Annotated in this window: 40 protein-coding genes and 2 tRNA genes; 18 read left to right on the top strand and 24 right to left on the bottom strand. The window is 71.8% G+C overall.

The genetic code is table 11. The annotated features are described in order from the left end of the window. A partial coding sequence (locus AC3ET4_RS21455) for a mechanosensitive ion channel family protein (RefSeq protein WP_431951797.1) occupies positions 1 to 999 on the bottom strand: 999 nt, incomplete at its 3' end. A gap of 233 nt (positions 1000 to 1232) precedes the next feature. On the opposite strand from AC3ET4_RS21455, the gene AC3ET4_RS21450 reads away from it, so the two are divergent. After that, positions 1233 to 1769, top strand: a complete 537-nt coding sequence (locus tag AC3ET4_RS21450; RefSeq protein WP_431951795.1) for an HNH endonuclease — start codon at positions 1233 to 1235, stop codon at positions 1767 to 1769. A 150-nt stretch (positions 1770 to 1919) separates the two neighbouring features. Here AC3ET4_RS21450 and AC3ET4_RS21445 read toward each other — a convergent pair whose 3' ends face one another. From AC3ET4_RS21445 to AC3ET4_RS21410, 8 genes are all read right to left on the bottom strand, one after another. Then, the gene (locus AC3ET4_RS21445; protein ID WP_431951800.1) at positions 1920 to 2411 is read right to left on the bottom strand and encodes an FtsX-like permease family protein; all 492 of its coding nucleotides are present in this window, start codon (positions 2409 to 2411) and stop codon (positions 1920 to 1922) included. Between the two features lie 356 nt (positions 2412 to 2767). After that, positions 2768 to 3304, bottom strand: a complete 537-nt coding sequence (locus AC3ET4_RS21440; protein ID WP_431951793.1) for a hypothetical protein — start codon at positions 3302 to 3304, stop codon at positions 2768 to 2770. Then, complete coding sequence (locus tag AC3ET4_RS21435) at positions 3301 to 4011, bottom strand: ABC transporter ATP-binding protein (protein ID WP_431951791.1); 711 nt, start codon at positions 4009 to 4011, stop codon at positions 3301 to 3303. Before AC3ET4_RS21435 ends, AC3ET4_RS21440 begins: the two co-directional genes overlap by 4 nt. After that, positions 4008 to 4547: a PadR family transcriptional regulator gene (locus AC3ET4_RS21430; RefSeq protein WP_431951789.1), complete on the bottom strand. Its 540-nt coding sequence runs from the start codon at positions 4545 to 4547 to the stop codon at positions 4008 to 4010. The genes AC3ET4_RS21435 and AC3ET4_RS21430 overlap by 4 nt, the downstream gene beginning before the upstream one ends. Positions 4548 to 5068: 521 nt before the next feature. Continuing rightward, the gene (locus AC3ET4_RS21425; RefSeq protein ID WP_431951787.1) at positions 5069 to 5815 is read right to left on the bottom strand and encodes an ATP-binding cassette domain-containing protein; all 747 of its coding nucleotides are present in this window, start codon (positions 5813 to 5815) and stop codon (positions 5069 to 5071) included. Then, positions 5812 to 6411: a hypothetical protein gene (locus tag AC3ET4_RS21420; RefSeq protein WP_431951785.1), complete on the bottom strand. Its 600-nt coding sequence runs from the start codon at positions 6409 to 6411 to the stop codon at positions 5812 to 5814. The genes AC3ET4_RS21425 and AC3ET4_RS21420 overlap by 4 nt, the downstream gene beginning before the upstream one ends. After that, positions 6408 to 7691 (bottom strand): hypothetical protein, encoded by a 1284-nt coding sequence (locus AC3ET4_RS21415; RefSeq protein ID WP_431951783.1) that lies wholly within the window; start codon positions 7689 to 7691, stop codon positions 6408 to 6410. Before AC3ET4_RS21415 ends, AC3ET4_RS21420 begins: the two co-directional genes overlap by 4 nt. A 64-nt stretch (positions 7692 to 7755) precedes the next feature. Continuing rightward, on the bottom strand, positions 7756 to 8175 hold the full coding sequence (locus AC3ET4_RS21410; protein ID WP_431951781.1) for a hypothetical protein: 420 nt from the start codon (positions 8173 to 8175) through the stop codon (positions 7756 to 7758). A gap of 752 nt (positions 8176 to 8927) precedes the next feature. Between AC3ET4_RS21410 and pepN (AC3ET4_RS21405) the strand changes: the two genes are divergently transcribed. Continuing rightward, positions 8928 to 11498, top strand: coding sequence for an aminopeptidase N (gene pepN, locus AC3ET4_RS21405; RefSeq protein ID WP_431951779.1), 2571 nt, complete (start codon positions 8928 to 8930; stop codon positions 11496 to 11498). 287 nt (positions 11499 to 11785) lie between these two features. Here pepN (AC3ET4_RS21405) and AC3ET4_RS21400 read toward each other — a convergent pair whose 3' ends face one another. From AC3ET4_RS21400 to pepN (AC3ET4_RS21380), 5 genes are all read right to left on the bottom strand, one after another. Beyond that, positions 11786 to 12022, bottom strand: a complete 237-nt coding sequence (locus tag AC3ET4_RS21400; RefSeq protein ID WP_431951802.1) for a hypothetical protein — start codon at positions 12020 to 12022, stop codon at positions 11786 to 11788. A gap of 50 nt (positions 12023 to 12072) precedes the next feature. Continuing rightward, positions 12073 to 14157 (bottom strand): 4-alpha-glucanotransferase, encoded by a 2085-nt coding sequence (malQ, locus tag AC3ET4_RS21395; protein ID WP_431951777.1) that lies wholly within the window; start codon positions 14155 to 14157, stop codon positions 12073 to 12075. A gap of 202 nt (positions 14158 to 14359) precedes the next feature. Further along, complete coding sequence (locus AC3ET4_RS21390) at positions 14360 to 15802, bottom strand: amidase (RefSeq protein WP_431951775.1); 1443 nt, start codon at positions 15800 to 15802, stop codon at positions 14360 to 14362. A 251-nt stretch (positions 15803 to 16053) separates the two neighbouring features. After that, complete coding sequence (locus AC3ET4_RS21385; protein WP_431951773.1) at positions 16054 to 17028, bottom strand: hypothetical protein; 975 nt, start codon at positions 17026 to 17028, stop codon at positions 16054 to 16056. A 419-nt stretch (positions 17029 to 17447) separates the two neighbouring features. Further along, entirely contained in the window at positions 17448 to 20027 is a 2580-nt protein-coding gene (pepN, locus tag AC3ET4_RS21380; RefSeq protein ID WP_431951771.1) for an aminopeptidase N, read from the bottom strand. A 140-nt stretch (positions 20028 to 20167) separates the two neighbouring features. On the opposite strand from pepN (AC3ET4_RS21380), the gene AC3ET4_RS21375 reads away from it, so the two are divergent. Next, positions 20168 to 20833 carry a DsbA family oxidoreductase gene (locus tag AC3ET4_RS21375; protein ID WP_431951769.1) on the top strand — a complete coding sequence of 222 codons (666 nt, stop codon included), beginning with the start codon at positions 20168 to 20170 and terminating at the stop codon, positions 20831 to 20833. A 14-nt stretch (positions 20834 to 20847) separates the two neighbouring features. On the opposite strand, the gene AC3ET4_RS21370 is transcribed toward AC3ET4_RS21375, so the two are convergent. Together AC3ET4_RS21370 and AC3ET4_RS21365 are read right to left on the bottom strand one after the other, a co-directional pair. After that, complete coding sequence (locus tag AC3ET4_RS21370; protein WP_431951767.1) at positions 20848 to 21549, bottom strand: HAD family hydrolase; 702 nt, start codon at positions 21547 to 21549, stop codon at positions 20848 to 20850. A gap of 75 nt (positions 21550 to 21624) precedes the next feature. Beyond that, complete coding sequence (locus tag AC3ET4_RS21365) at positions 21625 to 22554, bottom strand: carbohydrate kinase family protein (RefSeq protein WP_431951765.1); 930 nt, start codon at positions 22552 to 22554, stop codon at positions 21625 to 21627. Between the two features lie 250 nt (positions 22555 to 22804). On the opposite strand from AC3ET4_RS21365, the gene AC3ET4_RS21360 reads away from it, so the two are divergent. The 5 genes from AC3ET4_RS21360 to AC3ET4_RS21340 all read left to right on the top strand — a co-directional run bounded on the left by AC3ET4_RS21360 (position 22805) and on the right by AC3ET4_RS21340 (position 26118). Further along, a complete protein-coding gene (locus AC3ET4_RS21360; RefSeq protein WP_431951763.1) occupies positions 22805 to 23398 on the top strand; it encodes a biotin transporter BioY in 594 nt (197 codons plus the stop codon). Positions 23399 to 23564: 166 nt separating this feature from the next. Further along, on the top strand, positions 23565 to 24053 hold the full coding sequence (locus AC3ET4_RS21355) for a ribose-5-phosphate isomerase (protein WP_431951761.1): 489 nt from the start codon (positions 23565 to 23567) through the stop codon (positions 24051 to 24053). Between the two features lie 7 nt (positions 24054 to 24060). Continuing rightward, positions 24061 to 24876 (top strand): Fpg/Nei family DNA glycosylase, encoded by an 816-nt coding sequence (locus tag AC3ET4_RS21350; RefSeq protein WP_431951759.1) that lies wholly within the window; start codon positions 24061 to 24063, stop codon positions 24874 to 24876. Positions 24877 to 25344: 468 nt separating this feature from the next. Beyond that, positions 25345 to 25887: a hypothetical protein gene (locus AC3ET4_RS21345; RefSeq protein WP_431951757.1), complete on the top strand. Its 543-nt coding sequence runs from the start codon at positions 25345 to 25347 to the stop codon at positions 25885 to 25887. Positions 25888 to 25986: 99 nt separating this feature from the next. Continuing rightward, a complete protein-coding gene (locus tag AC3ET4_RS21340; protein WP_431951756.1) occupies positions 25987 to 26118 on the top strand; it encodes a hypothetical protein in 132 nt (43 codons plus the stop codon). Between the two features lie 158 nt (positions 26119 to 26276). Here AC3ET4_RS21340 and AC3ET4_RS21335 read toward each other — a convergent pair whose 3' ends face one another. Next, positions 26277 to 27506: a GNAT family N-acetyltransferase gene (locus tag AC3ET4_RS21335; RefSeq protein WP_431951754.1), complete on the bottom strand. Its 1230-nt coding sequence runs from the start codon at positions 27504 to 27506 to the stop codon at positions 26277 to 26279. 128 nt (positions 27507 to 27634) lie between these two features. Here AC3ET4_RS21335 and AC3ET4_RS21330 point away from each other — a divergent pair, with 128 nt between their 5' ends. Then, on the top strand, positions 27635 to 28777 hold the full coding sequence (locus tag AC3ET4_RS21330; RefSeq protein ID WP_431951752.1) for a PP2C family protein-serine/threonine phosphatase: 1143 nt from the start codon (positions 27635 to 27637) through the stop codon (positions 28775 to 28777). Here AC3ET4_RS21330 and AC3ET4_RS21325 read toward each other — a convergent pair. After that, the gene (locus AC3ET4_RS21325) at positions 28758 to 29924 is read right to left on the bottom strand and encodes an acyltransferase family protein (protein WP_431951750.1); all 1167 of its coding nucleotides are present in this window, start codon (positions 29922 to 29924) and stop codon (positions 28758 to 28760) included. The two genes, AC3ET4_RS21330 and AC3ET4_RS21325, sit on opposite strands and share 20 nt — an antisense overlap. A 452-nt stretch (positions 29925 to 30376) precedes the next feature. On the opposite strand from AC3ET4_RS21325, the gene AC3ET4_RS21320 reads away from it, so the two are divergent. Beyond that, the gene (locus AC3ET4_RS21320; protein WP_431951748.1) at positions 30377 to 30571 is read left to right on the top strand and encodes a hypothetical protein; all 195 of its coding nucleotides are present in this window, start codon (positions 30377 to 30379) and stop codon (positions 30569 to 30571) included. A 71-nt stretch (positions 30572 to 30642) separates the two neighbouring features. Here AC3ET4_RS21320 and AC3ET4_RS21315 read toward each other — a convergent pair whose 3' ends face one another. Continuing rightward, a complete protein-coding gene (locus AC3ET4_RS21315) occupies positions 30643 to 31647 on the bottom strand; it encodes an asparaginase (protein WP_431951746.1) in 1005 nt (334 codons plus the stop codon). A 114-nt stretch (positions 31648 to 31761) separates the two neighbouring features. On the opposite strand from AC3ET4_RS21315, the gene AC3ET4_RS21310 reads away from it, so the two are divergent. Further along, positions 31762 to 32214 carry an Lrp/AsnC family transcriptional regulator gene (locus tag AC3ET4_RS21310; RefSeq protein ID WP_431951744.1) on the top strand — a complete coding sequence of 151 codons (453 nt, stop codon included), beginning with the start codon at positions 31762 to 31764 and terminating at the stop codon, positions 32212 to 32214. Between the two features lie 160 nt (positions 32215 to 32374). Here AC3ET4_RS21310 and AC3ET4_RS21305 read toward each other — a convergent pair whose 3' ends face one another. Together AC3ET4_RS21305 and AC3ET4_RS21300 are read right to left on the bottom strand one after the other, a co-directional pair. After that, positions 32375 to 32761 carry an arsenate reductase family protein gene (locus tag AC3ET4_RS21305; RefSeq protein ID WP_431951742.1) on the bottom strand — a complete coding sequence of 129 codons (387 nt, stop codon included), beginning with the start codon at positions 32759 to 32761 and terminating at the stop codon, positions 32375 to 32377. A gap of 25 nt (positions 32762 to 32786) precedes the next feature. Next, positions 32787 to 33776, bottom strand: a complete 990-nt coding sequence (locus AC3ET4_RS21300) for a CorA family divalent cation transporter (protein ID WP_431951740.1) — start codon at positions 33774 to 33776, stop codon at positions 32787 to 32789. 301 nt (positions 33777 to 34077) lie between these two features. On the opposite strand from AC3ET4_RS21300, the gene AC3ET4_RS21295 reads away from it, so the two are divergent. Then, positions 34078 to 34428 (top strand): hypothetical protein, encoded by a 351-nt coding sequence (locus AC3ET4_RS21295; RefSeq protein WP_431951738.1) that lies wholly within the window; start codon positions 34078 to 34080, stop codon positions 34426 to 34428. Between the two features lie 541 nt (positions 34429 to 34969). Here AC3ET4_RS21295 and AC3ET4_RS21290 read toward each other — a convergent pair. Both AC3ET4_RS21290 and AC3ET4_RS21285 read right to left on the bottom strand, forming a co-directional pair. After that, positions 34970 to 35161 carry a hypothetical protein gene (locus tag AC3ET4_RS21290; protein WP_431951736.1) on the bottom strand — a complete coding sequence of 64 codons (192 nt, stop codon included), beginning with the start codon at positions 35159 to 35161 and terminating at the stop codon, positions 34970 to 34972. A 158-nt stretch (positions 35162 to 35319) separates the two neighbouring features. Then, positions 35320 to 35390: transfer RNA gene (locus AC3ET4_RS21285), tRNA-Gly, on the bottom strand. A 111-nt stretch (positions 35391 to 35501) separates the two neighbouring features. On the opposite strand from AC3ET4_RS21285, the gene AC3ET4_RS21280 reads away from it, so the two are divergent. The 5 genes from AC3ET4_RS21280 to clpX all read left to right on the top strand — a co-directional run bounded on the left by AC3ET4_RS21280 (position 35502) and on the right by clpX (position 40180). Next, positions 35502 to 35578 (top strand) — tRNA-Pro (locus AC3ET4_RS21280). Positions 35579 to 35743: 165 nt separating this feature from the next. Next, a complete protein-coding gene (gene tig / locus AC3ET4_RS21275; protein ID WP_431951734.1) occupies positions 35744 to 37138 on the top strand; it encodes a trigger factor in 1395 nt (464 codons plus the stop codon). Between the two features lie 242 nt (positions 37139 to 37380). After that, positions 37381 to 37983, top strand: coding sequence for an ATP-dependent Clp protease proteolytic subunit (locus AC3ET4_RS21270; RefSeq protein WP_319139309.1), 603 nt, complete (start codon positions 37381 to 37383; stop codon positions 37981 to 37983). 70 nt (positions 37984 to 38053) lie between these two features. Next, complete coding sequence (locus tag AC3ET4_RS21265) at positions 38054 to 38719, top strand: ATP-dependent Clp protease proteolytic subunit (protein ID WP_431951732.1); 666 nt, start codon at positions 38054 to 38056, stop codon at positions 38717 to 38719. Between the two features lie 174 nt (positions 38720 to 38893). Next, entirely contained in the window at positions 38894 to 40180 is a 1287-nt protein-coding gene (gene clpX / locus AC3ET4_RS21260) for an ATP-dependent Clp protease ATP-binding subunit ClpX (RefSeq protein WP_431951730.1), read from the top strand. Positions 40181 to 40218: 38 nt separating this feature from the next. Here the strand turns inward: clpX and AC3ET4_RS21255 are convergent, their stop codons facing one another. Further along, positions 40219 to 41166 (bottom strand): hypothetical protein, encoded by a 948-nt coding sequence (locus AC3ET4_RS21255; RefSeq protein ID WP_431951728.1) that lies wholly within the window; start codon positions 41164 to 41166, stop codon positions 40219 to 40221. A 440-nt stretch (positions 41167 to 41606) separates the two neighbouring features. On the opposite strand from AC3ET4_RS21255, the gene AC3ET4_RS21250 reads away from it, so the two are divergent. Further along, positions 41607 to 44243, top strand: a complete 2637-nt coding sequence (locus AC3ET4_RS21250; RefSeq protein ID WP_431951726.1) for a valine--tRNA ligase — start codon at positions 41607 to 41609, stop codon at positions 44241 to 44243. The last annotated feature ends 20 nt before the right edge of the window (positions 44244 to 44263 follow it).

Raw genomic sequence — 44263 nt, 5'->3', positions numbered from 1 at the left:
CGCCTGCGGGGACGCCGGGTTCGCCAGCGCGGAGGGCGGGGCGACGGCGGCCGCGGGGTCGGCCGGCTCGTCCTCCTCCGCGGCCTGCGGAGTACCGCCGACGATCGAGATCCCGGCCGCGTCGAAGGCGCGCTTGACCCGCCAGCGCAGTTCTCGCGCCACCGCCGCCGCCTTGCCCGGCATGGTCTTGGCCTGCGCCTGGATCAGCACCGATTCCGAGGTCACCGACTCCAGGCCCAGCACCTCGACCGGCTCCCAGAGCATCTCGTCCCACGGCTGCTCCTTGGCCATCGCGGCGGCCGTCTCCTCGATCACCGTGCGGGCCCGGTCCAGGTCCTCCCCGTAGCCGACCTGGACGTCCACCACGGCGGTCGCCCAGCCCTGGCTGAGGTTGCCGATCCGCTTGACCTCGCCGTTGCGGATGTACCAGATCTCGCCGTTGTCGCCGCGCAGCTTGGTCACCCGCAGTCCGACCTCGACCACGGTGCCGCTGGCGACGCCCGCGTCGATGACGTCCCCGACGCCGTACTGGTCCTCCAGGATCATGAAGACGCCGGAGAGGAAGTCGGTCACGAGGTTCCGGGCGCCGAAGCCGATCGCCACACCGGCCACACCCGCGCTGGCCAGCAGCGGGGCCAGGTTGATGTTCAGCACGGACAGCACGGTCAGCGCCGCCGTACCCAAGATCACGAACGAGGCGACGCTGCGCAGCACCGAGCCGATCGCCTCACTGCGCTGCCGCCGCCGCTCGGCGTTGACCAGCAGTCCGCCGAGGGCACTGGTCGCCGCGACCTCGGCGCCGCGGTTCATACGCTCGATGAGCTTGGTGATCATGCGGCGGACCACCGACCGCAGCACCAGGGCGATGACCAGGATCAGCAGGATGCGCAGTCCGGCGGACAGCCAGTCCGCCCAGTTCCGGCTGATGTAGTCGGCGGCGTCGGTCGCGCTCTTCTGGGCGTCGTCGATCGTCGTGGCGGTGGACGGCGATGGGGACACGGGCGGAAACCTCCGGGTTGGGCAGGCTTCCCACACTAACGGGGTAGGCGCTCGGCTCCGTTGTGTTGTTCGAGAGCGACGTGCGGTGATTCAGGGCATGTACAAGGGGTGTGGTTGAAAACACCCTCGCTCCGTTACCCGGTCATGGTGGCGCCGCGACCGGGCTTCCGGAGAGACTGTGGGCAGATCGTCCCGGCGCGAGCCACGCGCCGCCGGCGTAAAAGGAGGCACCCGTGCCGCATGTCCTGGTCCTCAACGCGTCGTACGAGCCGCTCGGCGTCGTACCGCTCCGCCGCGCGCTCATCCTCGTGCTGAACAAGAAGGCCGTGTGCCTCGAGGAATCCGGCGCCTATATGCACAGCGCGACCTGTACCGTCCCGGCTCCAAGCGTCGTCAAGCTCACCAAATTCGTCCGAGTCCCCTTTCGCGGCCCCGTGCCCCTGACCCGGCGGGCGCTGTTCGCTCGGGACGGCGGCCGGTGCGCGTACTGCGGAGGCGTCGCAACCAGCGTCGACCACGTGATCCCGCGCAGCCGCGGGGGCCAGCACACGTGGGACAACGTGGTCGCGGCGTGCCGCCGGTGCAACCATCTCAAAGCCGACCGCCATGTCGCCGAACTCGGCTGGCGGATGCGCCACCAGCCGGCCCCGCCGTCGGGCCTCGCCTGGCGGATCATCGGGACGGGGCATAGGGACCCGCGCTGGATGCCCTACCTGCAGGCATTCGGCGCGGAGGACGCCATGGCCCGGATCGACGGCATATCCGCCTGAGACCGGGCCTTCATGTTGCCGTGAAGACGTCTTTTCCACCGTCCCCGGCACCTCCACCACGCCGGACCGGCTCGGAGCCCCGGGCCGGGCTCGGGCCCAGGACCGCACCCCCGTGCCGGTCCTGGGCCTCCTGCCGGCGCCCTCGCGCCCCTACTCGTGGCGCAACTGCGCCGGGTGCACGGTGCGCCGCAGCAGCGGCAGGCCGGCGGCGGTGGCCAGCAGGGCGGCGGCCAGGAGGCCGCCCGTGAGCAGGGCCGGTTCCATCAGCGCCAGGGAGCTGCGCATGCCGTGGAGCACGAAGGGAGCGACGAGCGCCAGGCCGCTGCCGGCGGCCAGCAGCAGCGCCGGGGCCAGCGGCAGCGCGGTCTCCAGCAGCGTGGCCCGCCACAGCACCCTCCGTGGCGTGCCCGCCGCGGACAGCGCGGCCAGGGTCCGCCGGCGGGTCATGAGCGACTCCACCACCCCCACCGCCACGCCGCTCACGGTGACCGCGCTGCCGACCAGGACGGCCAGCCCCACCAGGTTCCAGCCGGTGGTGTGGAAGGCCACCGCCTCGGCGCGGTAGCCGGGTTCCGCGCGCAGCGTCTCGAGCACCGCGCGGCGCGTGGCCACCCAGCCCGCCCCCACCAGCGCGGCGAGCATCAGCACCGAGTGGGCCCGGGCCGCGGCCCAGGGATCGGAGCGCAGCCGCTCGCCGGCGATCAGCAGCGACGGCCGGCCCGACCTCGCGGCCAGCCGCCCGGTGAACATCGCGAGCCCGGCACTGCTGTGCAGGAGCCCGTAGACGTACAGGGCCAGGAGGACCGGCGTCACCACCTCCAACGGCACGCGGTCCAGCGCCACCCGCGACCCCGCCGTCGACAGGGCGATGACGGCGAGCAGCGCCACCGGGCCCAGCAGCCAGCGGAGCGCACCGCCGCGCGGCGGGCGGCGCTTCGCGATCACGCCCAAGGGGTCGGTGGCCGACCGGCGAAGGGCGAACCGCGCCTCCAGAGTGGTCAGCAGCGGCACTGCGAGGACCACGAAGGCGGCGGAAAACCACGGCACGGGCACGTCGGAGGGCCAGGTGAGCGCCCTGCCCTCGTCCTGCACCGCCGAGAGCACTCCGCGCAGGGCCAGGAAGCCCACCAGCCCGGCCACCGCCCCAGACCGCCGGCGGCGCCCGTCTCCAGGGCGGCGATCCGCCGCACCTGCCGCGGGGTGGCCCCGGACAGCCGAAGCGCGGCCAGCCGGTGCTCCCGCCGCAGCGCGCCGATCCGGGTGCACTGGCCGAGGAAGGCGAAGACCGGCAGCAGGAGCAGCAGGAGCACGGCGATGACCCCCGGCCGCAGTCCCGCCTCGTTGAGGAGGTTGTTGGTGTACCGGGGAGGCCCGTCGTCGCGAGTGCCGATCGCGGCCACGACGGCGGCCGCCAGGGCGAAGCCCGTGCCGAGGGCCGCCCCCAGCGCGGTGAGCGCCAGACGCCACCACTCGCTGGGCGGGGAGCCCCGCAGCACCTGCCAGGCCAGCCGGGCGTCCGTCCGCAGCCCCCTCACCGGGTCACCTCCGCGGCATGCTCGTCCTCTCCCTCGACGATCCCGTCCCGCACCGTCACCTCGCGGTCCGCGTACGCCGCGACCTGTGCGTCGTGCGTGACCAGCAGCACAGCGGTGCCGGACTCGCGGGAGGCGTGGACCAGGGCGGTCATGACCTGCTCGCCCGCGAGTGAGTCCAGCGCGCCGGTGGGCTCGTCGGCGAAGACCGCCTTCGGCCCCGTGACCATCGCGCGGGCCAGGGCCACCCGCTGCGCCTGCCCGCCCGACATCTCGCCCGGCCGAAGGGCGGCCTGACCCCGCACGCCGAAGCGTTCCAGCCAGGTGCCGGCCCTCTCGTGGGCGGCGGCCCTCGAGGCGCCGGCGAGCAGCAGCGGCAGAGCCACGTTGTCCACGGCCGTCAGTTCCCCGACGAGCTGGCCGAACTGGAAGACGACGCCGAAGTCGGTGCGCCGCAGTGTGGAGCGGCGGTTCTCACCGGCCTGGTCGATCCGCTCCCCGCCGGCGCTGCCGCCCAGGTAGCGGACCTCGCCCTCGTCCGGCCGGACGATGCCCGCCAGGCAGTGCAGCAGGGTGGACTTGCCGCTGCCGCTCGGCCCGGTGACGGCAAGGATCTCCCCGGGCATCAGGCGCAGCGAGGCGCCGCGCAGGGCTTCGGTGGCGCCGTACCGTTTGACGAGGCCGCGGGCCTCGAGCAGGGGCGTGGTCATGGTGAGGTGACCTCCTCGGCCAGTGCGCCGAGGCGCTGCGCGGCGTTGTCCATCCAGCGCAGGTCGGCGTCGAGATGGGTGAGGGCGTAGTCGGCGGAGAGCACGGCCGACAGCGGGGTGCCGGGTGCCGTCTTCACCGCGGTGAGCTCGCGCATCCGGGCGAGGTGCGCGGCGCGCTGCAGACGCAGGAAGGCGGCCGGGTCGCCGTGGCCGGAGGCCATGATCGCCGTGACCTTGGCGAAGATCTCGTTGGCCGCGCTGACGGGCGCCGGCGGTACGGGCTCGCCGACCCAGGCGCGCAGCGTCAGCGAGCCGTGTTCGGTGAGCCGGTAGACGGTGCGCTCCGGGCCGCCCTCGCTCTCCGTGGCGTCGACCTCGGCGAGGCCGTCGCGCACCAGGCGCTGAAGGCCTGTGTAGACCTGGCCGTAGGCGAGGGGCCGGGCCTGGGGGAAGCGTTCGTCGTGCCGCCGCTTGAGCTCGTAGCCATGGGCGGGGCCGGCGGCCAGCAGCCCGAGCAGGACATTGCCGGTGCTCACGCGACACCCCCCTTCCTATTCACTTCGTACATGTACTGAGTGAATAGTGGCAGGGGTGCGGCCGCCGCACAACACTCCCCGGGGAACGGAGGCGCCGCCGGTGGGTCCCTCAGGGGCCGGGGCGGCCGACGGAGTGGGTCCCCCCAGGGCCGGGACAGCCGACGGTGCGGCACGGCCGCACCGCCCACGCCGCCGCGCCCATGGCGACGCGCACCGCTTCGACTCCGCCGGGGCGGGCGCCTCGACCTTCATCGACCTGGTCGCCCCCACGGTCCGCGAAGTGGTGCTCAACGGCGCCGCGCTGGACCCTGCCGGGTTCCTGCCGTCGCGGTGGACGGCCGGTCAGCGGCACCGTTGCCGGGATCCCTGTGCGGTCCGGGCTCCGCTCCACGAGCGTGGCGAGCATCAGCACCGAGCGGTCCCCCCGGGCATGGGGGTCGGACCGCGGCCGTTCCCCGGCCCCGCTGCCCCGTCGACCGTCGCCCCGCCGACACCGTTGACCATTTCGGAGGACGCGACCGTCACAGGAGCGAGCTCGGAAACCCTTCCAGCAGCGCGCTGTAAGCGCCTTCGGCTGCCCTTGCGCCGGGGACGTCCGGCGGGCAGAGGGCGAGGAACGAGGCCGTCGTGCCCGAGTGGCGCAGGCGACCGGATTCCAGCACGGCCACCTGGTCCGCCTCCTCGGCGAGGTCGGCGACATCGTGCGTGGACAGGAGCACCGCCACGTTCTCGGACAGGCCGCGCAGCAGGTCGCGGAAGACACGTCGCTGGCGGGGGTCCATGCCGGCCGTGGGTTCGTCGAGCAGCAGCACCCGCGCGCCGTGCACCAGGGAGCCCGCCACTCCGATGCGGCGCAACTGTCCGCCGGAGACGTCGCTGGTGCGTTCGTTCTCCTTGTCACCGAGTTCCACCTGGCGCAGGGCGCCCCGGGCGGCGTCCCAGGCCTCCCGGCGGCTCATGCCCTTGAGCCAGCCGACGTAGGCCACGTACTCGCGTGCGGTCAGCGACGGCACGGGGGCGATGTGCTGCGGCATCCAGGCGACATTCCGCCGGAACTCCCGGCTGCCGCCCTGCAGCCTTCCCAGGCTCACGCTGCCGGACCGGGGTGTGGTGACGGAGGCGCCCAGCCGCAGCAAGGTGGACTTGCCGGCACCGTTGGGGCCGAGCAGAACCGTGAGTCCCGGCTGCACCTCGTAGGTGAACCCGTCCAGGACGGGCCGCTTGCGACGTCCGTAGGTGTAGGTGCAGGAGTCATAGCGAAGGCTCACAGTTCCTCCTTCTTCGCGGCGAGAACGTGGGTGGCGACGCCTGCGGCCGCGATCACGATGCACGCGGTTGCCGCGAACGGCGATGTGGCGGGCTCCAGGACGAAGCCCCACGGGTAGGGGTCGGTGGGCCGCCGGTAACCGAAGAGCACCACACCGAAGACCATGGCCACGGGGACCATGACCGCCGCTCCGCGCAGCCACGGGCGCGCCAGGAGCAGCAGGCCGGCCGCGCACGCGGTGTTGCGGCCCAGTGTCCACAGCGGATGCGTGGACGGTTCGTCGAGGGCCAGCGCGGTCAGGGCGCCCGCCAGCTCCAGGAGGGCGATCACCCCGAGGACGAGTGCCGCGTCCAGGCGCCGGATCCTGCGGATGCCGCTGGCCTCCGCCGCCGGGATCCGCGTGTCCAGGCAGTACGCGAGTACCGCCGCCACGAGGACCGGGACGAACTGGTTGAGCTGGACGGTGGCCGTGCCACCGAGCGTGAGGGCCGGCAGGGGCACAGCGCTGCCTCCGAGCAGCAGCGCCAGTACGAAGGCGGCCGCGCACCCGGCCGGAAGCGTGGTCGTCGCTCTGCGGCAGCGGATCCAGAGCGTCATGCGGCGCCCCCCTTCGCGCATGCGGCGTCCAGACCGTGGGCGAACCAGGCGCGCTGTCCCGACTCGGGCAGGTCGAGGACCGTGGCCACCTGCTTCCGGTCCTTCTGCCAGATCACGGTGTTGAAGAAAGGGTCCGCCCTCAGAGCCTTCTCGTACGGGGCCGTCTGCCCGGTGCGCTCGGCCGCCCAGGCGAGGACGACGCGGACCCACGCCTGCTGGGGTGCCCGGCAGGGGAAGCGGACCGCGTTGCGCATCACCTGATAGCCGAGGTCGCCTCTGCGGGCGGACGCGGTCAGCGGGACGTGCCAGACCCGCGCGGACGACCGCTCCGGGTATCTGCCCTCCACCGCGGTGTCGACGACCCGTGCGGGCGGCTGGGCGACACCCGCGCTGCCGAGCCGCTCGACGGTTTTGGCGACCTGCGCCCGGAGAGTCTCGGGCCCGGCCTTGCTCGAGGCCGCCACACAGATCTCGGGGGCGTGCCCGGCGCAGCTCAACGGCACCGCCTGCGTGCGCATGCCGCCGAAGTAGCCCCAGCCGTCCACGATCCGGCTCGCGCCCAGCGTCGTGGCGGCCACGAGGACGAGGGCCGCCGCGACGCGCGCGGTCCGTGGCGCCGCCAGGACCCAGAAGAGTACGGCGGCGACCGCCAGGCCGCCGGTGAACAGGACCGGTACCGTGGCCGCCGTCAGGCTGTAGGTTTCGCCCGGCGTCGGCGGCTCCGAGATCATTCCCGCGACGTGCCGCCACCACGCGGGGTCGACTGCGACAGAGGTCGCGACGAGCAGGAACGACACAACGCCCACAGCCGGCGCTGCGATCAGGGGACTCACCTTGCTCCCCGCCACGAATCCGACCACCGCCCACAGGGCCAGGTCGACGAGGACCGTGCCCAGCGGGAGGAGACTCCAGCCGTCGGGGACTGTCCGGTTCTGGACGAGCGCCACCACCACCGGGGCCACGGCGGCGAGCCACGCCATGGTCACCGCGGGCCACAGTTGCCGTGCGACCACCTGGGCCCGGGTGCGTGCCGGGGCCAGTTCCCAGAAGCCGGCCCGGGCGAGCCGGCCCGCTTCCCAGGCCGCCATCACGGCCACGAAGGCCGTGCCGAAGGAGGAAGGTGACCCCACTGCGGTGGCCACGATTCCGGGGGCCCACCCGATGCCATGGGGATCGCTCCACTCGGCCGCCACGTCCAGGTAGTAGTAGACGGTGAAGCACATGAGGAGAAGGCCCAGCCAGATGGGGCTGCCGATCCTAAGGTGACTGCGAAGCGTCACGATTTTCTCCAGTCGCGGCGGGCCGCACGGCACACTGCCGCGCGACCCGCCTGATGATGGACCGTCAGTCGGCCTGGGTGGTGTCGACGTACACCTTGCTGACCCAGAGCAGGCCGCCTCCGCCGACGTCCATGGCCTTGAAGTAGTAGTCACCGGACGGCAGGCCGGTCCACTCGCCGTTGCTGGTGCCGCTGCCGAAGCACGCGGTGAACGTCTTCGAGTCGTACTTGGGGTCCACCGCCACCGCCACGTCACGGTAGTACGCCACGGTGACGTCCTGGGTCCCGTTCTGCACGAAGCAGCCGGTGAACTGGAGCTGCGAGTACGACTCGTCGGCCCAGCGGTGGGACTCGTTGCCCTTGGCCCAGCTCGCGATTGTCGACGTCCACTCGGCGGCGGAGGCGTCCGGTGCCACGACTAGCCCGATGCTCGCGGTCGCCGCAAGTGCGACCGCGACGCGCCGTATGCTGGTGGGGATGGGCATGCGTATCTCCTGTTCCTTGCAGGGATCAGGTGTACTGCTCGTCGCGACGAGGCGTCCTGGGATGCAGCCCGGGACGCCCCGTTGATCATGCACTCGTCATGCGCCACTGACAACCCGCATGGATCGAGGTGTTCACTCTCCGGTCACCTTTTGCGGCCTGAAGTGAATTGCGCCTCGCGTGGTTGCCGGTGTAAGGGCCCGGCCGAATGCCGTACGTGATCACGGCCGTGCGAGTTCTCCGGCCGGGAGGTCGCCGGACGGCACCCGCCCTTGCGCAGGACGGGCACCCCGTGGAGGGAGTCGCGCCCTCTGCACTCATCGCCCCGACGACGTCCGACTGCTCGGCACCGGCGAGGAGGCGAAGTGCCGCGCCTCGCTTTGGCCCGACGGGCGGCTCCGGTCCGGCGCCTCGAATGCACCGGAAATGATGACGCGGCGCTGCCGAAGTGAGATGTCCGCACGGCGCTGCGTGCCAGTGATGAAGACTCGCCCACTCGCCGGTGTGGGAGTCCTTCCCCGACCCGACGCCGGCGCGGCCTCGCGTGCGGGCGAGAACGCAGCCGAAAGGGTCGGTCAGGCCCGCAGGGCCGCCGTCGTGCGGACGGGCCGCTACCGCCCTGAAGCCCGTGTGGCCGCATCGGCGGTGTCGGGCGGCGGCCGGGGACACACCGGCACATCGAGGGAAAACCCCTGACCGTCGCACCGCTCCGGCATGCGAGGATGGCCGAAAACTCGACGAAGGAGACGGACACGTGCCCGGCACCAACCTCACCCGTGAGGAGGCGCGGCAGCGAGCGCGCCTGCTCACCGTGGACGCGTACGACATCGAGCTCGACCTGAGCGGGGCCCAGGAGGGCGGCACCTTCCGGTCGGTGACCACGGTGCGCTTCGACTCCGCCGAGGCGGGCGCCTCGACCTTCATCGACCTGGTCGCCCCCACGGTCCATGAAGTGGTGCTCAACGGCGCCGCGCTGGACCCGGCCGAGGTCTTCGCGGACAGCCGCATCGCCCTGCCGTCGCTGCAGGCAGGCGCCAATGAGCTGCGGGTCGTCGCTGACGCGGCGTACACCAACACCGGAGAGGGCCTGCACCGCTTCGTCGACCCGGTCGACAAGCAGGCCTACCTGTACACCCAGTTCGAGGTGCCGGACGCCCGCCGGGTGTTCGCCTGCTTCGAGCAGCCCGACCTGAAGGCGACGTTCACGTTCAGCGTGAAGGCGCCGGCCGGATGGACGGTGATCTCCAACTCCCCGACCCCCGAGCCGGTCGACGACCTGTGGAGCTTCGCGCCCACCCCGCGCATCTCGACGTACATCACCGCGCTGATCGTCGGCCCGTACCACGCCGTGCACAGCACCTGGGAGGGCGAGGGCGGCCGCAGCGTGCCGCTGGGCCTGTACTGCCGGCCGTCGCTCGCGGAGTTCCTCGACGCCGAGGCCATCTTCGACGTCACCCGGCGGGGCTTCGACTGGTTCGAGGAGAAGTTCGACTTCCCCTACCCCTTCGCCAAGTACGACCAGCTCTTCGTGCCGGAGTTCAACGCCGGCGCCATGGAGAACGCGGGCGCGGTCACCATCCGCGACCAGTACGTCTTCCGCTCCAAGGTGACGGACGCGGCCTACGAGGGGCGCGCCGAGACGATTCTCCACGAGCTGGCCCACATGTGGTTCGGCGACCTGGTGACCATGGAGTGGTGGAACGACCTGTGGCTCAACGAGTCGTTCGCCACCTACACCTCGATCGCCTGCCAGGCCGACGCGCCCGGCAGCACGTGGCCGCAGTCGTGGACGACCTTCGCCAACACCATGAAGACCTGGGCGTACCGGCAGGACCAGCTGCCGTCCACCCACCCGATCATGGCGGAGATCAACGACCTGCAGGACGTCCAGGTCAACTTCGACGGCATCACCTACGCCAAGGGCGCCTCGGTCCTCAAGCAGCTGGTGGCCTACGTCGGCAAGGACGCGTTCTTCGCCGGTGTCCAGACGTACTTCAAGCGCCACGCCTGGAAGAACACCCGCCTGACCGACCTGCTGTCCGCCCTGGAGGAGACCTCCGGCCGTGACCTGAAGACCTGGTCGAAGAAGTGGCTGGAGACCGCCGGCATCAACGTCCTCCGCCCGGAGATCGAGACCGCCGACGACGGCACGATCACCTCCTTCTCGGTGCGCCAGGAGGCCCCCGCGCTGCCGGCCGGCGCCAAGGGCGAGTCGATCCTGCGACCGCACCGCATCGCGGTCGGCGCCTACGAGCTCCAGGACGGCAAGCTCGTGCGCGTCCAGCGCGTCGAGCTGGACGTCGACGGCGAGCTGACCCTGGTGCCCGAGCTGACCGGCGTCAAGCGGCCGGCGGTCGTGCTGCTCAACGACGACGACCTGTCCTACGCCAAGGTGCGGCTCGACGAGGCCTCGCTGGCCGTCGTCCGCGAGCACCTGGGCGACTTCACCGAGTCGCTGCCGCGCGCCCTGGTGTGGGCGGCGGCGTGGGACATGACCCGCGACGGCGAACTCGCCACCCGCGACTACCTCGAGCTGGTGCTCTCCGGCATCGGCAAGGAGACCGACATCGGCGTCGTGCAGTCCCTGCACCGCCAGGTGAAGACGGCGCTGGAGCTCTACGCCGCCGACGGCTGGCGCGAGACCGGCCTCGCCCGGTGGACCGAGGCGGCACTGGAGCACCTGCGGGCCTCCGCCCCCGGCAGCGACCACCAGCTCGCCTGGGCACGGGCGTTCGCCACCACGGCCCGCACCAAGGAGCAGCTCGACCTCCTCGCCGGGCTGCTCGACGGCACGGAGACGATCGAGGGCCTGGCCGTCGACACCGAGCTGCGCTGGGCCTTCCTGCAGCGGCTGGCCGCGACCGGCCGTGCCGACGAGGACGCCATCGCGGCGGAGCTCGGCCGGGACGCCACGGCGGCCGGTGAGCGGCACGCGGCCACCGCGCGCGCCGCGCGTCCGACGGCCGAGGCGAAGGCCGAGGCGTGGGCCTCGGTCGTCGAGGCGGAGAAGCTCACCAACGCCGTCCAGGAGGCCGTCATCGCGGGCTTCTCCGAGCCCGACCAGCGCGAGCTGCTGGCGCCCTACACGCAGCGGTACTTCGAGGCGGTCGCTGACGTTTTCGCCTCCCGCAGCCACGAGATGGCCCAGCAGATCATCGTCGGCCTGTACCCGGCGCTCCAGGTCTCCCAGGAGACCCTGGACGCCACCGACGCCTGGCTGGCGAAGACCGGTCCGGCGCCCGCGCTGCGGCGCATGGTGACGGAGTGCCGGGCCGGCGTCGAGCGCGCCCTGAAGGCGCGGGCCGCGGACGCGGCGGCCGGCTGATCCTCACCCGGAGCAGCGCGAGGCCCCCTGCGGCACACCGCCGCAGGGGGCCTCGCGTCTTCCGGGCTCTTTTGCCGCGGCGAGTGCGCTGCCCGAGCGACGCAGCCCGTGCGCTACGCCATCGTCACGTCGGATGAGGCCGTCGGGGGGAAAGCGCCCGCGCGGCCCCCCGCGCGCCCGCGACCCGGCACACAGGGTCGGTCTCCGGAACCCCGTCACATGGTGCCGGGCACGCCGGAAACCGGGCCGTGGTGCTCCACGACCCGGTCAGCGAAGTGAGAAGAAGATCAGCCCTGCGTCTTGCGGGACTTGTCGGTCACGATGACCAGACCCGCGATGACCAGGAACAGGACGATCGGCAGGGCGAGGTACAGACCCAGCGTCTGGATCACGCTCAGACCGGGACCCGGGTCGTCGCCGTCGTCGCGGTTGAGCGCGAACGCGGGGGACGACATCAGCAGCATCAGCGCCGTACCAGCCGTCACGGCACCGGCGCGCAGGGCGTTCTTGTTGAGCTTGTCCACGCTCTCAAAGTAGCGAACCCTCCCACGGCCCGCGCGTCCGGGGGGTGGTGTTACGACTCCGGGGGCGCCGCCATGGCGGTCCGCACCTCGTGGGCCAGCGCGTGCAGTCGCGGCGAGGCCGTCAGCTGCTCCAGGGTGACCGGCCGTCCCTCAGGGTCGGCGATCGGCAGCCGCCAGTTGGGGTACTCGTCCCAGGTGCCCGGCAGGTTCTGCGGACGGCGGTCACCGACCCCGTCCGGCAGCCACACCCCGACCATCCGGGACGGCGTCCGCGCCAGGAAGCGGTGGACGGCCTTGACGACCGCCTCCTCGTCCCGGGCGCCCTCCGGCAGCAGCCCCAGCCGGCCGAGCAGCGCCAGCCACTCCGCGACCTCCCGCGCGTCCTCGGTCTGCTCCGCCTCCAGCGGCCGGGTCAGCAGCCCCAGCCGGTGCCGCAGCCCGACGTGCTCGCCGGTCAGCCGGGCCGCCGTCGTCGGCAGGTCGTGGGTGGTCACCGTCGCCAGCGCGTCCGCCCGCCAGGCCGCGGGCGGCAGCGGCCGGGCGCGGGAGGAGCCGCCGGCCTGTTCCCAGTCCCGTTCGAACCAGAGCACCGAGGTGCAGAGGATGCCCCGGTCGGCCAACTCCTCGCGGACGCCCGGCTCGACCGTGCCGAGGTCCTCCCCTATGACGACGGCGCCGGACCGCCGTGCCTCCAGCGCGAGGATCCCGAGCATCGCCTCCGCGTCGTAACGGACGTACGCGCCTCTGGTCGGCGGCTCGCCCTCGGGCACCCACCACAGGCGGAAGAGCCCCATCACATGGTCGATGCGCAGGCCCCCCGCGTGCCGCAGCACATGGCGCAGCAGATCGCGGTAGGGCGCGTACCCGGTGGCGGCCAGGGCGTCCGGGCGCCACGGCGGCAGGCCCCAGTCCTGGCCGTGGGCGTTGAAGGCGTCCGGCGGCGCGCCGACCGACATCCCATGGGCGAGGGCGTCCTGCAGCGCCCAGGCGTCCGAACCGGAGGGGTGCACCCCGACCGCGAGGTCGTGGACGATGCCGACGGCCATCCCGGCGTCCCGCGCCGAGCGCTGCGCCGCGGCGAGCTGGGAGTCCGTCAGCCAGGCCAGCCAGCAGTGGAAGTCGACCTCGTCCAGACGTTCCCCGCGCAGCCGCGCCACCTGCCCGGAACGCGGGTCGCGCAGCCCCGCGGGCCAGCGGCGCCAGTCAGGGCCGTGCAGCTCGGCCAGCATCGACCAGGTGGCGTGGTCGTCCAGCGCCTGCCCCTGCTCCGCGAGGAAGTCGCAGTACGCGGCCCGGCGGCCCGGGGACAAGGGCACCTTGCGGACCAGCGCCAGCGCCTCGCGCTTGAGCCCCCACACCGCGTCGCGGTCGATCAGGGCGTCCTTGAGCAGCACCGAGTCGCGCAGCACGGCCGCCTTGCGCAGCAGATCGGCCGCCCGTTCGCGGTCGTCGGGGCCGAGATAGGCGTACTCGGGGATCTCCTCCACCCGCAGGTACACCGGGTCGGGAAAGCGCCGTGAGGACGGACGGTACGGCGACGGGTCGGTGGGACGCCCGGGCACGGCCACGTGCAACGGGTTGACCTGGAGGAAGCCCGCGTGCAGCGTCCGGCCCGTCCACGCCGCCAGGTCCGCGAGGTCGCCGAGGTCGCCCATGCCCCAGGAGCGCGTGGACAGCACGGAGTACAGCTGCGCCATGAATCCCATGACCCGCTGCGGGGGGCCGGGCAGCCGCTGCGGCGCCACGACGAGCTGCGCCGAGGCGCTGCGCCCGTCGGGGGCCTGCGCCCGCAGCACATGGCGTCCTACGGGCAGCGGCGCTCCGCCGTCCCAGGAGGTCTCGGTGCCGTCCTCCGCCGTCAGCCGCAGCGCGGTGCCCTCGGGCAGCGGGTGCCGCAGGGGGCGGCCGCTGCGCAGCACGACGGTGCGGGGGAGCAGCCGGCGTCCGGCCTGGAGGTCGTGCGCGGCCAGCGCGCCCTGCACCGCGGCCGGGGTCGAGGCGTCGACGCCCAGCGCGGCCAGCACCGCCACGACCGTCTCGACCGGCACGCGCACCTCGCGGTCCGGCGACGGGCGGTAGGCGACGTCCACGCCGTGCAGCGCGGCGAGTCTGTCCCGGTCGGCGGCTTCGGTCATGGGGGTGCCCTCCCGGGGCGTCGTATCGCGGGTGCGCGTTCTCCGGACAGCCTCAGCCATACCCACCGCGTGGCGGCGCAGTCGCTTTCCGTGCACGGGTTCCCACCGGGTGGCGGCACCCGGCCCACGCGTCCCCGGAGACCCGCACGGAGCGGCCGGCGGCGCCCCCGGGACACCCGGAGCCGTGTCTTCCCCGGCGTGCTCAGGCGGACGGCTGGCGGGCGGCCCCCGGTACGTCGAACGCGCGGGCCGTGCGGGCCCGCCAGGGGGACGCGGCCTCCAGCTGCGCGGCGAGCGCCAGCAAGGGGCCCTCCTCGCCGTGCCGGGCGCCGAGCATCATGCCGATGGGCAGCCCCTGCGGGGACCACTCGAGCGGCAGCGACACCGCGGGGAGACCGGCGATGTTCCAGGGTGCGGTGAACGGCGTGAACGCCAGCTGCGCCGCGAAGTCGGCCTCGGGATCCCCGTCGTCGCGCAGGCCGCCCACCGGGGCCGGGACCCGGGCCAGCGTCGGGGTGAGCACCGCGTCGTACGGCTCGGCGGCCTCGGCCAGTTTGCGGCCCACGCCCTGCATCACGCCCAATGTGCGGGCGTAGTCGAGGCCGCTCACGTCCCGTCCCTGGGCCCGGAGCCAGCGGGTGAGCGGCAGCAGCTCCCGCTCCCGCTCCGGCGCCACGGGGGTGAGCGCGGCCAGCACGGCCCACACCGGGGTGAAGGCGTCGCGGTCACCGGGGGCGAGCGGCTGCGGCACGTCCACTACCTCGTGCCCGAGCCCGGCCAGCAGCGCCGAGGTGCGCTCGTACGCCGCCAGCACCTGCGGGTCGACCGCCACGCCCTGGACGTCAGGCACCGCCCAGCGGGCGATCCGCAGCCGGTGCGGCTCGCGCTCGCACCAGCGCAGGAACGAACGTTCCGGCGGCGGCAGCCGGAAGGGGTCGCCCGGCGCGGGCACGGCCAGCACGTCGAGCAGGGCCGCGGCGTCGCGGACCGTGCGGGCGATGGGCCCGCTGACGGCCAGCCCGCTCGCGTCGCCCCCGGGAGCCGGGCTCACCCGGCCCCTGCTGGGCTTCAGCCCGACGACACCGCAGCAGCTCGCGGGGATGCGGATCGAGCCGCCTCCGTCGCTGCCGTGCGCCGCCGCCGCGAGCCCGGCCGCCACGGCCGCGGCCGCGCCGCCGCTGCTGCCGCCCGCCCCGCGCGTCAGGTTGTATGGGGTGCGGGCCGGCGGGCCCGCGGCACCCTCGGTGTAGGCGGGGAGCCCGAACTCGGGGGTGTTGGTCTTGCCGGTCAGCACCGTCCCGGCGTCCCTCAGCAGCGAGACGAGGTACGCGTCCCGGTCGGCGACCCGATCGGCGAAGACCGCAGACCCGGAGGTGAAGCGCACCCCGGCGACCGGCGTCAGATCCTTCACCGGCACCGGCACGCCGAGCAACGGCGGGAGCGGCCCGTCCTCCGTGAGAACGCGTTCGGCGCGCCGTGCGTCCTGCAGGGCGCGTTCTGGCGTGACGGTCAGGTAGGCGCCGAGGACGGGGTCCAGCCGCTCGATCCGGTCGAGGTAGTGGGCCGTCAGCTCCACGGGCGACAACTCGCCCGCCCGGATGGCCGCGGCCTGTTCCAGCATGGTCAGTTCATGAGGGGCGGACATCCCGCCAGGGTAGGGGCCGTCGTCCGCGGCGAAGGCAGGGCGGAGCAGAGGTGGGGCAGGGCGGAGCCGAGGTGGGGCATGTCCCGTGTGCCGCCGTGTCATCAAGGTGATCACGCGAGGGCGGGGGCTGATACGCCGGGACGAAGCCCGGCGGGCCGGCTTTCTCCGCGGGGGAGTCCGGCACGGCCCTCGCCGGCGAGCCGGGCGGAGTCGACGTGGAACCCCTGCCGGAGAAGCGCTGACGGCCGGGTTCACCGCGGCAGCACCACCACCCAGGACGCGGGGGTGCGGTCGGCCGACGCCATCAGGGCCGTACGGACGACGGCGGCCTGCTGCTCGAGTGATTCCCGCAGCTTGCGCGGCGTGATGTGGACGACGGTGATGCCGAGCCGCTCCAGGTGCTCGCGCCTGCGGGCGTAACCGGCCCACAGGGCCTCGTCCGCCTGCCGTGGCACACGCGTGTCGAGCTCCACCGCGACCGCGTGCTCCGGCCAGTACGCGTCCACGCCGCCCAGGTGCGGGCCGCCCGGCAGCCGCAGGTCCACGTTCCACAGCGGGTCGGGCAGCCCGAAGCAGCGCACCATCGCGTACAGCCGGCTCTCGGCGATCGCGCGGCCCTCGGCCACCAGAGCGTCCACCGCCTCCACGACGTGCGGCCGGGACAGCAGACGGGCCCGGCTCAGCTCAGCGACCAGCGCCGTCGCCTCGCAGTGGCCGCCGCGCACCGCCTCGGTCAGCAACAGGCGCACCGTCCGCGCGTCGTCCAGCTCCTCCACCGCGTCCGCCAGCGCCCGGGGCAGGGGCGCGCAGGGCACACCCTGTACCTCCCGCGGCCGGGGCAGTTCGGGGGTGCGTACCAGCCCGACGTCGCCGATGGCGCGCAGCCGGCGCTGCCGGGTCACCAGCAAGTCGATCCGGTCCAGGCCGACCAGCGGCGGCACCGAGGAGAAGCGGTGCAGGGCGAGCGCCGCGAGTCCGGTGACCATGGCCTCGCGGCCCCCGTAGAGCAGTGCCGCCTGGACCCGCTCCTCGCCGGTGGGCCGGCCGCGGTGCAGGACGTACACCCGGGGCAGCACCTCCTGCCAGGGGCCGCCGGGCCGGCAGCGCTCGGCCAGCGCCTCGGGGGTGACGCCGTGCTCCCGCAACTGGCGCGCCGACAACACGGTCGGCCGGGTGCGGGAGAGGTGGTCGAGGGGGCGGGGGCTGAGGGGGATGTTGTGGTTCATGGCGGGTGGATTCCCGCATCCCTCCGGGAGCCTAACGGCTGTTACCGTTCTGTCGACAAATGCGGACATCCCCACACTAAAGTTCAGGCGTTCGGTTGCCGACTGCCGTTTTCACCTATCCGGGTGAAGAGCCCCCGGTCACCTGCGGCCGGACCCGGGGATGCCGTGGCAACACCGGGTTCGGGCCCATAGCCCTGTACTCCGAAGGGGTGACCGGTGCCTGTGCCCCACCCGGAGCGCCCCCTCCGGGAGCGTGCCCCACCCGGAGCGCCCCCTCCGGGAGCGTGCCCCACCCGGAGCGCCCCCTCCGGGAGCGTGCCCCTCCCGCAGCGTTCCCCCTCCGGGAGCGTGCCCCTCCCGCAGCGTTCCGCCTCCGGGCGGGGAACCCTCCTGGAGGGTTCCCCGCCCAAAGGGGTGCCTCAGGCGGCTTCCGCCGCCGCGTCCCGCTCCTGCGCCCGCAGCGCCCGCGCGAGGTCGTCACGGCACTCGGCGACCAGCCGGCGCAGCGCCGGCGCGGCGTCCGTGTGACCGCTCAGCCAGGCGTCGGCGGCGTCGAGCGTGGCCTGCCGGTCCTGGTGGTGCGGGAAGAGTCCGCGGACGACGGCCATGCCGATCTCGATCGAGCGCTCCTTCCAGATCCGCTCGATCGCGTCGAAGTAGCGGTCCGCGTAGGGGGCGAGCAGCTCGCGCTGGCCCGCCTGGTCGAAGCCCGCGATGGTGGCCTCGACCAGCGCGTTGGAGAGCGTGTCGGACTCCACGACCGACGTCCAGCACTGCTCCTTGACAGCCGCGGACGGCCGCGCGGCCAGGCAGCGCACCTGGTGCCGCTTGCCGGAAGCGGTGTCGTCGCGGGCGAGCTCCGCCGCGACGGCTGCCTCGTCGGCCGCGCCGGCGGCGGCCAGCGCCCCCAGAAACGTCCAGCGCAGCTCCTGGTCCACCTCGAGCCCGTCGACCTTCTCGGTGCCGTCGAGCAGCCCGCGCAGCAGCTCCGCCCCGGTGTCCCCGGCGGCCACGGCCGCGTAGAAGCGGGCCCAGGCCAGCTGGTGGCCGCTGCCGGGGGCTGCCGCGCGCAGCTCGCGCAGCGCGCCCTCCGCCAGTTCGCTCGCGCCCTGTTCGCGCCAGGCGGGCGCGGCGTAGTCGTGCAGCGCGGTGCGGGCCTGTGTGTGCAGTCCCTGCAGGACGCCGATGTCGGTCTCGGCGCCCGCGAAGCGCAGCACCAGGCCGAGGTAGTCGCGGGCGGGCATCAGCCCGTCACGGGTCATGTTCCACACCGCGGACCAGGTCAGCGCGCGGGCCATGGGGTCGGCGAGCGAGCCCAGGTGCTGCCGCACCGTGGCCAGGGAGTCCTCGTCGAAGCGGATCTTGCAGTAGGTCAGGTCGTCGTCGTTGACCAGCACCAGGTCGGGCCGCTCCGCCCCGGCCAGTTCGGCCACCACCGTGCGCGGGCCCGCGACGTCGGCCTCGACCCGCGCGTAGCGCTCCACCGTGCCCTCCGCGGTGCGCCGGTAGAGCCCCACGGCGACCCGGTGGGGCCGCAGTTCGGGGTGCGAGGGCGCCGCCTCCTGCAGCACGGCCAGTTCGGCGATCCGGCCGTCCGCACCGTATGTCACCTGCGGCGTCAGGGAGTTGACGCCCGCCGTCTGCAGCCAGGACCGCGACCACCCGGTCATGTCGCGCCCCGAGGTCTCGGCCAGGACCGACAGCAGATCGCCCAACTCGGTGTTGCCGTAGGCGTGGCGCTGGAAGTAGCGGCGCGCGCCCTCCAGGAAGGCGTCCCGCCCGACGTACGCGACCAGCTGCTTGAGCACGCTGGCGCCCTTGGCGTAGGTGATGCCGTCGAAGTTGAGTTTGGCGTCCTCCAGGTCGCGGATGTCGGCCGTGACCGGGTGGGTGGAGGGCAGCTGGTCGGCTCGGTAGGCCCACGCCTTGCGGCGGTTGGCGAAGGTGATCCAACCCTGCTGGAAGCGGGTGGCCTCCACCAGGGAGAACGTGCCCATGAAGTCGGCGAAGGACTCCTTGAGCCACAGGTCGTCCCACCACCGCATGGTGACCAGGTCGCCGAACCACATGTGCGCCATCTCGTGCAGGATGACGTTCGCCCGGCCCTCGTAGGACGCCTGCGTGACCTTGCCGCGGAAGACGTACTCCTCGCGGAAGGTGACCAGTCCCGGGTTCTCCATCGCGCCGAGGTTGTACTCGGGCACAAAGGCCTGGTCGTACTTCCCGAAGGGGTACGGGTAGCCGAAGTGGTCGTGGAAGAAGTCCAGGCCCTGCTTGGTGACGGTGAAGATCTCGGCGGCGTCGAAGTGCCGGGCGAGCCCCTTGCGGCACAGCGCACCGAGCGGGATCTCCAACTCCGTGCCGTCCGGCAGCACGCGCCGGTAAGTGTCGTGGACCATGTGGTACGGGCCGGCCACGACCGCAGTGATGTAGGTGGAGATCGGACGGGTCGGCGCGAAGCGCCGGGTCAGGCCGTCGTCGAGGACCTCGGCCACGCGCTCGTTGCCCAGCACCACCCAGGACTCGGGCGCGGTGACGGAGAAGGTGAACGGCGCCTTCAGGTCGGGCTGCTCGAAGTTCGCGAAGACCCGGCGGGCGTCGGCCGGCTCGTACTGCGTGTAGAGGTAGACCTCGCCGTCCTCGGGGTCGGCGAAGCGGTGCATACCCTCGCCCGTCCGGCTGTAGGCGCACTGGGCGTCCACGACGAGGACGTTCTCGGCGGACAAGTCGTCGAGCGCGATCCGCGTCCCGTCGAACACGGTCGCCGGGTCCAGTGCGCGGCCGTTGAGCGTCACCGACGTCACCGAGGGGGCGAGCAGATCCGCGAAGCTGGACGCGCCCGGCTCAGCGCAGCGGAAGCGGATCGTGGTCACGGACCGGAACGTCCGCTCCTGCGGGTTCAGCGCCGACCGGAGGTCGAGGGCCACCTCGTAACCGTCGACGGCCAGCAGCCGTGCCCGTTCGCGGGCCTCGTCACGTGTGAGGTTCTCACCGGGCACGGGGGGTCTCCATCCTTCGCACGCCGTCGCGGGGATCTTTCCTGCGCATGTCAGGCATCTTCGCATGTCGGGCCCGGCGGCGGGACTCGGGAATGGAGATGGAGCCGAGGGCGTTGGGCGCTGTGAAGTGCAGTGTCTTCATGCCGTGCCCGGAGGAGAGAGACGTGAGCGACAGCACAACCACCCGCACCCCGGTGGACTTCTGGTTCGACCCCGCATGCCCTTGGGCGTGGATGACCTCCCGATGGATGCTGGAGGTGGAGAAGGTACGCGACGTCGAGGTGCGGTGGCACGTGATGAGCCTCGCGGTGCTGAACGAGAACCGCGACGAGCTGCCCGAGCAGTACCGCGAGTTCCTGACCACGGCCTGGGGCCCGGTCCGCGTCTGCATCGCCGCCGAGCAGAAGTACGGCAGCGAGGTGCTCGGCGCCCTCTACACCGCCCTGGGCACCCGCATCCACAACCAGGGCCTGGGCCACAAGGACCGCGACGTGATCGTCGCCGCTCTGGAGGAGGCGGGCCTGCCCACCGACCTCGCCGACTTCGCCGACAGCGACACCTACGACGCGGAGCTGCGCGCCTCCCACCAGGAGGGCATCTCCAAGGTCGGCCAGGACGTCGGCACCCCGGTCATCGCCGTCCCCGGCGCCGACGGCGAGCAGATCGCCTTCTTCGGTCCGGTCGTCACGCCGGCGCCCAAGGGCGAGGCCGCGGCGCGCCTGTGGGACGGCACGCTGCTCGTCGCGTCGACGCCGGGCTTCTACGAGATCAAGCGGACCCGCGAGCAGGGCCCGATCTTCGACTGAGCCGGCGACTCCGGTCAGAAGTGCCGGAGCAGTTCGGGAAAGGCCGTCAGCCGCAGCACCCGCTCGTCGGCCGGGTCGAGCTCGGACTGCTCCAGCACCCAGGTGTTCACATTGGGGATGAAGACCGCGCTCATCCCGGCTTCACGCGCGGGCAGGATGTCCGACTTCGGGGAGTTCCCGACCATCCAGCTCCTGCCCGGCGCGAAGCCGTACTCCGCCAGGAGCGCGCTATAGGTGCCGGCGGCCTTCTCCGGCACGATGTGCACCCCGAGGAAGCGGTCCGCCAGCCCCGAGGCCGCCACCTTGCGCGCCTGTTCCTCGTCGTCGCCCTTGGTGAGCAGCAGCAGTTCGTGGCGGGATCCCAGCTCCTCCAGCGTGCTCGCCACGCCGGGCATGAGCTCCACCTTGTGCTCCACGAAGGCCACCGCCAGCTCCTCCACGCGTCGGCGCTCCGCCGGTGTCACCGGCCTTTCGCGCAACCGCTCCAGGAGTTCGCCGAGGCTGCGCAGGAAGACCTTGCTGCCGTAGCCGTGCACGACCGCGTTCGCCGCCTCGATCTCGTTGAGCAGCGCCCTGATCTGCGAGCGGTCCAGGACGGGATGGTCCACCCAGTCCAGGAAGTCCTCTATGATCCGCTCGAAGACCACGTTGTTCTCCCACAACGTGTCGTCCGCGTCGAAGACGAGTACCTGTCCGGTCAGCCGCGTCTCGCTCATCATGCGAGGGTAACCACGGCCGGCACCCGGTGCCGCGCTTTTCGCGGCCGCCGGCGCCCCGCCGGACCGGTGGCGTCAGGCGCGTCGCGCGGCGAGCGCCGCGTCCAGCTCGGCGCGGGACGGCGGATCCGCGCCCGTCCGCGTGCAGTTGAGCGCCGCGGCCGTGACACACCGCTCCAGCACGGCGACGAGGGCGTCCCGCGAGGCGGGTACGCCGGCGCCCGCGATCGCGTCGAGCAGCGCCGCCTGGAAGGCGTCGCCCGCCCCGACGGTGTCCACGACGCCCACCTCGGGGGCGGCCACCCGTACGAGGCCGCCGTCGGTCACCGCGAACGCGCCCCGCGCGCCCAGTGTGACGACCGCGAGCCGCGGTCCCTCGGCGAGCAACGCCCGCGCCGCGTCCTCGGGGGCGAGCCCGGGGAAGAGCCAGGCGAGGTCCGCGTCGCTGGCCTTGACCACGTCGCTGACGCCGGCCAGCCGCAGGCACGCCCTGCGGTAGGCGAGCCGGTCGGGCTGGACGGCGGGCCGCACATTGAGGTCGACGACGACGGTGCGCCCTGGTACGGCGTGCAGCTCGCGGCAGAGTTCGAGCACCCGTGTCGCCCCCGGTTCGACGACCGCGGCGAGCGAACCGGTGTGGAGCACGGCGGTGTCCGCGGGCAGCGCCAGCCGCTCCGGGTCCCACGCGGCCAGGAAGTCGTAGGAGGCCGAGCCGTCCCGGTCCAGGTAGGCCACCGCCAGTGTGGTGCGCCCGGCCGGGCTCACGGCGCGCACGACCTCGACCCCGGTGGACTCCAGGTGCCTGCGCACCAGTTCACCGGGCGGATCGTCGCCCCATGTGGTGACCAGGGTGGTGGGCCGGCCCAGTCGGCGCAGGCCGACCGCGACGTTGGCGGGACTGCCGCCCGGCGCCGGGGTGACCTGCCGCTCCCCGGAACGCCACAGCAGGTCGACGAGGACCTCGCCGACGACGCCGACGCGGGAGGGGGAGGACGGAGCGCTCATGCGGGCAGCATAGGAGGCCGCCGTCCAAGGGTCGGGGCCACGGCGCAGCATCCCGCCGGCGTTCGCCTCAGTTGGATTGGAGAAACCCCACTAAGAACCGGGTGACGAAGCTCACGCTTGACGGAGCTTCCTTGTGGGGACGCCATAAACGCTGTGATCCCGCCTTTGTGATCGACGGACGATGATCAGGGAGGGCGCGGCGGGTTAACGTCACGGTGTCCCGAACCGCCCTCACCTTGCGGAGTCACCGATGGCCAGCGCAGTCACCCCCGCTTCCGCCGTACGGACCCACCCGGTCCTCGCCGACCTCATCCCCGCGTCGCGCCTGCGTGACGTGGCCCTCGTGGTGGGCGGCGCGGCGCTGACCGGCCTGGCCGCGCAGTTGTCCGTGCCGGTCCCCGGATCGCCGGTGCCCGTGACGGGGCAGACTTTCGCCGCGCTGCTGGTGGGCACGGCCCTCGGCGCGCGGCGCGGCTTCCTGGCGCTCGCGCTGTACGCAGTGGCCGGTGTCGCCGGTGTTCCGTGGTTCGCGGAGGGGTCGTCCGGCGCGGCGGCGCCGAGTTTCGGCTACATCCTCGGCATGGCGCTGGCGGCGGCGCTCGTGGGCGCGCTGGCCCGGCGGGGTGCGGACCGCGGCGTGTGGCGGATGGCCGGCGTCATGGTGGCCGGCAGCGCCGTCACCTACGCGGTGGGCGTCCCCTACCTCGCGCTGGCCGCGCATCTGTCGCCCAGCCAGGCCCTGGCGATGGGCCTGACGCCGTACCTCATAGGCGACGCGCTGAAGGCCGCCCTCGCCATGGGCGCGCTGCCCGCCGCCTGGAAGCTGGCCGGCCGCCGCGGCTGACCGGTGCGGCGCACCGGCGCCGGACCGGTACGGCGTACGGCGCCCAGGAGGGGGCGGGGCAAGGCCCCGCCCCCGCGGCCTTTGTACGCCGCCGTGTTCGGCGCCGGGAACCCCTCGGGGAACACCCACGGCATGTCGCTCGGCGCACCCGTGCGACACTCGCCGTATGCGTGTGTACCTCGGTTCCGACCATGCCGGTTTTGAACTCAAGAACCACCTCGTCGAGTGGCTCCGGGCGAACGGGCACGAGCCCGTCGACTGCGGCCCCCACGTCTACGACGCCCAGGACGACTACCCGCCGTTCTGCCTGCGCGCCGCGGAGCGCACCGCCGCGGACCCCGACTCCCTCGGCATCGTGATCGGAGGTTCGGGCAACGGCGAGGCCATCGCCGCCAACAAGGTCAAGGGCGTCCGGGCCGTGCTCGCCTGGAGCCGGGAGACCGCGACCCTCGGCCGCGAGCACAACAACGCGAACGTCATCAGCGTCGGTGCCCGCATGCACACCACGGACGAGGCCACCGGGTTCGTCGAGGTCTTCCTCGGCACGCCGTACTCGGGCGAGCCGCGCCACTCCCGCCGCATCGACATGCTCAGCGTCTACGAGACCACCGGCGAGCTGCCCCCGATCCCCCCGCACCACCCGCAGGAGGGCTGATCCGGGCATGCCCGAGGGGCATACGATCCACCGCCTGGCCGCGGACCACCGGGAACGCTTCGCCGGCCGCGAGGTCCGCGCGAGCAGTCCGCAGGGCAAGTTCTCCGACGGCGCCGCCCTCCTGGACGGCGCCGTGATGGAGTCCGCCGAGGCCCACGGCAAGCACCTCTTCCTCGGGTTCGGCCCGGTCGGCTGGGTGCACGTCCACCTCGGGCTGTACGGGAAGTTCGGCTTCGGCACCGGCCCCGGCGGGCCCCCCGTCGGCCAGGTCAGGCTGCGTCTGGCCACCGGAGAACACCATGCCGACCTGCGCGGGCCGACCGCGTGCGAGCTGATCACCGGGGCGGAGAAGCAGGCGATACACGACCGGCTCGGTCCGGACCCGCTCCGGCCGGCCGACACCGGGGAACGCGCCTGGGCCCGCGTGGCGCGCAGCCGCACCAGCGTAGCCGCCCTGCTGATGGACCAGAAGGTCGTGGCCGGCGTCGGCAACGTCTACCGCGCCGAGGTCCTCTTCCGGCACGGGATCGACCCCTACCTGCCGGGCCGCGGCCTGGACCGCGACCGGTGGGACGCCATCTGGGCCGATCTGATGGCCCTGATGCGTGAGGGCGTGCGGCACAACCGCATCGACACCGTCCGTCCGGAACACACCCCCGAGGCCATGGGCCGTCCACCACGCGTCGACGACCACGGCGGCGAGGTCTACGTCTACCGCCGCGCCGGGATGCCGTGCCACATCTGCGGCACCGAGGTGCGCACCGCCTCCCTGGCGGCGCGCAACCTCTTCTGGTGCCCTTCCTGCCAGCCCGCCGCGAGCTGACGCCGCCTCCTGCGGGCCGGCCGGGAGGGGAAACGCCCGCAACGGAGCCCCCGTCCGGGGAACGGCCGCCGGGCGCCCGGGACCGGCCCAGGACAACACCGCCCCGTGCCGCATCAAGCAACGTCCGCTCTGCCGTGATGCACCGCTCGATCGCTGTTCCAGGCGGCACCGGACGGCTAGAATGATCATGTGGTCGCACGTGCAGGCCGGGAGACGGTGAACCAGGTGCTGAGCCCGCACGACAGCGCGCTGGGCCCACCGGCACCGCGATGGCGCTGCAGTTGCTCTCACCTGGCTGCGCCGAGTCCGCCGGCGAGCGGGCGACGACCAGCGCGGCCTGAACGCGACCGCGAGGGCCGTGCCCTGTCCCGACGTTTCCGTATCCGCCGGACTTCAGGAGAGGAAAGAACCTCTCGTGCCCGACTCCACCCGCCCCGGCACGCAGACCCGGCCGCTCCGCACCGGCCCGTGGGCCTGCTGACGCTTCCGTTCCGCGGCGACACCTGGCGGCATCTGCTGTACGCGCTGCTGGTGCCGCTCGTCGCCGGCCTGGTTTTGGCCCTGCAGTCCGTGATGAAGGCCACCCAGGACAGCGCGCATCCGGGGCTGGGACCCCTGGTGCTGTCAGCGGCGCTGGTGGCCGCCGCCGCGGTCGGGCCGCTCTTCGAGCGCATGCGGCTGAGGGTCTTCTTCGGTGAGCACCTGGCGCCGCGCCGTTCCGCCCGCTTCTCGGGCGCCGTCGTGTTCTTCTTCGTCAACATGGCCCTGACCGCGCTGTCGTTCGCGGCCGCAATCGGCTGGGCCATCGTGTCCGCGCGCAATCTGACCTACCCGATCTGGGGCTGGGAGCCCTACCCCACCGACGCCTGGGGTGGGCCGACCCCGGCCGGAGCGGTCGCGCTGCACTTCTCGGCCGGAGTGGTGGCGTTCTTCGTGCTGCCGTGGGTGGTCGTGCGGGTCACCGAGTGGCAGCGCGTCGCCATACGCCGGTTCGCCGCCGAGCAGCGCTGACCGCTCGCCGAGGCCCAGCTCTGCGGGCACGCCCAGATGGTCAAGAACAGGCCGAAGGTGCCGAGTTCTGCCGCTGCCCGTTGGCCGCACCCGGCGGACGTGCGCATCGCGATCGTCTGCGACGACTACTCCCCGCACCCGACCGCGAGGCGCTGCCAGCGGGTCGCGACGTGGGCGTCGGCGAACACCGTGGAGCTCGCCTACGCCGCGAGCAACAGCGCCTGGCGTTAACCGGATCGAGGCCCGGGCCACCGCCCTGCGCCACCTCGCTCTCGTGGCCGTCACACCAGCCATGAGGAGCAGAGAAGCATGATCTGCCGCGACGCCGTCCGGCCGAACGAACACACCGCCGACGAACGCCTTCGCGAGGTCGCGAGCCTGATGCGGCACTAGAAGCCGTGCGGGAGCCAGGGGGCGACGTCACCGCCGAAGGCGACCGCGGCCTCCCGCAGCGCACCCTGCCGCAGTTCCCGCACGCGGCCGGCCCGTGCCAGCGCGGTCAGCGAGACGTCGCCCAGATAGGCCGCTCCCAGCTCGCGCACGGACAGCGCCAGGTCCGCGGGGTCCGTCGTCCGCTCGCACGAGGAGCCCTTGGCGTCGCCGCCCAGCCGCCAGCGGCCCTCGTTCCACGGGCAGAAGGGGGCGGTGACCTCCAGCACCACGTCCACCGGGGCCGCGTAGCAGCGGGCCGACAGTGCCGCGCCCACCTCGACCGGGCGCAGCAGCAGGCCGTCCCGGAAGCGGACGCCGCAGCGGCGGACGTCGTCGACCAGGTGCAGCACCGGGTCGTCGGCGGGACGGTTGCGGGAGGTGACGCGGCTGGTGAGGTCGATGCCGAACAGATAGCGCCACAGCGCCGCGGTGGTGTCCGGGTCCAGTGCCTCCAGGTCCCGCAGCACCACCGTCCCGTCGGGGCCAGCCGCGTTCCAGGAGGGCTTCACCGCGTAGCGCGCGTAGCCCCGCACCTCGCCGTCCCGTTCGGCGACCACGCAGAGGAGGTTCGAGGCGCCGTCCCGGTATGCCTCAGGGTCGAGCACGCCCTTGCGCTCCCAGTTCGGCCGCCGCTCCAGCATGCCCGGCCGGGTGGGCACCAGGCGCGCGTAGACCTCCTCGCAGGGCCCCAGGGACTCCTCCGGGTCGGCGAAGCGCAGGGTGACCTCGTCGGCGCCCGCGGGCGCCCTGAGGCCCGCGCGCAGGGTGTCGACCTCCAGGGACATCTGGCGGGTGGCGACCTCGTAGCCGTACCGGCCGTAGATCGCCGGCTCGGACGCCGTGAGCACCACCAGGGGTTCGCCCCCCGCGTGCACCTCGTCCAGCTGCCGCCGCATCATCGAGGTCAGCAGCCCGCGCCGGCGGTGTGTCGACGCCACGCTGACCATGGTGACGCCGGCCGTCGGGACCACCGCGCCGCCCGGCACCGCCATGCGGAAGGAGAACGCCCCCGCCGTGCCGACGACCTCCGTCCCGTCCCACGCCGCGATCGACCGGGAGAGCTCGGTCACACCGCGGTCGAACTCCCGTTCCTCCACCGGTTCGCGCGCGCTGCCGAACGCGCGTTCCAGCGCGCTGAACCACTCGTCCCACTGTCCGGACTCGAGAACCCGCAACTCCACCGTCATGTGCCCTGCCTACCAGCCGTCCCTTGGGACGGGCGACCGGTTTTCGCCGGTTCCTGCGGCGAACGGCGCACCTTGGGGGGCACCACCCATGCGAGGAGTGGGTGAGGGTGGATAGGGTCGCCGGGAAGATGGCACGACGCCCGGCAGGAGACGGATTCAGGGCCCGGTGGCGCAGGACGGTCCACCGGGCCCGGGTCAGCCTGCGCAAATCCGCCGTGGACTACTTCCGCGGCGACGCGGCCGACTGGCTCGCCCTCACCGTCCTGACGGCCACCGTGCCGCTGATCGCCTGGGGCACGGTGCTGGCGCCGCAATGGTGCCCGCCCACCACCTTGGTGCTGCCTGTCCTCGTCGGCGGCCTGCTGCTGCGCCCTTCCAGCCTCCTCCTGCTGTACGGAGCCGCCGCCGCGGCGCTGGTCGTGGAGTCCGCCGTCCTCGGCCCGTACCGCGGCGGCGTGGGCCGAGTGACCCCGGGGATCGTGCTCGTGGTGGCGGCGGTGGCGCTGGCCGGGCTGATCGTCGCGCAGTTCCGCGCCCGGGTCGGCGTGCCCTGGATGCGCGGCGGCACGATGCTCTTCGACCTGCGCGAGCGCATCCGGGTGCAGAGCAGGCTGCCGCGGTTGCCCGAGGGCTGGCACGCCGAGATGGCGCTGCGGCCGGCCGGCGGCCAGTCCTTCTCCGGCGACTTCGTGGTGGCCACCCGCACGTCGGGCGGGCGCGTCCTGGAGGCCGTGCTCACCGACGTGTCGGGCAAGGGCATGGACGCAGGCTCGCGCGCGCTGCTGCTGTCCGGTGCCTTCGGCGGTCTGCTCGGCTCGCTGCCGCCGCACGCCTTCCTCACCGCCGCCAACGGCTACCTGCTGCGCCAGAACTGGGAGGAGGGCTTCGCCACCTCCGTCCACCTGGTGCTGGACCTGGAGTCCGGCGACTACGAGCTGCTCTCCGCGGGCCACCTGCCGGGTATGCAGCTCAGCGCGGGCACCGGTCGCTGGGAGGAGAAGGCGGCCGAGGGACCGCTGCTGGGGGTGTACGACGGCGCCGAGTTCCACAGCGTGAAGGGCACCCTGCGCTCCGGCGACGTCCTGCTGCTCTTCACCGACGGCCTGGTCGAGGCCGCCGGCCGCGACCTCACCGAGGGCATCGACCGGCTCATCGGCGAGGCCGACCGCTATGTCGCCCATGGCTTCCGCGGCGCGGCGTGGCAGCTGATCGAGGCGGTCGCCAAGGACGTCAACGACGACCGCGCCCTGCTCATCGTGTCCCGGGACTAGGCGCCGGCCGGAACGCCCAGGGCATCCTCGGCTCGATCGCGAAGTGGAAGACGCGCTGTACGGGCGGGGTGCACAACGCCGTGACCACCACGACGGCGAGGGCGGTGACCGCGACCTGGCCCGGCGGGGTGTGGATCCAGCCGTGGTCGTACCAGCCGCCGAAGCGCGAGCCCTTGGCGAGGAAGCCGTGCAGCAGGTAGCCGTAGAGCGTGCCGGCGCCCAGCGCCGTGAACCATGTGCGGCGGCGCGGCACCCAGGCGAAGAAGCTCACCGTCAGCGCCAGGGAGCAGCAGAACAGCGCCGCGGTCATGACCGGTCCCGCCCACCAGGGCGCCCCGAGTTCCTGCGCGCTGGTGCGGTGGTAGAGCCAGGCGCGGTCCATCCGCGGCGCCGCCCAGTAGCAGACGGTCAGCGCGGCCAGCCCCACCGGAACCGACAGCACGCGCACCACCCGGTGCCGTGCGAGGTGGAAGTGCTCGGCCCTCAGGCACATGCCGAGCACGAAGTAGGGCAGGAACTGCAGGACGCGCTGAAGTTCCAGATCGTCGCCGATGGCCGGGGAGCTCGACGCGAGGGCCGCGATCACCAGGGCGACCGCGACCGGGTGACGCACGACCCGCCAGACGGGCGCGGTGAGGCGCCAGACGAAGAGGGCGACGAGGAACCAGGTGAGGTACCAGGGGTCCAGCAGGCTGATCGCCTGGGAGGCGCTGTCGTCGGCCCAGTTCCGGAAGAGCGAGTACGCGGCCTCGAAGAGCACATACGGGACGGCGACGCCGGTGACCAGCCTTCTGACCCGGTCCGGACGGGCGTCGAAACTCCTCGAGAAGTAGCCGGAGATGACGATGAACGCCGGCATGTGGAACGTGTACACGAGCAGGTAGAGCGCGCCGGCGGCCCTGCTGTGCCCGGTGAGCGGTTCCCAGGCGTGGCCCATCGCGACCAGGACGATGGCGAGGTACTTGGCGTTGTCGAAGAACGGGTCGCGCCCGGCGGAGGGGAAGTGGTGCGCGGCAGGGGCGGCGGATCCTGCGGGGGCGGCCGGCCCGTGGCCGGGGGAGGGTTCCTTGCGCGGGGCGGGGAGAACGGAATTCCCGGTCTTGGTCCTGCCGGGGGACAGGGTGTTCGTGCGGGGGAGCTGGAACATTTGATGCACCATAGCGGGCGCCTCTGGCTGAGTAAATTTCCGCCCGGAATGGCGGTCGCCGCGCTGCTGCCCGGTAATGCGCAGGTCATGCAGCTGTCCGTTCCGTGCTGCTATGGGTGATCGCGTAAGGGGTGAACGGGGCATATTGGAAGGAGGGTTGACGACTGTGCAGGTTTTTTGATGATCCTTTGTGTGGCAAGTGGCCATGTGGGGAAATAGCTTGAGGGAAATTCACTCGAACGTGGCATGGAAATTTCGAGATTTGCCTCATCCGAAGGGAGCAGGACTGATCCCGACGTCATGCGTCGCAGGTGTGCGGCTCCGGCGCGCGGGGAAGGGGTGTCCCGCGGGGTCACGGTGTCGGTGGCAGGTGGCACGATGGACGTCGTGGGGGTGTGGCTGCCGTGGCTCCCCCGGGAATGGTGAGGCGCAGACCGAGGATGTGATCCCCCGTGGCCATCTCCCTGTCCGTGGTCGTGTTGTTGGCGGTCATCATGGTCGTCCTGATAAGAGGCAAGTCGCTGAAGGTCGGCCCGGCCATCGTCGCCGCGCTCTTCGGCTTCTTCCTTGCCTCCACGGGCATGGCCCCGTCGATCAGCAGGTTCCTCGACTCGCTGGCCGACACCATCAACCAGATAAACCTCTGACGCACCCGGCCGCCGTCCCTGTCGCAGGTCACCCGTCACCCAGCGTGGTGAACACGCCGGGTGACGGGGAGTCAGGCGACGGCCGGTGTGCGGTCCTCGACCGAGGTGACGATGCGGCGCAGTGCGGCGGTCCGTTCCTCGGGCCCCAGCGCGGACAGCAGCGCCGCCAGCACGGCGATGCGGCTCTGCCCCGCCCGCAGCGTCCCGGCCAGCACGGCGCCGGCCGCGACGAGGTCCACGGCGCCGCCCCCGGTGTACATCGGGGCCACCGGCCCCGCCGCCACCCGGGTGCTCACGGCGACCAGCACGCCGGCGTCCACCGCACGGCGCACCGCCGTCACGAAGTCGGGGGTCGCGTTGCCCGCCCCCGTTCCCACCAGCACGATCCCTTGGGCCCCCGCGCCCAGCGCGGCGTCGAAGAGAACGGGGTCGGCGTCCACGTGGTGCGTCACGATGTCGACGCGCGGTACCGCGCCGCCCGGGGCGGGCAGCGGCAGCGCCGCGGCTCGCGGCCGCGGAGCGCTCCAGTCGATCTGGCCGAACGTGACGCGGCCCAGCGGCTCGTGTGAGGGATCGGCGAAGGCCTGGACATCCAGGGTGTGCGCCTTGACCGTGCCCCGGGCTGCGTGCACGAAGCCGCCGAAGGTGATGACCACACCGATGTCCTGGCCGGTCGCCGCGGTCAGCAGCGCGTCGTAGAGGTTGCCCGCGGCATCCCCGTCCACGGAGTCCAGCGGGAGCTGGGCACCGGTGAAGACGACCGGGCGCCGGTCGTCGTGGTGGAGGTCCAGGAAGAAGGCGGACTCCTCCATGGTGTCGGTGCCGTGCGTCACCACGACGCCGTCCACGGCCGGGTCGGCCAGCACATCGTGGACCGTCCGCAGCAGTTCCAGCTGGTGGGCGGAGGTCAGCCGCGAGCTGTTCACGGTGAACAGGTTCCGGACGGTCACCTCGACCCCCTCGGGGACGGCGCCCGCCGCCAGCACCTCGTCGCCGGCCGCCTCGGCCGCGTACCCGGCCCCCTGCCACCTGCTGGCGATCGTGCCGCCGGTGCCGATCACGACGATGTGCTTCACGTGTCCCCTCGCTCATGCGTTCGCCAGCTCTTCCGCAAGGATATGCGCTCATCGCTGGCATTCGATTGCGAATCAGCCCGCGTAGAACGGGTGAGCATGGTATGTGTTCCCGCTATGGACGCCATTGACAGAAGAATCTTGCGCGAGCTGCAGGCTGACGGGCGGCTCACCAATCAGGAGCTGGCCGCCCGGGTCGGCCTCACCCCGTCCCCGTGCCTGCGCCGGGTGCGACAACTGGAGGAGGGCGGGGTGATCCAGAGTTACCGGGCCGTCGTCGCGCCGGCCGCCGTGGGGCGCGGTTTCGAGGTCTTCACCTCCGTCGAGGTGCGGCGGGACCGCGCGTCCGTCGCCGCGTTCGAGGAGCAGGTGAAGGCCATCCCCGACATCGTCGAGGCCTACCGCCTCTACGGCGCGCCCGGCTGCCTGCTGCGGATCGCGGTGGCCGACAGCGACGCCTACGAACGCTTCTGGACGGAGCAGCTGATCGCGCTGCCGGGCGTGAGCGAGGTGAACTCACAGATGATCATGAAGCGGATCAAGGAGCCGCAAGGCGTGCCGGTCGGCTAGCGCTCCAGGCGTAGCGAGCGAGCGCGCAAGGCCCCCGCGGGCGCCGGATCCGGGCAAGGGCGTGCGGACCTCCGGTGGGTGGGCTGTTCGGCGGGACAGCCGCATGCGGCGCGAGACGATGCCACGCCGCGCTTCGGCGCCGCCATCGGGCCGCCGGTTCTCAGGCGGGGTCCCCGGCGGCGCCCGGAACGCGTCCGAGGGCGTCCCGCACCGCCTCGTCCGAGCGCGCGACGACCGCCGTGCCGTCCTCGGCCGTGATGATCGGGCGCTGGATCAGCCGCGGGTGCGCCGCCAGCGCCCCGATCCAGCGCTCCCGCTCGCCCGGCTCCCGTGGCCACTCCTTGAGGCCCAGCGCCTTCGCCTCGGCCTCCTGGGTCCGCGCGATGTCCCATGGCTCCAGTCCGAGCCGTTCCAGCACCGCGCGGATCTCCCCGGCGTCCGGCGGGTCCTCCAGGTAGCGGCGGACGGTGTATCGCGCCCCCGCCTCGTCCAGCAGGTTCAGCGCGGAACGGCACTTCGAGCATGCGGGGTTGATCCAGATCTCCACCCCGCCAATGTACTGAGCCCAGCGCTCAGCCGTCGTCGCGACCGTCGTCGCGCAGCCTGCGCCAGATCCTGGTGCGGTGCAGCACATAGACGGCGATGAGCAGGACCGTTGCCTGCAGTCCCACGGCGAGCAGCCAGAAGACGACCCGGCTCTCCAACTCGTCGGTCATATAGGTGAAGTTCATGCCGAAGAAACCGGTCAGGAAGGTCAGCGGAAGGAAGATCGTCGACACGATCGCCAGCCGGTTGATCACTCCGTTCTGCTCGCCGGACACGAGCGAGGAGTAGCTGGCGAAGGCCCGCCGGGTCGCGTCCTGGAGCGACTCGATGCTGGCGAGCACCATCCGGGCGGCCCGCTGGTAGGAGGCGGCGAGCCGCTGCCGCTCCTCGGGGAAGCTGCCGCTCATCATCCGCCGGGTGATGGTCTCGTCGGCCGCCTGGAGGTACGGCAGCAGCGCGTGGTGCAGCAGGGCCGCCCGCCGCCGCAGCCGCGCCAGCCGGTACACCTGCTGCGGGTGCCGGCTCTCGAACATCTCGTCCTCGAGATCCTCCACCTGCAGCAGCGCCTCCACGGCGGACCGGCGGAAGGTCTCCAGTGCCTCCCCGAGCAGCAGGAACAGCACGGCCGCGGTGTCCGCCGGCCGTTCGTGCGGCAAACGGGTGACGAACCGCTCGACCGACCTGTTCGGCCCCCGGTGGACGGTGACGAGGTGCCGCTCGGTCACGAAGACGTGGACGTGCACGACCCCGCCTTCGTCGACCACGGGCACCACGAAGCGGGCGTCGTCCCCGTGGAACTCCGCCCGCGCCGACTCGCCCTCCTTGCCCAACCAGGTCAGATCCTCGCAGCCCAGGCCGAGTTCGCGGGCGATCGGCACCTCGGCGCCGGGCTGGCCTCCACCGGGTGTCTCGACGTCCACGAGCAGGAACCGCGACGCCGCCAGCCGCTCACGCGCCTCCGCGACGGAGACACGGGCGGCGACGCCCTCGGGCATCGACACCACCGTAACGATCATGGTTTCTCACCGCGGGTCGCCGGCACATCTCCAGCCTGCGCAGACTCCGCCACCCACGCATGCGGGAGTGCTCGGTCCGGTGGCCCGGAGTCCGGGGCGGGGCGCCCATAGGCAGGCCTCCCGCGCGTGTCAAGCCCCGAAATTCAGCGACGTGACGCGGGCGGTACGCCAGGGCTTACTGGAGTCATGAGGTCGAGCGACACCGACCGAAAAGAAACACCGGGACTTTCCCCGGTGCCGGAACATCCGAAAAGGGATCGTCCGGAACTCGCATTCCCAGGACCGTCTGAGGAGAACTGCCATGTCCCGCACTCGCAAGATCGTCATGCTGACTGCCGCCACCACCCTGGCCGCCGGTGGTGCCCTGCTCCCGACCAGTGCGTTCGCTGCCACCCCCGCCCATGCCGGCGCCGTCCAGGCCGCACCTCAGCAGCACGCCCTCCACGTCGACGACGGCGGCGTGAACAACAACATCCCGGTCTTCAACAATCCCGGTGGATTCTTCGGCGGCCCGGTGAACAACAACATCCCGATTTTCAACAACGGCAGCGGTTTCGGTCAGGTGAACAACAACATCCCGATCTTCAACAACGGCGGGGGCGGTCTCTTCGGGGGAGGGGTGAACAACAACATTCCGGTCTTCAACAACTGAGGTCCTTCGCCATCTCCGCCCCGCGCGGCCGGTCCCCCACGCCGGCCGCGCAGGCGCGCCGGAAGGCCCCTGGCGTGGCCCGTCGAACGGGACGCGGACGCGTCGGTGGGGACAGCGGGGACGGCGGGGACGAGCGTGAGGATCGCGCGAGGCGAAGGAAGGATCATGAGGGGCGGGCGGTGCCGCGCCGTCGGGCGCATCAGGCCGAGCGTCTCGACTGGCGATCCGCCCCGCACGGGATCACTCCACGCCCGAAGCCTCGGATGCGGTTCTGGCCTCATGCCCTCGGCCTGCCTGTGTGGGCGCGCGGCGCGGGCGGCCGGGGCCGTCCCCCTGTCGATCCTCGTGACCGCAGGGCGGCGCGGCGACAGCCCCGCAGTTCGAGGCCAATGCTGCATGGCCCGGATGGGGCACAGTTCGCTCAGGGCCACGCCGATCCACCAGCACGCGAGCGCCGAGCGGGAACCATTGATCGCGGATGCCGTGAGTGCCCTGGTCGAGTCGGCCGCGCAGCGGCCACCGATGAGGCCTTCGCGGTGGGTCAGCGGGCTTGGCGCCGGGTGTTGCGGACGTCACGCACGAGAGCGAAGGCCGCGGCAAGGAAGATGGCACCTGCACCCGCCGGCCAAAGGACGGAGGCACCCGAGCGGCAGTCCCGGATGGAGACGGCGAGAAGCCCCAGACTGACGGCGACGCCGAACGCCGAGAGCGCGATGCTGATGCGCGGGATCACGCGTACATCATGACCTCTCGCCGTTTCATGAGCGCAGAAGACGGACGTCAACCGTGGGCCCGGTGGCACGCGTGCGGCAGGAGCACCCGCACCCGGCCGCGTACGAACAAGGCCCCGAGCCTGCGATCATCTCGCTGACCTGGGGCCTTGCCACACAGAGCGGGCGACGGGAATCGAACCCGCGTAGCCAGTTTGGAAGACTGGGGCTCTACCATTGAGCTACGCCCGCAACGGCCAGTCATTCTGGCACATCAGATCGTAGCCGATCGACCCGGCTCCCGCGCACCACATATGTGGCGGTCGCTGTGTGCGGGGGCATGTACTCTACGTGTCGCACCGACGGGGTGTGGCGCAGCTTGGTAGCGCGTCCGCTTTGGGAGCGGAAGGTCGTCGGTTCGAATCCGGCCACCCCGACCACTGCTCGACCGTCCTGTTCCGAGCAGGCCCGGCCGCAGGATTGTGGTACCGGTAGGATGGGTCGTCGGCCACCTGATACGCGGAACAGCCAGGTCGAACACCAGCCGCCCCGCATGATCGCGAAGTGGCCGCCCATCAACGTAAAGCCCCCAAGGAGACCCAACCGTGAAGAGCGCCGTCGAGACTCTGAACCCGACCCGGGTTCGACTCACTGTCGAGGTGCCCTTCGAGGAGCTCAAGCCCAGCCTCGACGCGGCGTACAAGAAGATCAACCAGCAGGTCACGGTGCCGGGCTTCCGTAAGGGCAAGATCCCCGCGCGCGTCATCGACCAGCGGTTCGGCCGTGGCGCGGTCCTCGAAGAGGCCATCAACGACGCACTGCCGAAGTTCTACACGGAGGCGGTCAACGAGGGCGAGCTGAACGTCCTCGGCCAGCCCGAGGTGGACATCACCGAGTTCAACGACGGCCAGGAGCTGAAGTTCACGGCCGAGGTCGACGTCCGCCCGGCCATCGAGATCCCGGACTACTCCGGCATCGAGGTCACCGTCGACGCCGTCGAGGTGTCCGACGAGGACGTCGACAAGGCCCTGGAGCAGCTGCGGGAGCGCTTCGCGTCCACCACCGTGGTCGAGCGCGCCGCCGCCGACGGCGACGTCGTCGTCGTCGACCTGGAGGCCTCGGTGGACGGCGAGGTGCTGGAGGACGGCGTCGCCAGCGGCGTCACCTACACCATCGGCTCCGGCCAGCTGCTCGACGGCATCGACGAGGCCGTCATCGGCCTGGAGGCCGGCGGTTCGGCCACCTTCACCTCCGAGCTCAAGGGCGGCTCCGCCGCCGGCAAGCAGGCCCAGGTCAAGGTGGACGTCACCTCGGTGCAGGCCCGCGAGCTGCCCGAACTGGACGACGAGTTCGCCCAGCTGGCGAGCGAGTTCGACACCCTCGAGGAGCTCCGCGCCGACGCGGTGAAGCGCCAGGAGCGCATCAAGCAGTACGACCAGGCCACCCAGGCCCAGGAGAAGGTGCTGGACGCCCTCCTCGAGCTGGTCGAGATCCCGCTGCCGGAGAAGCTGCTCAAGGACGAGATCGAGACCCGGGTCCACAACCTCGAGCACCACCAGTTCCCGGCCATGGGCCTGACCTGGGAATCGTTCCTCGAGAACGAGGGCAAGACCCGCGAGGAGTATGACGCCGAGATCGAGGCGCAGGCGAAGAAGGGCATCAAGACCCAGTTCGTCCTGGACGAGCTCGTCTCCACCGAGAAGCTCTCGGTCAACCAGGAGGAGCTCACCGAGCACCTCATGCGCCGTGCCGCCTCCTCCGGCATGAGCCCCGACCAGTTCGCCCAGGCGGTCGTCGAGGGCGGCCAGGTGCCGCTGCTCGTCGGCGAGGTCGCCCGCGGCAAGGCGCTGGCCCTGGTCGTCGAGGCCGCCACGGTCAAGGACACCAACGGCGAGGTCGTCGACCTGGAGGACGAGGAGGACGAGACCGCCGAGACGGTCGAGGCCACCTCCGAGGACACGGACGCCGACACCGCCAAGGGTGAGGGTTCCGAGGCCTGAGCCTCGTCCCGAAGCGACATCCGACGGGCCCGGACGACAGTGGCGTCCGGGCCCGTTCCTGCTTCGTTCCGCTCTGCGCGTACCCCCTCCCTGCGCTCACAGCGAACAGTTCCGCGTGGGGGATTGCCGGGCCCCACCTGCGCGTTAGGGTCCGTAAGTACGAGGGCCCGTGCCCTACGAGAAGACCCTGTGACGGCGTCCGCGCCGTCCGACAACGAGCAGGTGGATACGTGACGACTCCGATGCCTTCCGCCGCCGGCGAGCCGACCATCGGTGGCCTCGGCGACCAGGTCTACAACCGGCTGCTCGGCGAGCGGATCATCTTCCTCGGTCAGCCGGTGGACGACGACATCGCCAACAAGATCACCGCGCAGCTGCTCCTCCTTGCCGCCGAGCCGGACAAGGACATCTACCTCTACATCAACAGCCCCGGCGGCTCGGTGACGGCCGGTATGGCGATCTACGACACGATGCAGTTCATCAAGAACGACGTCGTCACCATCGCCATGGGCCTGGCGGCCTCCATGGGCCAGTTCCTGCTGACCGCGGGTACCCCCGGCAAGCGCTTCGCCCTGCCGAACACCGACATCCTGATGCACCAGCCGTCCGCCGGCCTGGCCGGCTCGGCCTCGGACATCAAGATCCACGCCGAGCAGCTCCTCCGCACCAAGAAGCGGATGGCCGAGCTCATCGCTGAGCACTCCGGCCAGAGCGTCGAGGCGATCACCCGCGACTCCGACCGCGACCGCTGGTTCTCCGCCGAGGCGGCCAAGGAGTACGGCCTGATCGACGACGTCATCACGCACGCCGTGAACGTGCCGGGCGGCGGCGGCACCGGGGCCTGACCGGGCCGTGAGCCCGTTACAGCCCCGCAGGACCGACCCCAGCCCACTGCTCATCTCCAGGACGGTGAACGTGACCACCCAGAACTTCCCCGGCAGCGGCCTGTACGACCGCGCGAACGCCGCCGAGGCCCGCTACGTCGTCCCGCGCTTCGTGGAGCGCACCTCCCAGGGCATCCGCGAGTACGACCCGTACGCGAAGCTCTTCGAGGAGCGCGTGATCTTCCTCGGGGTGCAGATCGACGACGCCTCGGCCAACGACGTCATGGCGCAGCTGCTGTGCCTGGAGTCGATGGACCCGGACCGTGACATCTCGGTCTACATCAACAGCCCCGGTGGCTCCTTCACGGCGCTGACGGCCATCTACGACACCATGCAGTTCGTCAAGCCCGACATCCAGACGGTCTGCATGGGCCAGGCGGCCTCCGCCGCGGCCGTGCTGCTCGCCGCCGGCACCCCCGGCAAGCGGATGGCGCTGCCGAACGCCCGCATCCTGATCCACCAGCCGTACAGCGAGACCGGCCGCGGCCAGGTCTCGGACCTGGAGATCGCCGCCAACGAGATCCTGCGGATGCGGGCCCAGCTGGAGGAGATGCTGGCCAAGCACTCCAGCACCCCGATCGAGAAGATCCGCGACGACATCGAGCGAGACAAGATCCTCACGGCTGAGGAGGCCCTCTCCTACGGTCTGGTCGACCAGATCGTCTCGACCCGCAAGGGTTCCTCGGTCGCGGTCTGACGCCCGGCAGGGCATTCTGCGACGAGAAGTCCCCTCTTGGAGCCGCTGGGTTGTGCAGGTCACGACCCAGTAGCTCCAAGGGGGGCCCGCAGCGGGGGCGCGGCAAGGTACCGTCGATAGGCAAGCACCAGGACTCGTCGAACTGGCGGGACCCAGGCGAAGGGGAAGCACCTCGTGGCACGCATCGGTGACGGCGGCGATCTGCTCAAGTGCTCGTTCTGCGGAAAGAGCCAGAAGCAGGTGAAGAAGCTCATCGCAGGACCCGGTGTGTACATCTGCGACGAGTGCATCGACCTCTGCAACGAGATCATCGAGGAGGAGCTCGCCGAATCCTCCGAGGTGCGCTGGGAGGACCTGCCGAAGCCGCGCGAGATCTACGAGTTCCTCGAGAGCTACGTGGTCGGCCAGGAGCCGGCGAAGAAGGCGCTCTCCGTCGCGGTGTACAACCACTACAAGCGGGTGCAGGCCGGTGAGAACGGCGGCGGCCGCGGGCACGACGACGGCATCGAGCTCGCCAAGTCCAACATCCTGCTGCTCGGCCCCACGGGCTCCGGCAAGACCCTGCTCGCGCAGACCCTGGCCCGGATGCTGAACGTACCGTTCGCCATCGCGGACGCCACGGCGCTGACCGAGGCCGGGTACGTCGGCGAGGACGTCGAGAACATCCTGCTCAAGCTGATCCAGGCGGCCGACTACGACGTCAAGAAGGCCGAGACGGGGATCATCTACATCGACGAGATCGACAAGGTCGCCCGCAAGAGCGAGAACCCCTCGATCACCCGGGACGTCTCCGGCGAAGGCGTGCAGCAGGCGCTGCTGAAGATCCTGGAGGGCACCACGGCATCGGTGCCCCCGCAGGGCGGGCGCAAGCACCCGCATCAGGAGTTCATCCAGATCGACACGACCAATGTGCTGTTCATCGTCGGCGGCGCCTTCGCCGGTCTGGAGAAGATCATCGAGTCCAGGGCCGGGGCCAAGGGCATCGGCTTCGGCGCGACCATCCGCTCCAAGCGCGAGATGGACTCCGCCGACCAGTTCTCCGAGGTCATGCCGGAGGACCTGGTGAAGTTCGGCATGATCCCCGAGTTCATCGGCCGTCTGCCGGTCATCACCAGCGTGCACAACCTCGACCGTGAGGCGCTGCTGCAGATCCTGGTCGAGCCGCGCAACGCCCTGGTCAAGCAGTATCAGCGGCTCTTCGAGCTCGACGGCGTCGAGCTCGAGTTCGAGCGTGGCGCCCTGGAGGCCATCGCCGACCAGGCCATCCTCCGCCAGACCGGCGCCCGGGGTCTGCGCGCCATCATGGAGGAGGTGCTGATGTCGGTGATGTACGAGGTGCCCTCGCGCAAGGACGTCGCCTGCGTCGTCATCACCGAGGACGTCGTCCACTCGAACGTGAACCCCACCCTGGTGCCGCGTGAGCCGCGCATCATCGGCAAGGGCGAGCAGAAGAGCGCGTAGCGCCCACCCGCCACATGGAAGGGGGCGTGGTGGCCGGGTCACTTCTTGACGCGCACCTCGTTGCGGATCGAGGCGGTGCTGTCGGCCCATTCCGTCAGGGACGGGGCCTTGGTGGCGCCGGTGAAGTCCATGGTCATGTTGACCGTGATGGCGACCGTGCTGTCGTCGGCCCAGGCACAGTACGGGAAGGCCGCCGCGGCGTTGCCGAGCGTGCCGCACTTCATGATGTCGCCGTCGAAGCCGGAGGGGCGGACCTCCTTCGGGGGCTCGCCACCCGAAGTGCCCGCCGTCGAGGTGAAGGCGCTGAGCATCTTGTCGAGGACGGCGTTCGTGTCGTTGACGTCGCCGTAGACGCCGGTGACGATGAGTTGGGTGCCGTCCTTCTTGTACGTGCCGGAGACCGTCGTGGCGTCGGCGATGCCGGTGTCGTCGCCGGTCTTGCCGTTGCTCAGCGACGCGTCGTTGGTGGACTTGGTGTACTGGCCGTCGAGCAGCGCGGCCGGCATGGACAGCTTGTAGTCGCCGCCACCGCCGCCGGCGACACCGCTGTTCGTGAGGGCGACGATGCCGCCTCCTATGACCGCGACGGCGACCACGACGCCGACCACAATGCCGATGATCTTCCCCTTGCCGCCGGACGGCGGCGGTGGCGGGGCACCCCAGGCGCCCGGCTGCTGACCGTAGGGTCCGGGCTGGCCGTAGGGGCCCGGCTGAGCGTACGGGCCGGGCTGCTGACCGTAGGGAGCGGGCTGGACGTAGGGGCCGGGCTGCTGCCCGTGCGAGGCCGGTTGCTGGCCGTACGGGCCGGGCTGCTGCGGATAGCCGTAGCCGGCGGGCGGCTGCGGGGCCGTGGGCTGCTGCGGATAGCCGTACCCGGGTGCGGGCTGCTGCGGCGGGGCCGGCGGCTGCTGGGGCGGGCCCGCAGGGCCTCCGTAGCCGGGCTGGCCGTCGGAACCCGGCTGTGGCGGCGGCTGGTTGAAGCTCATCGGTGAGTCCCCTCGTTGAACTGCTGTCTACTCGTACTCCTCGTGCTCATCCTTGCGGAACATTTAAACCGTCCTTACATCGGGACCGTCAGGACTTGGCAACAACGCGGTACGCATGTTCGGTTGATCGCCCTACAGCCCAAAGGCGTGAATCGCACCTATGTGTCCGGCCGGTTGAGTGGCCGCCAGAGGCGCCCTGCGGCTGACCGGTTCGCGTGCCGCCGCCGGGATCGGCCGGCCTGGAGCACGTCCGCGCCCGCCGAGCCGCCTGCCGTCCACATGTCCGGTGGGTCGCGCCGAGCGCCACCCGGACCCGGGCCGGCGGGGCTCCCGGCCGGACCCCCGGAGGGCGCCCCTCACCCCGGCCGCCCTCCTCGCCCCTCCTGCCCGGGCACCGGCGGATTCGTGACACTGCCCGCCCCGCCCGTAAACTGAGCGCCGTGACCGACAACACTCAGCAGGCCGCCGCGAGCGGACCGAACAGCGCGCCCCCCGAACTGCCGACCCAGTACGCGCCGGCCGAGGTAGAGGGGCCCCTGTACGAGCGCTGGGTAGAACGCGGTTACTTCGAGGCCGACGCCAAGAGCGACAAGCCGCCCTACACCATCGTCATCCCGCCGCCGAACGTCACCGGCAGCCTCCACCTGGGCCACGCCTTCCAGCACACGCTGATGGACGCCCTGACGCGCCGCAAGCGCATGCAGGGCTACGAGGCGCTGTGGCTGCCCGGCATGGACCACGCGGGCATCGCCACCCAGAACAAGGTCGAGCAGCAGCTCGCCGAGGAGGGCAAGTCCCGGCACGACCTGGGCCGCGAGGCCTTCGTCGAGCGTGTGTGGCAGTGGAAGGAGGAGTACGGCGGCAGGATCCTCGGCCAGATGCGCCGCCTCGGCGACGGGGTCGACTGGTCCCGCGAGCGCTTCACGATGGACGAGGGTCTCTCCCGCGCCGTCCAGACGATCTTCAAGAAGCTCTATGACGACGGCCTGATCTACCGCGCCGAGCGCATCATCAACTGGTGCCCGCGCTGTCTGACCGCGATCTCCGACATCGAGGTGGACTACCAGGAGGACGCCGGGGAACTGGTCTCCATCCGCTACGGCGAGGGTGAGGACTCCATCGTCGTGGCCACCACTCGTGCCGAGACGATGCTCGGCGACACGGCGGTCGCCGTCCACCCCGACGACGAGCGGTACCGGCACCTGGTCGGCCGGCACATCAAGCTGCCGCTCACCGACCGGACCATCCCGGTCGTCGCCGACACCCATGTCGACCCGGAGTTCGGAACCGGTGCCGTCAAGGTAACCCCGGCGCACGACCCCAACGACTTCGCCATCGGTCAGCGCCACGACCTGCCCGCCCTGACCATCATGGACGAGCACGGCGTGATCACCGTCCACGGCCCGTTCCTGGGCCTGGACCGCTTCGAGGCGCGTTCGTCCATCGTCGGGGCACTGCGCGAGCAGGGGCGGATCGTCGCCGAGAAGCGCCCGTACATGCACTCCGTGGGCCACTGCTCGCGCTGCAAGACCACCGTGGAGCCGCGCCTGTCGATGCAGTGGTGGGTCAAGGTCGGTCCGCTGGCGAAGGCCGCCGGTGACGCGGTCCGCGACGGGAGGGTGGGGATCCATCCCGAGGACCTGTCGCGGCGCTACTTCGACTGGGTCGACAGCATGCACGACTGGTGCATCTCACGCCAGCTGTGGTGGGGCCACCGCATCCCGATCTGGTACGGCCCCGACGGGGAGGTCGTCTGCGTCGGTCCCGACGAGGAGCCGCCGACGGGGGAGGGCTGGACGCAGGACTCCGACGTCCTGGACACCTGGTTCTCCTCCGCCCTGTGGCCGTTCTCCACACTGGGCTGGCCTGAGAGGACCCGGGATCTGGAGAAGTTCTACCCGACCGACGTCCTGCTCACCGGCCACGACATCATCTTCTTCTGGGTTGCCCGGATGATGATGTTCGGCCTCTACGCGATGGACGGGGAGGTCCCCTTCAAGACCATCGCGCTCACCGGGCTGGTTCGCGACGAGTTCGGCAAGAAGATGTCGAAGTCCAATCCGAACGCGGTGGACCCCCTGGACTGGATGGACAAGTACGGCTCCGACGCGGTCCGCTTCACCCTGGCCAAGGGTGCGAACCCGGGCGCCGACGTGCCGATCGGCGAGGACTGGGTCCAGGGCTCCCGCAACTTCACCAACAAGATCTGGAACGCCACGCGCTTCGCGCTGATGAACGGCGCCACGGTCGAGGGCGAACTGCCCGGCCCCGAGGAGCTGTCCGCCACCGACCGCTGGATCCTGTCCCGGCTGAACGCCACGGTCGCCGAGGTGGACGCGCTCTACGACGACTACCAGTTCGCGAAGCTCAGCGACGCGCTCTTCCACTTCGCGTGGGACGAGGTCTTCGACTGGTACGTCGAGCTGTCCAAGACGACCTTCCTGGCGGGCGGCCGCCCGGCAGAGGTCTCCCGGCGCGTGCTGGGCGAGGTCCTGGACAAGCTGCTGCGGCTGCTGCACCCGGTGGTCCCCTTCGTCACCGAGACCCTGTGGACGACGCTCACCGGGCGCGAGTCGATCGTGATCGCCGACTGGCCGGCCGACTCCGGCTTCCGTGACGCGGCAGCCGAGAAGGAGATCGCGGCGGTGCAGTCGCTGGTGACCGAGGTCCGGCGGTTCCGCGCCGACCAGGGCCTGCAGCCGGGTCAGAAGGTCCCTGCCCGGCTCGACCTCGGCTCCACCGGTCTCGCGGCGCACGAGGCGGCGGTCCGCCAACTGCTGCGTCTGCAGCCGGAGGGCGAGGACTTCACCGCGACGGCGACCCTCCCGGTCGCGGGCGTGACGGTCGCGCTCGACCTGTCCGGGGCGATCGACGTGGAGGCCGAGCGCAAGCGGCTCGCCAAGGACCTCGCCGCGGCCGAGAAGGAGAAGGCGCAGGCCACGGCGAAGCTGGGCAACGAGGCGTTTCTCGCGAAGGCGCCCGAGCCGGTCGTCGCCAAGATCCGCACCCGCCTCGAGGCGGCGGAGGCGGACATCGCCCGCATCACCGCGCAGCTGGCATCCCTGCCCCAAGGCTGACGCAGGGCTGACGCGGCGGG

It is taken from the genome of Actinacidiphila sp. bgisy167 (assembly GCF_057707665.1).
The sequence above is the reverse complement of the archived record's forward strand: the minus strand, read 5'-3'. Positions and strand labels throughout refer to the sequence as shown.

Excerpts from the sequence above, each read along its gene's own strand:
- AC3ET4_RS21325 (WP_431951750.1), bottom strand. The coding sequence starts at position 29,924 with ATGTTCCAGCTCCCCCGCACGAACACCCTGTCCCCCGGCAGGACCAAG.
- AC3ET4_RS21410 (WP_431951781.1), bottom strand. The coding sequence starts at position 8,175 with ATGCCCATCCCCACCAGCATACGGCGCGTCGCGGTCGCACTTGCGGCG.
- AC3ET4_RS21420 (WP_431951785.1), bottom strand. The coding sequence starts at position 6,411 with ATGACGCTCTGGATCCGCTGCCGCAGAGCGACGACCACGCTTCCGGCC.
- AC3ET4_RS21330 (WP_431951752.1), top strand. The coding sequence starts at position 27,635 with ATGGCACGACGCCCGGCAGGAGACGGATTCAGGGCCCGGTGGCGCAGG.
- AC3ET4_RS21255 (WP_431951728.1), bottom strand. The coding sequence starts at position 41,166 with ATGAGCTTCAACCAGCCGCCGCCACAGCCGGGTTCCGACGGCCAGCCC.
- AC3ET4_RS21360 (WP_431951763.1), top strand. The coding sequence starts at position 22,805 with ATGGCCAGCGCAGTCACCCCCGCTTCCGCCGTACGGACCCACCCGGTC.
- AC3ET4_RS21435 (WP_431951791.1), bottom strand. The coding sequence starts at position 4,011 with ATGACCACGCCCCTGCTCGAGGCCCGCGGCCTCGTCAAACGGTACGGC.
- AC3ET4_RS21335 (WP_431951754.1), bottom strand. The coding sequence starts at position 27,506 with ATGACGGTGGAGTTGCGGGTTCTCGAGTCCGGACAGTGGGACGAGTGG.
- AC3ET4_RS21445 (WP_431951800.1), bottom strand. The coding sequence starts at position 2,411 with ATGCTCGCCGCGCTGGTGGGGGCGGGCTGGGTGGCCACGCGCCGCGCG.
- AC3ET4_RS21385 (WP_431951773.1), bottom strand. The coding sequence starts at position 17,028 with ATGAACCACAACATCCCCCTCAGCCCCCGCCCCCTCGACCACCTCTCC.
- AC3ET4_RS21295 (WP_431951738.1), top strand. The coding sequence starts at position 34,078 with ATGTCCCGCACTCGCAAGATCGTCATGCTGACTGCCGCCACCACCCTG.
- AC3ET4_RS21270 (WP_319139309.1), top strand. The coding sequence starts at position 37,381 with ATGCCTTCCGCCGCCGGCGAGCCGACCATCGGTGGCCTCGGCGACCAG.
- AC3ET4_RS21370 (WP_431951767.1), bottom strand. The coding sequence starts at position 21,549 with ATGAGCGAGACGCGGCTGACCGGACAGGTACTCGTCTTCGACGCGGAC.
- AC3ET4_RS21300 (WP_431951740.1), bottom strand. The coding sequence starts at position 33,776 with ATGATCGTTACGGTGGTGTCGATGCCCGAGGGCGTCGCCGCCCGTGTC.
- AC3ET4_RS21355 (WP_431951761.1), top strand. The coding sequence starts at position 23,565 with ATGCGTGTGTACCTCGGTTCCGACCATGCCGGTTTTGAACTCAAGAAC.
- AC3ET4_RS21350 (WP_431951759.1), top strand. The coding sequence starts at position 24,061 with ATGCCCGAGGGGCATACGATCCACCGCCTGGCCGCGGACCACCGGGAA.
- AC3ET4_RS21390 (WP_431951775.1), bottom strand. The coding sequence starts at position 15,802 with ATGTCCGCCCCTCATGAACTGACCATGCTGGAACAGGCCGCGGCCATC.
- AC3ET4_RS21365 (WP_431951765.1), bottom strand. The coding sequence starts at position 22,554 with ATGAGCGCTCCGTCCTCCCCCTCCCGCGTCGGCGTCGTCGGCGAGGTC.
- malQ (WP_431951777.1), bottom strand. The coding sequence starts at position 14,157 with ATGACCGAAGCCGCCGACCGGGACAGACTCGCCGCGCTGCACGGCGTG.
- AC3ET4_RS21375 (WP_431951769.1), top strand. The coding sequence starts at position 20,168 with ATGCCGTGCCCGGAGGAGAGAGACGTGAGCGACAGCACAACCACCCGC.
- AC3ET4_RS21310 (WP_431951744.1), top strand. The coding sequence starts at position 31,762 with ATGGACGCCATTGACAGAAGAATCTTGCGCGAGCTGCAGGCTGACGGG.